This window comes from Peptoniphilus koenoeneniae, assembly GCF_030812875.1.
Classification (GTDB): Bacteria; Bacillota; Clostridia; order Tissierellales; family Peptoniphilaceae; genus Peptoniphilus_B; species Peptoniphilus_B koenoeneniae.
Genome location: NZ_JAUSTN010000007.1, coordinates 57,672 through 115,342, shown reverse-complemented (window position 1 = coordinate 115,342; position 57,671 = coordinate 57,672). Strand labels below are relative to the sequence as shown.

Sequence of the window (57,671 nt, the reverse complement as noted above, 5' to 3'; positions counted from 1 at the left end):
CTTATAATCAAGAACTTCTATCGCATGAAGAACTCTTTTTTTAGCTTCGGGACTTACAGGCTTTGACTCATTTATAACTCTTGAAACTGTAGAAATCGAAACATCAGCCATCTTTGCAACATCTTTAATTGTAGACGCCATAATTTACCTCCTATGCTTGTACAATTAAATTTAGAGCCTTTTCCAAAATTTTAAAATTCATAGGAAGAGAGCCGGATTTTTCTCCATCTAAATCTATAACTACATCCTTATCATCACAAGAAAATTCTATTTCCTTGGTCTTTATATAAATAATTTTATCATGACCCACATGATCTCCCGTTAAAATTGCAGGAGCTATTTCAAGAATATCAAAAGCCGTAGGTTCTTTAATGAGAATTACATCAAGGTATCCATCATTTACCTTTGCCTCAGGAGCTATTTTTTTAAAGCCCCCTACAGAGGTGGTGTTGGCAATTAAAAAACAAAATAAATTTTCAGTGCCCTTATATTCTTTACAATTTATGTTAATTTTAAGAAACTTATCCTTTTCAAAATTAAGTTGAAACATTTTCTTAAGACCTTCAAGATAATAAGCCATACGTCCTAAAACTGCTTTTTGATCATCCTGAACGCTATAGGCAACTTCCGTAAGAATTCCTCCAGCAGCAACATTTGCAAAAATCCTGTCTCCCGCCAGACCTACATCAACTTTTTTAGTTTTGAAATTTTTAAGCATTTTATAAAATTTTTCCGGATCTTCAGGTAGCTTAAAATAATTTGCAAAATCATTTACAGTTCCTGCCTGTAAAATTGCAAGAGGCACCTCAGATTTTGATTTAACCAAGCCGTTTACAACTTCGTTTAAAGTTCCGTCCCCTCCACAGGCAATTATTAAATCTTCTCCATTATAATTTTTTGCAAAGCGAGAACCGTCACCTCTTTTATGAGTAAACAAAAGATTTATATCCCATTCATCCTTACTCATAAGTCTTACAAGTTCAACTATTTTATCTAAAGCCTGTTCTCTTCCAGAAAGAGGATTGGCAATTATTTTTACTTTTCTAAATTTTTTTTCTTCTTTTCCCATATTTTCCTCCAAATTTATTATACATAAGAAATACTTTAATTAAAATAAAAAATATAATTTTTTATTAATAATTATAAAATAAATGTAAATTTTTACTTTTATTTTTTATGGTCTAAGTAAAAAATTTTATTTTAGACATAAAAAAATCCACTGAAGTTTTTTTCAATGGATTTTACTTTTTATTTTATATTTTATCTTTGTCCCAGTTCATGATCAAAGATGTATAGACCGCCCCAGTTTCCGTTTATTCTTTCAAACTTTTCTACTATTCCTCTAAAGTTATCTTCTTCTTCGATTTGTTCTTTTATAAACCAATCTAAAAGTCCCATTACTTCAAAGTTCAATTCTCCGTGAGCATCTTTATATATATCTCTTATTCTTCTGGTTACTTCTTGTTCATGAGCATAAGCTTTTTTAAATACGTCTGCTATATCTTCATAATTTTTTTCCGGTTTTGGTATTTCTTTATATTCTACCGGATAGTCAACTTCTACTAAAAAGTTATACAATTTTCTTGCATGTTCGTATTCTTCATGGGCTTGTTTATCCATAAAGTGTGCAAATCCGTCCATGCCAAGTCTTTTTAAATAGTTTGACATTGCTAAATAGATGTAACCTGATTCAAGTTCAAAATTAAATTGTTCATTAACTTTTTCAAATATTTTTTCCATGTTTTATTTTATCCTCCCTTATTATTAAATTGGACAAAAAATTTCATAGACACTGTATATTTCTATATCTTCCATGGTGATATTCTTTATGGCTTTTGGTATATCTTTTGTTTTTAATACAAGACTTATACCGTTATATTTAAAAGTTACTGAGTCAAAGTAGTCGCAACTTTTTTTGTTAAAGATATCCATAAGTTTTTCTCTGTTTGTTTCCATATCACCTATGAGAAAAAATATATTTTTTTTGGCATTTATTTCATCAATGTCAATTTTATTAATTAGTTGTGTCCTTGTCATTTTAATCCATCCTTTATGTTATTTATTTACCCTTAAAGTTTTTTAATAAACATAAAAGATTTTTATTTTTATTTTATTTTTACTCCATCCATTTCTACATTTCCATTACCTTCAAAGATTAAGTCTATATATTTTATTTTATCGATATTTATTTTAGGATTTTTCTTTTTTATATCTTCCATGGGAACTTTTACTGTTTCGAGAGAGGATGTGTAGGTATAATTGTCCCTTAAAGTTTCAATTTTTGTCATTTGTACTTTATATGGTTCTTTTAATTTTTTATAATCTTCCAATGATATTACTCCCGTTTCCCCGTAGTTATCTCTTATATTTAAAGATATTTTTATGTTTTTGTCTTTTTTAAGATCTATGGAAAAATAATTTTCCATTTTTAAATTTTCTTGAGGTAAAAATTCAAGGAGGCCTTTTTCATTAAAATTTAAACTTAATAGGGTCTCTTGGTGATCTTCTACTAAGTCATAATTTTTTTCTCTTATTTTTGTAAAGCCTGTGTATCTTAATTTTGAATTTTTAAGGCTGCCTGTGTTTATATTATTGTCTTCTTCAAAATCCATAAGGATTTTTTCATTTCCTTCTGAATACATTTGATAATATGTGCCATCAGGATAGGCTGTTTGAGATTTTTCTATGTCATAAAAGATGTTTTGATCATAATCTTTGTTTAGGCTTTTATTTACAAAGTTTTCTATTAGGATGGAGGTTATTTTTCTTTGGTCCTCCCCTTTAAAAAGGTTTGATTTTTCCAAATAAAGTCCTTCTATATAATCTGTGTCCATATCTTTCCATCTGGTATTAAAGTTTCCGTGGTTTGCTCCTCCTATATAGATTGCGGCTTTAAATAGGTTTTCGTCTGTGTTTTTTATTTCTCTATATAGGGCCAATTCTTCAAAAGTGTCTAAGTCATAATCATTTGTTCCATGAAGGACCAGGTAATTTATATTTTGTAGGGCTAAGTTTTTGTTTGTGGGTTTATATTGTCCATAGGTTGCAGCCAAGTTTATGAGCCCTTTTATTTTAAAGTTGTAGTCCAATTTTCTTGTAGCATCTTCTGGATTTTTTCCATAATTATTAAAATAGCAGGCAAGACTTGCAGCTTCTCCCCCTCTTGAGTGACCTCCTAGGAATATTTCTTTTTTTATTTTGTTTTTAAATTCCGATTCTTCCAAGATATACTTTATATTTTCAAGACCCAAGATTGCTCTTGCGTCATTTTCATCTGAAAGGCTGAAATAGTCAAGACCGTTTAATATGTTCATGTCTACTGACACCAGTCCTATTCCTCTTTTTGATAGGTATCTTCCCAAGTAATCGTATCCTAAGTGGGATTTTTCCGTTGCCCTGTGATTTCCATGAAATATAAAGACTATGGCATTTTCTCTATTATTATCTGGAAGGTAAATTCTTCCTTTTATGGGAGTTTTTATAAGTTGATCTCCCAATATTTTATCTCTTACTTTTTTTGTTCTGCCGGTGTAATGAACATAGGGAATGAGGTTTACTTGACCTCCTTGATAGTCTTTTTCTATTACTGAATATTTTTCCGGGCTTTCTGGACCTTTTTTATAATTTTCTATCTTCCCTTCAAATTTTGAAAACCCTGGAGTAAATAAAAAGTATAAAATTAAAATCATAGGCATGGCAGAAATTATAAAGCTTATAAAAAAGCCGATTTTTTTATTTTTTATTAAGCTTATTAAAGATTTTGAAAAGAGAAAAAATAAAAGGATTACTAAAAAAATTATTAAATAATTTTGAAGGTCTGTAAATTCTTCCATTCCCGGCATATCATATATGAGTTTATAGCTTGCGTAACTTGTAGCTGAAAATAATATTATATTTTTGCTTTTTATTTTTTTTATGTAAATTATAGGAAATTCGAGTAAATACAAAATAATTCTCACTAAAGAAAATATAAAAGCGAAGGCTATTAAAAAGCCCAGATATTTATTATTTAAAAGGTCTTGCAGATAATATGATGATGCTAAGGTTAAAACTGCTGCTAAAATAAAAGCTCCTATTTCTATAGCCCCGTCAGTATTTCCCAATTTTTTATAAAAAAATAATTTTATTTTACTATGGATTTTTTGAATCAATAATTTAATTTTCATAAAATAATAGACCTTGATAAATCAAGGTCATTCCTCCAAATCTTTTAGTTCGCTCTCTCTAACTTCTTCATCTTTAAGAGATGAGTTAAGTTGTGTAAAGTTCTTGTTCATTTTTCCGCTTCTTTTTATTTGGTCAAGATCTCTTATTTCAACTTCTATGTCTTCTCCATTTTGGAATTGAATTTTTACAAGTTCTTGTATTGTATACTTGTCTATGACAGTTCCTTCTCCCCTATCTGTCATTACAAATTCTCCCAGGCGAGGCATTTTTTTAAATATACATTCGTAGCCGTCTTGTTCATATTTTAAACAACACATTAGTCTTCCACAAAGTCCGGATATTTTTGTAGGGTTTAGGGATAATTCTTGATCCTTTGCCATTTTTATGGATACTGGCGAAAATTCTGACAAAAATGCTCTGCAGCAACAGGGCCTTCCACAAGGTCCAAGGCCTCCGATTTTTTTTGCTTCGTCTCTTACGCCTATTTGCCTTAATTCAATTCTGGTTCTGAAAATTGATGCAAGATCTCTTACAAGTTCTCTAAAATCTATTCTTCCATCTGCTGTAAAATAAAAAAGAAGTTTTCCCCTATCAAAGGTGTATTCACAGCCTATTAATTTCATATTTAATTTATGCTCCTTACATTTGTTCTCACAAATAATAAGAGCTTCTCTTGCATCGTTTCTGTTGTCCAGCTGTCTTAAATCATCTTCCGGGCTTGCAATTCTAAGAACGGGCTTTAATTCCGTTAAAATTTCTTCTTCTTTTAATTCTTTTTTGATTACAACTGTTCCGTATTCAATTCCCCTTGATGTTTCAACTATAACATTATCGCCTATTTTTGTATCTATATCTCTTGGGTCAAAATAATATATTTTGCCCGTTTTTTTAAATCTTACTCCTGATACGTCAATCATTTAGTCCTCCTAACTTCATGAGCATATTTTCTATATTTAATCTGAAATTTAAGTTGCTTTTAAAATTATTTCTTGCTTTTTCTAAAATTTTATAAGCTTCTAAGGCTTCTTTTGTACTTAAATTCAGACCTTTTATTTCTTCTATATAATCTATGTTCAAAATGTTATTTACATTTTTTGTGCTTTTATAAACTGCTAAATCTCTAAGAAATAGGCTTAAGGTTTCAAATATTTCTTGGAGATCATCCTTATTTTCTTCAAAGAAATTATATTGTTTAAAAATTTCTTCTTTAGATCCTTTTAAAATTTTTAAAAGATTTTTTATTGTCTTTTGTCTTCTTTCAAAATTTTCCCCTTGATTTAAGGCTAGGGCTTTTTTTAAAGAGCCTCCTGATATTTTTGAAAAAAGTCTAGCGTTTTTTCTTATTCCCTTATCTATTAAAAATTCTTCAATTTCATTTTGAGAAAGCCCGTTGAAATTTAAAGTTCTACATCTTGAAAGAATTGTATCAAGGATTCTTTCAAGATCACTTGTAATTAAAAAAATCGTAAGATATTCTGGAGGTTCTTCCAAAGTTTTCAAAAAAGCATTTTGGCTTTCCTTTGTTGCTTCTTCAAAACCGTCTATAATATAAACTTTTCTTTTACCTTCAAAGGGTAGCTTATAACTATCTTCTATTAATTCTTCTATGTCGGATTTTTTTACTCTTTCCTTTTCCAGTATAAATAAATCCGGATGAGCAAAACCGTCTGTATCAAGTTTAAATTTACCCGTTAAAATTTTTCTTGCATAACAAATGGCAAGGGTTTTTTTCCCGATTCCTTCCGGCCCTGCAAAGATATAGGCATGGGAAATTTCTTTATTATTTTTTAATTCTTGGGTTAAGTTTAAATTCCCTACAAACATTAAATTCTCATACTCTTTTCAACGTCAAGGACAAAAATTGTTGCACCGCTAAGTTCAAAGTTGCCCCTTTCGTCTTTTATTTCTTCTGTTTGAGTTACTTCTTTTAAAATTGAGTCCACATGACCTAATTCTTCATCTTCAACCCCTAAAAAAAGAGTTGTATTTCCAGATTTGAAAAAGCCTCCTGAAGAAGATACTTTTGTTACTGAAATATTTTCTTCAAAAAATTTATCTAAAAGTTCATCTACAAATTTATCTTGAACTATTGCAATTATCATCTTCATATTATCACCTAATACCTTTTAAAGTCTTCAACTTCAAGGACAAATACCGTTGCTCCTCCAACAGTTACTTTTACAGGCAAGGCTGCCAGGGCTTGACCAGGTATTCCCATAGGTTGAATGGTTTTTATTATTTCTCTTGTTTTACAATTGTTTTCAATTATTTTTAATAATTCATCTAAGGATTGATCTTCTATTCCACAAAGTATCGTGGAGTTTCCGCTTTTTAAAAATCCTCCAGTAGAGCTTACCTTTGTAACTCTAAAATTCTTTTTTGTTATTTTATCTATCAAGTTGTCGGAATCGGCATCTTGTACAATTGCTACTACAAGTTTCATTTTATCAACTCCAATAATTTTTCCAAACATTCATTAAAAACTTCTTCTATTGACCTTGAAGCATCTATAATTTGAAAATCTTTGTTTTTACTTAAATCTTCATAGGCCCTTTGAACTTTTTTATGAAATGAAATATCTTCTCTTTCCAGTCTGTCTCCACCGTCTGCCAATTTTCTAAGTAAAGTTTTTTCTGAGTTTACTTTAAATAAAAATACTAAATCCGGTTTTAAGCCCCCGGTGGCAAAATCATTTATTGTTTCAACGCCTTTTCCTAGTCCTCTTCCATAACCTTGGTAAGCTATGGAGGAAAGAACGAATCTTTCGCAAAGAATAATATAGCCTTCTTCTAAGGCGGGAATTATTTTTTCATGAACGTGCTGGGCTCTACTTGCTGCATATAAAAGAGCTTCTGTCCTATAATCCATTTTTGTGTTTTGAGGATCTAAAATAATATTTCTTATTTTTTCTGAAATTTCAGTTCCACCTGGTTCTCTTGTGCGTAAAACTTTTTTATTTAATTTTTTTAATTCTTCATATAAAAGACTTGCAATTGTAGTTTTTCCACAACCGTCAGGTCCTTCAAAGGTTACAAATATACCTTTCATCTTCTCACCTTATTTCTATATTATCATAGAAATCGTGAATTTTATATGTAAACTTATATAGAAAAAACTCTCCTATTTTCTTAGAAGAGTTTTTTAAGATATTATAAAATTTTTTTAGATATTATTTTTAAATTCTTGTCCATTTCATATACAATAGGTTGTCCTGTTGCAATTTCAAGAGAAGTTATTTGGTCATCACTTATGTTTTCAATGTGCTTTGTTATGGCACGAATGGAATTTCCGTGAGCTGCTACAAGAACATTTTTACCTTCTATAATTTTTGGTGCAATTTGATCCATCCAATAGGGAAGGGTTCTTTTAAGGGTGAGCTCCAAAGATTCAAAGTCTGGTATAATTTCTTGGGGTACATTCCTATAACGAGGATCCCTATGAGCGCTTCTCTCATCATCTTTATCAAGAGCTGGCGGTGGTGTTGTGTATGATCTTCTCCAAATATGAACTTGTTCATCTCCATATTTTTCAGCTGTTTCTTTTTTATTTAGGCCTTGAAGAGCTCCATAGTGTCTTTCGTTTAATCTCCATGTTTTAAAGGTGGGAACATAAAGTTGATCTGAATGTTCAAGAACTAAATTACAAGTTTTTATGGCACGAGTTAGCATTGATGTAAAAGCTATGTCAAATAAAATATTTTCATTTTTTATTTTTTCTCCTGCTCTTATTGCTTCTTCAATTCCTTCTTCAGATAGGTCTACATCTTTCCAGCCTGTAAATAAATTAAGTTTGTTCCACTGGCTTTGACCATGTCTTATTAATACAAGTTTCATTTTTCCTCCGTCTTATTTAAGCTTAAAATTCCCTCCCAGTTGAAAAAATTATTTACACTATCAAGAAAGTTTTTAATTTCATCTTCTGTGTATGAATGAACTACAGCTTCAAAAAGCGCACTTACATAAGCACTCATAAACATATGCAACTCTTTGTCGGGAATAAGGCTTTTTCCTTTTAAGTTAATTATATAATTTTTTGTAGCTTTTGTCAGTTCTTGTGAAATCATATGAGGATAGTCTATATATTTTGTGCCGTCGGAACAATTTAAAAGTAACCTTAAGTTTTGGCAATCATCATAAAATTTTGAAAGAGTTGCATAATCAAGTGAGTTGTGTAAAATCTTTTCAATTAAGCCACTTTTTCCTGAATTTTCTTTAATCATTTCCTCCATTGCTTTTACCGTAGGAGATACAATTTCTTCAAAGAGTTCTTTTTTTGATTTAAATCTTCTATAAAAAGCGCCTGTTGTTATATTAGCTCCCTTACAAATATTTTTTAGAGAAGCTTTTTCAAAACCGCAGCTTAGAAATTCTTTTCCGCCTTCAGCAATTATGGAGTCTCTTATTTCATCTCTTATCATATTTCCTCCAATAATTCTTATCATTTACAGATTACTAATAAAACTTTTAAAAGTCAAGGTTTTATGGTTTTTTATAAAATAAAAACCCATATTTTTAAAACATGGGTCAAATTTCATATTTAATTTTTTCTGAAAATTCAACTTGATCAAAGGTAACCTTACTGTCATAAACGTGAATTTTTACTCCAGCCTCTTTTGCCTTTTTTAAAGTTTTCGCAAAAGCCTCATCTCTTTCTCCATTTGCCTTAAAGGAATCTGCTCCCTTAAATTGAATAAGAAAGAGCACATTTGCATCAAGACCTCTTTTTCTCGCCTCTATTAATTCTAAAAGATGTTTTTTTCCTCTTAGAGTTGGAGCGTCTGGAAACATGGCAAGGCCATTTTCTTCAAGGGTAACTCCCTTTACTTCACAAAAACCGCAAAGATCTTTTTCTTTATAAAAGGCAAAGTCAAATCTGGAATTTAAAAATTTTACTTCTCTCCTATAAGAATTTTTATATTGGGGAAAAATTTTTCCACTTTTTATGGCTTCTTCTACTATTTTATTGGGAGCCTGGGAGTCTATATTTATTAAAATATTTTCTTTATAGGCACTCACCAAAGAATATTTTGTCTTTCTTGTTTTTAAGTCAGATTTTTCCAATAAAACTCTTGCATCTTTTCTTAAAATTTCTTTGCAGCGACCTGTGTTTGGAATGTGAACTCTTTCTATATGACCATCTATTTTTGCAAAGCCTATAAATCTATTTTGCCTTTCAAGAAAAATTCCTTCTTTTATGTTTTTATATTTCATAGCTTATTTTTTAACAATAGACCTTGATTTCTTCTTGACAATTCACAAATTCCAAGACTTGTGTAGCCATGAATGTTAAGAGAAATATCATTTTTTATAAATTCCTCCTCCATTTTTTTCAAAATGTCTTGTCTATTTTTTTCATCTTTCATATTTATTAAATCAATCATTATTATGCCGCTTATATTTCTAAGTTTTATTTGAAGGGCTATTTCTTCTATGGCTTTTAAATTTATTTTATATGCCAAGTCTTCAAAGTTTTTAAAGTCCGTTGATTGAGATGAGTTCACATCTATTACCGTCATGGCTTCTGTGTAGTCTATATAAATATTTGATCCATCATTTATATGGACAATTCTTTCAAATAATTTTAAATAATCTTTGTTTATTTGAGGGTTATATTTTATGGAATAATTTTTTTCAAATTCAACTTTTCTTAAATTTTTATAGGCCTTTTCTATATTTTTTGAGTTTGTAACTATATCATAAGGGTGTTCATGAATAAATCTGTCTAAAATATCTTCCCTGTAAAGAAGTCTGGGGACAGGTAAAAATTTTTCTTCTCCTAATATTTTTTCTGCCTTTTCTTTTAATTCTTCATATTCTTTTTTTATTTCTTCCTTAGAAAAATTTTGAGCTTCAGTTCTGTAAACAATTCCCTCTAAAGAGATTTTTTTCAATTCTTCTTTTTTTTCTTTAGAAAGTTTTTTTGAATATTTTACAAAATTGTTTTTAGGAAAATATACGAGACTTTTTCCTGGAAGGGATATTTCTCTTGTCCCTCTTGGTCCTTTATCTTCTCCGGTTTTTTTTATTTGAATTATAAGGGTTTGATTTTCTTTTATATTTTCTTTTTCATCATCAAGGTTTAAATATACATTGTCTTTTAAGCCCACATCTATAAAGGCTGCGTTCATAGACTTTATTATTCTAGTAACTCTTCCAAGATAGATGTTTTTTAAAATATTTTCCTCATCATAATAAATTATATCCCTGATTCTTCCATCAAAAATCAGGGCTGTTTTAAATTTTTCGTCTATATATATTTTCTTTTGCACATTGTTTTCAATCATAAATTTCCATGCTCCAAAAAACTGTAGTAGCCATAGTCTCCTACAATTATGTGGTCTAAAACTTCTATGCCTATAATTTTTCCTGCTTCTTTAAGTCTTTTTGTAATTTCCATATCTTCTTTTGAAGGACTTGGATCTCCTGAAGGATGGTTATGCATAATTACAATAGTGTCTGCCATATTGTCTATGGCGCTTTTAAAAATTTCTCTTGGATGAATAAGACTCATATTTATTGTTCCAATGGAAACATCTCTGTAGCTTATAAATTGTTTTTTTGTGTCTAAAATTACAACTCTTACAATTTCTTTTTGAAGATTTTTTAGTTCTTCTCCTGCAAAGGCAATAATTTTTTCGGGGCTTGTGAGTTTTTCCCCTTTTTCTTTTCTTTCATTAAGTCTTAGAGAAAGTTCTATTGAAGCCATTATCATTGCAGCCTTACTATTACCTATTCCATCTGTATTAAGAAGGTCTTTTAAACTTATCTTGTTTAAATTTTTAAGTCCCCCTATTTGATTTATAAGGTCTTGAGAAACTTGAACGGCATTTTTTTCTTTTGTTCCTGTTCTTATTATTAGTGCCAAAAGCTCTGCGTTGGAAAGAACTTTAGATCCGTATGCCATTAATTTTTCCTGGGGTCTGTCCTCAGGCGGAATATCTTTTAAGGTAAATTTTTTAGCCATTTATTTTTTCTATATACTCCTTAATTCTTTTATAGGGAAGACCTACAATATTGTCAAAATCCCCTTCATATTTTAAAACTAAATTTGAACCATAGCCCTGGATTCCATAAGAACCTGCCTTGTCCTTATATTCTCCTGTATCAAGATAAGCTATTATGTCTTTTTCCTTTAAGTCTTTAAAATATACATAAGAAGATTCAAAATCAACATACTTTATTTTTTTATCTAAATTTATTAAAGCAAAGCCCGTAATGACTCTGTGCTTTATGTTTGAAAGGCTCTTTAACATATTATATGCATCTTCTCTGTTTTTAGGCTTACCTAAAGGCTGAGAGCCTCTCATGACTAAAGTATCAGCGCCTATTACTAGTGAATTTTTGTAATTTTTTGCAACTTGGTAGGCTTTTTCGTAGGCAAGGGCCATAACAAGACTTTCTCCATCTTCATAATGGTCTTTATCTTCTTTAATTTTTGGGGAAATTATTTCAAAGTCAAAATCTCTTTTTAAAATTTCTCTTCTTCTTGGTGAACCTGATGCCAGTATTATTTTCATTATCTTACCGCCTTAATTTTATTTAAACTTTCAGAACCATATATAGATCCAAGGCCTACAAAATATCCGGTAAAAATTCCTGTAATAACAAGAAAGGGAAAGTAGGCAAAAATTGCAGAAGATTTTAATACAAAGGTTGCCGCTGCAATTTGACCAAAATTATGAAAAAAAGATCCTATTTCTGAAATTCCTATAAGAGAAATTTTCCCCAACAAAAATTTGTGGGCAAGTATCATAGCAATAGAGGATAAAAGTGCTCCTGTAAAGGAAAATATAAAGCTTGAAACTCCTCCTGTTATTAAAACTAATACTAGACTTTTTAAAAGAGCAATGGCAAAGCCTTCTCTATATCCAAAAACAGATATTGTTATTAAAACTACCATATTTGAAAGACCAAGTCTTGCTCCAGGAACGGGAATTGGAAGGGGAATTTGCGATTCAAAAAGTCCAAGGACTAGTCCTAATGCCGTTAAAAGAGAAAGAAAAACCCATTTTTTTGTTTTCAATTTAACATCACATCCAAATCATTTTTATCAGAATTTAATTCCACAACAAGTCTGTTGGGAAGACATATAATAGACTGACCGGTCCTTGTTACTTCTCCCATTTTCATGCAAAGTTTATCCTTACAGTCGCTTTCATACATAATTGCACCCTTTTCTGTAAATTTTATAGTGTTGTGACCGTATTTACTGTCTATCTTTGCGGTTTTTCCAACTAAACTTTTATCCAATTTATATTTTTTATAAATTTTACCGTCTATTTTAACCACAAGACTTAAATTTGAACTTGTCTTATTTGTATTCCATGTATAAAGACCGCTTAAAACTGCTATTAAAAGTATAAGGCCTATAACAATAAGGTCGCCCTTAATTAATTTTGTTTTTTTCATAATGTAATTATACACTAAATTTTAATTTTGCCGATGGTAAAGCTTAAATATCAATAAAGTAAAATTTAAAATAAAAAATTCGCTGAACTTTATCAGCGAATTTAATTTTTTATAAATTTTATAAAGGTAAAAATATTTTAAATTTTGTTCCCACATCTATTTGAGATTCTAACTCTATCTTTCCCTTGTGAACATCCACAATGTGTTTTACAATTGAAAGCCCAAGTCCTGTTGAACCTGTTTTTTTATTTCTCGATTTATCTGCAACATAAAATCTTTCATAAATTCTGTCAATGTCTTCTTCTTTTATGCCTATGCCTGTATCACTTATGGTTATTAGACAAAAATCTTCCTCTCTTTTTATGGTAAAATCAACTTTTCCATTTTCTTTGTTGTATTTTATTGCATTGGAAAGAAGGTTTTCAAAACATTCAGTCATCATTTCTTTATCGGCTCTTATGGTAATAGGCTCAGCATAAAAATTTAACTCTATATTTTTTTTGTCAGCTTCTATTACAAATTGATTTACCAAGTCTGAAGCTAGAGCTTTTAAATCTATAAGAGTAAAATCTTTTTCCGATTTTGATTCAATTTTTGATATTTTCAAAATATCATCTATTAAATCTCTAAGTCTTTGGGATTGTTTAAAAATTATTTCTCCAAATTCTTTTGTCTTATCTTCTTCAACTCCCTTTGAAAGAAGCTCTGCAAAACCTGAAATTGTTGTAAGGGGAGTCTTAAGTTCGTGAGTTACATTGGATGTAAATTCATCACGTCTTTTTCTCAAAGAAATTTCAAGAGTTTTATCTGCAAGAAGCAAAATCACTCCTGCCTTGGGATCCTTTGATGAAGGGCTTATAAAATATCCGTAAATTTTTCCGTTAAAGCTTACATCACCTGAAACATATTTGTTCTTATAAGCTTCATTTACTCCTTCTATTAAAGTTTCAGAGCTGGTGATTTCCAAAATATGAGAACCAACTGATTTTTTTATTGGCTTTAAAATTTTAACTGCAGAATCATTAATCATAAGAACTCTTTTTTCTTTGTCAAAAATAATAAGTCCCTCGTTCATGTTGGAAAGTATTGTGGAAATTGTTTGGTTCTGCTCCATTTCCTTAACTAATCTATTGTTGATTTCTTTTTGTTGTTCTTCAATTTTTCTAAAATATGGATTTAATTCTTCATAAATTTCCAGCTCAGGATTGTGAATGGCATCTCTTATTGGATTTACTAAACCTGTTGTCATTCGCTTTGATATGGAAATACTTATTAAAAATAAGAAAATTACTATTAAAATTTCTCCGGGAATAATTATTTGAAATACTGAAATTACAGACTTCATATCCCTTGAAACTCTTATAACTTTTTCTCCCACCCTGTTTGCATAATACATGGTGTCTTTCCCGAAAGTTGTTGAGTATCTTACGCTTTTACCCCTGCCACTTGCAAAGGCTTCTTTTATTTCCGGTCTATCCTTATGGTTTTCAAGACTATCAGCATCCTTTATGGAATCGTATAAAACTTTTCCTTCCTTATCTATTAAATTTATTCTCAAATCTCCCAGCTTAATCTTTTCTATTGCAGCTGGATCTTCTTTATAAGTTTCAACTAAAAAGTTTGATTGATCTCTTAAAGAATCACTTATTTGATTTCTATAAAATCTGTAATACATAAGAGTTGAAAAGAAAGCTGAAAATATTAAAGCATATAAAACCAGGACCAGAAGTTGTCTGAATATTTTTTTTCTCATTATTCCATTTTATATCCAAGCCCTCTTACAGTTTGAATATATCCCTCTCCTATTTTATTTCTTAAAGATGCTATGTGCATATCCACCGTTCTTGATTCTCCTTGAAAATCATATCCCCATATATTTTCAAGAAGACTTTCTCTTGTCATAACAAGACCTATGTTTTTCATCATGGTAAGCATTATTTCAAATTCTTTAAAGGTTAAATAAATTTCTTGTCCGTCTTTTTTCAAAACTCTTTTATTCTCGTCAATGGAAAGATTTTTATAAACAATTTTTTCTTCTTGTTTATAGGCACGTCTTAACATGGCTTTTACTCTGGAAATTAATTCCATAACTCCAAAGGGCTTTGTTATATAATCATCTGCTCCCTTGTCAAGAGCATTTACAATATCAAATTCAGAATTTTTTGCCGTAAGCATTATCACTGGCGTTTCTCTATATTTTGTAGATTTTTTTAATCTTTGTAAAATTTGTATTCCATCCATATCAGGAAGCATTATATCAAGCAAAAACAAATCTCCATCTGTTTCTGCAGAAAAAAAGTCTCCTGCTTTTTCATATCCTTCAACTTTAAAATCCGCATTTTTTAAAGCATATTCTATAAGTTTTCTTATATCATCATCGTCTTCAATTACAATAATTTTCATCTACTCACCTTTTATTGAAAATATTACCCATCTTGCTATTCTTGTACCGTGATCAGCTATTCTTTCAAAATATCTGGCAATAATTATTATGTTTACAATAAGTTCTGCATCAAACTTGCCCTTTCTGATTTCCTCAACCATGGCTTCTTTAATTCTTATAAATTCTTGGTCCACAGCATCGTCCATTTCAATTACTTTTTGTGCATCTTCTGCAGAATTTCTAATGAAGGCATATATTGCTTCTTTTACTAAATCTGATGTTGCCCTTGAAATTTTTTCTATTTCAAAAAACATTTTGGAATCATTGTCACTATCTGTTTCAAGTATTATTTTTGCAATATTGTTGCATTGATCCCCTATTCTTTTTATGTCGGTTATCATTTTTAGTCCTGCGCTTACTCTTCTGAAGTCCGTTGCCACAGGTTGTTGCTCCAATAAAATTCTCAAACAATTACTTTGAATTTTTGAATCCAGGTCTCCTATTTCCGATACTATTTTGTCAAAATCTTTAAAAATTTCTTCATCCTTATTTTGTATACCCATTAATATGCCATTTATAGCTTTTTCAAGAAGTCTTGACATTTCAAGCATGTCTGTATTTAATTCCAACATTTCCTTGTCTAAATTTTTTCTCATATCAACCAAACCTTCCTGATATATAGTCTTCCGTTTTCTTTTCCTTGGGATTTTGGAAAAGAGAATAGGTGTCCCCATGTTCTATTATTTCTCCAACTAAGAAAAATACAGTATGATCTGAAACTCTCGCAGCTTGTTGCATATTGTGAGTTACCATAACTATTGTATAATTTTCTTTTAATTCTGTTACCAATTCTTCAATTTTACTTGTTGATATAGGATCAAGGGCTGATGTAGGTTCATCCATTAAAAGTACTTCTGGTTCAACTGCAAGAGCTCTTGCAATGCAAATTCTCTGTTGTTGTCCTCCGGAAAGGGAAAGAGCACTTTTTCTTAAATCGTCCTTTACTTCTTCCCAAATAGCTGCACCCTTTAAAGATTTTTCTACTATTTCGTTTAAATCTCTTTTGTTTTTCATGCCGTGAGTCCTTGGGCCATAGGCAATGTTGTCGTAAATTGACATCGGAAAAGGGTTTGGAGATTGAAAAACCATTCCGACTCTTTTTCTCAAAAGGTTTACGTCAAAATTTTTATTGTAAATATCTTGATCGTCAAGTCTTATTTCTCCATCTATTCTACATCCTGTTACAAGGTCGTTCATCCTATTTAAACATTTTAAAAGAGTTGATTTCCCACAGCCTGATGGCCCTATAAAGGCTGTTATCTCTTTTTCTTCAATGTTTAAGTTGATATTTTTAAGGGCTTGAAAATCTCCGTAGTATAAATCCAAGTCCTTTATAAGCATCTTACTCAAATTCTTCCTCCAAAATCTTATAAATACAAATTTACATAATTTTATTTATATTTTTGTCCAATTTGAGTATATTAAAACCCTGTAAACATTTTTATCTTCAATTGTAAAGATTGTGTAAAGAATTTTACAATTGAAATTTTCTAAGAAAAAAAGCAGGTTTTACCTGCTTAATTTTTTATATTTATTTTGTTTATTTGTCTTAAATCAATTTGTCTTTCTGTAAAAATATTTATAAGATCTTTGTTGTGACTTATAAATAAAATTCCCATTCCGTGTTTTTTTGCAAAGTGCCTTAAAACTTCTAAAAGTTGAACTTGAGTTATGGCATCTACCATTGTTGTAATTTCATCTGCTATTAAATATTTTGTTTGTGGTGAAAGGATTCTTGCAATACAAATTCTTTGAAGCTCTCCTCCTGACAATTCAGTTGGCCATTTTTCAAGCCAAAAATTTTCTATTCCAAGTTTTTCCTTTACATCTTCTGAAACTTTCCAACCTTCATTTAAAATTTTGTCAACTTTCCATCTAATATTTACTGATTTTTCAGGATTTTGATGGACCATTTGAACAGGTCTAAAGCTTTTAAAATCTTCTATTTTTTTACCATCTATTAAAACTTGACCCTTATCTTGTTTTAAATAGCCTGATATTATTTTTCCCAGGGTACTTTTACCGTAGCCACTGGGAGCCATAAGACCCAAAATTTCTCCGGAATTTAATTGTAAATTTATATTTTCTAAAATAGGTCTTTCGTATGAAAAACTCAAATTTTTTACTTCAAGCATTTTTTTATGTCCTCGTCTGGTCCTAAAAATCCATTTTTTGGCAGGGCTCTTAGTAGGGCTTTAGAATAGGGATGTTTTAATTCTAAACCTTGTCCCTTAAATTTACAGGCTTCTTCTACTTCTATTATTGTTCCATCGTAAAAAATTCCTATTCTATCTGCTAAAGCTGTTGCCATATCAATGTCATGGGTTATTAATAAAAGACTTTTTCCTTGGCCTCTAAGAGCTTTAAACATTTTTGTTATTTCTTCAAGAGAATCATCGTCCATGCCAGGAGTTGGTTCATCTGCCACTATAAGGCTTACGTCTTTTACAATTGCCGATGAAACTAAAACTCTTCTTGCCATGCCTCCTGATAATTCATGGGGATAGAGGTCGTATACTTTTTCACTTAAACCAAAATCTTTAAAAATTTTATCTGCCTTTGATTTTTCGTAGGAATTAAGTCCCAAGTTTATTTGTTTTTTTGTTTTCAACAAGGGATTCAAAGATGTTATTGATTGGGGTACAAGTGAAATTTCACGACCTCTTAATGTGCACAGTTGGGAATAATTATAACTTTTGCCTTTAAATACGTAATTGCCACTTACCTTTGCATTATATGGCAAAAGGCCCAAAATACTATGGGCTAGAAGACTCTTTCCCGAACCGCTTGCTCCGAAAATTGCAAGAATTTCCCCCTCTTTTACTGTAATATTTAAGTCATGTACAACATTTATAATTCTCTTTCTCATTCCCTTTACATATTGTTCAAAGGAAATTGAAAGGTTTTCTATTTCTAATAAATTCATAAAATCACTCATGATAAGAATATGGATCAAATATCTTTCTTAAATTTTCTCCAAGGCCATTTATGACCAAAACTATTAAAACTAACATAAGGCCTGGAAAAAATGCAAGATAGTAGTAGCCTCTTGCAAGGTAGGTCATGGATTCCTGTAGGATTATTCCTATGGCAGGTTTTGTAATGTCAAGACCGAAGCCTAAAAAACTTATTGCCGATTCATGGAGTATTGCATGGGGAAACAAAAGTACCGCTCCCACTAAAATTTGAGGTAATAAATGGGGCAAGACATGGTTTAAGGCAATATAAAGATTGCTTTTTCCAAGAGCCTTTGAAATTTTTAAAAAATTTTCTTCTTTGATTTGTTTTATTTCAGCTCTTATAAGTCTTGTTATGCCTGTCCAGTGAGTAAGAGCTATTCCAATTACTACTCCCTTTAAACCTCTTCCAACGGCAACTGAGATGAGTATTAAAAACATCATGTGAGGTATTGATAAAAATACATCTATAAGCCAGTTTATAAATCCGTCTATTCTTTTTGAAGAGCCTGCAAGACAAAGGGAAAGTAAAATTGCAATTAATATACTTAAGCCTGATGCAATAATACCCACCTGTAAGCTTATACAAAGCCCTTTAACGGTTCTTAAATACATATCTCGACCCTTAGCATCAGTTCCAAAAATATGAAGGACTGAGGGGCCTTTTAATTTGTTTTGAAAGTCTACTTGGAGCATATCCTCATTTATAAGGCTTCCATGTATAAAAATATAAGCTATAAATAAAAGGCTTATACTTATTAAAATTATAGTTTTTCTTCTTGTGTTGAAAAATTTTTCCTTTGCAGGATAAATTCTGTCAGACTGGAGCTCTTTTCTATAAGTCTTTACTTCCATTTTCATAATTATGCCTTCTCTCTCATTTGCGGGTCTATTATTATATAAAATAAATCCGCCATTCTATTTCCAAGAAACACAAAGATTGCAGAAAATAATACAAGACCCAATAAAAGGGGTAGATCTCCTCTAAGTCCTGCTTGAACTGTTAAGTTTCCAAGTCCTGGATAGTTAAAGACATTTTCCGCAAGTATTGTTCCGCTGAAAAGTTCACTAAAGTATGAAAATTGCAAAGTGATTGCCGGAAGCATTATATTTTTTAAGGCAAAGTTTTTTATTATTTTAAAATCACTAAGTCCTTTACTTTTTGCATATAGACAGTAGTCGCTATTTAATATTTCAATTACTTTTTCCCTTGTATGCAAAATTATATTTGCCGTTCCTACAAGGGCAAGAGTTATTGCAGGAAGTATTAAGTGGTAGAGTCTGTCAAAAATTGTAACTTTATAAGATTCAATTCCTATAGGTGCTGCCATTGATGCAGGAAATATTCCAAGTTTTAATGAAAAAATTGTTATTAACACTATTCCAACCCAATAGGTCGGTGTAGCTGAAAGTATAATTGCATATGCTTTTATAATCTTATCTATAAGAGTATTTCTCTTTACTCCTGAAATTATTCCCAGAACAAATCCTAAGATTCCCTGAAAAATCCAAGCTGCACTCATTAAAAGAATTGAAGAGGAAAATCCTCTTTTTATAATTTTTGACACTTCTATTCCATAAATGTTACTTACGCCTAAATTGCCCCTTAAAATATTTTTTATCCAAGAAAAATATCTTGATAAAAGGGGGCGATCAAGCCCCCATTCTTCAATTAGCATTTGCTTTTGCTCATTTGTAAGTCCCACATTTTTAGACCTTGCAAAAGCGGCTATAGGGTCAATTGGTGAAATATCCATTAAAACAAAAGCTATAAAGGATACAAAGAGAAGAAGTAAAATAAATTTAATTATTAAATTTAAAACTTTCTTTCTCTCAATCTTCATTATTTCCACTTCCAATTACTTATAGTATCTACAATTGGCCATCCGCCACCGTGAGGTTGTATTTTTTGCTTTCCTATATCTAAATCATCTCTTACAAGATATAGGTGATTTTCATTTAAAATCCAAATCCATGGGCAATCTCCAAGACTTGAAAGTCCTGTTTGACCATCAAATTGAGCTTTTTTAAATTCTTCATTTAAGCCTTCAGCACTTGTTGCACTAAGGCCTTTCTCAAAGTGTTCATTTACAGTTTTGTTGTCATAATAGTTTGCATTATAGTATTCACGACCAACCATAGTGCCTGAATAGTTGTAATACATTTCAAGAGGATCATATCCTCCCCAACCAAAAAAAATTGCATCTGAATACATGTGGGGTGTTATGGCATCCCAATCTCCATATTCAACGTTTACTTCTATTCCAAGTTCTTTTGCAGTTTTTGCAAATTGAAGAGCTATATCTTCTCTATCTTTATAGGCAAGATATAAGTTGAATTTTGCTTCAACTCCATCTTTTTCAAGGATGCCCTTATCGTTTAGCTTCCATCCGCCTTCTGCAAGAATCTTTTTAGCTCCTTCTATATCTCCGTCATTTGTAATTCTTGTTTCTTCATTGAACCAAGGCATGCCGTCTGCAATTGAAGATGCTACTGAACCTTGCCCATCTAAAACTTCATCTATTATTTTTTTTCTATCAATAGCAATATTTAAGGCTTTTCTAATAGCTATATCACTTGTAACATTATTTCCTATAGGTGAACCTGGCGCTAAAGTTTCATCTCCTGTAACTTTTCCAGTATTTTTTTCCATAGGCATAGAAATTCCCCTGTTATCAACGGTATCTAAACTTTCAATATGGTAACCTTCAACATTTATATCATGAGCTGTATAGGGAACTCTTATTACATCACATACTTTTTCTTTTGCTGTTGCTAAAGAAGCATCGGTATCTTTAAAAAATAAGAAAGTGATTTTTTTAAAGGGGGATTTTTCTCCATAATAGTTTTCATTAGGCTCAATTATAAGTTGTTGACCTACTTTCCATTCAACCATTTTATAAGGTCCTGTTCCTATAGGATTGGAACCGTAAGTTTTTTCATCATAAGCATGTTCTGGAACTATGGGAAGAGAACACATGCTGGACACAAAAGAAATATCAGGCTTATCGAGTTTTAATTCAATAGTATAATCTCCTGTTGCCTTTGCTGATGCAAGTCTTGAAAGGTTACTTCCCGGAGCATTTTTTTCTTTTGCAAGGTTGTATGTAAATTCAACGTCTTTTGCAGTAAATTTTTCTCCATCAGACCACTTAACATCATCTCTAAGAGTTACATTATAAGTTAACTTATCCTCACTTAAGCTGTATTCTTTAGCAAGGTCATTTACAATATTTAAATCAAGATCACGTTTTAAAAGTGCTGATTGAAATATTGATGTTCCATAGTGACCCCATCCTGTAATAGGATCAAATCCTTTTTCCGGCTCTGATCCAAAGCCAAGCACCAATTCATCTTTTACTTGTGCTGTATTTTTATCCTCTTCTTTTTTATTATCTTGAGCTTTATTTCCACAAGCTGTAAGAATAAGAGATAAAATTAAAATTGTAAATAATTTTTTCATATTTCCTCCTAAGGTTTTTTATAATATTCATACTATCATATTATAACGTTTGTTACAATTTCAAACTTATTTTAATTTTAAATACAAATTTTTTATAAAAAAAAGACTTTAGGACAAAAAAAATAAAGACTTAAATTAATAAGCCTTTATAAATAAAAAAGACCGATTTTCTCGGTCTTATTATTAGTCTGCTGAGTATGGTAAAAGGGCAATTTGTCTTGCTCTTTTTATAGCACTTGTTATTTCTCTTTGGTGCTTTGCACAACATCCGGTAACTCTTCTTGGAAGAATCTTTCCTCTGTCGGACACATATTTTCTAAGTCCGGCTGCATCTTTATAATCTATTACCTTGTTTGAATCTTGGCAGAAAGCACATACTTTTTTTCTACTTCTAAATCTTCTTTGCATGTTCTATCTCCTTTAAAACGGAATATCCTCATTTCCTACAGGATAAAATCCGTCTGTATTATCATCCGAATTAAATGAGCTGTCTTCATATGCAGAATTAACCGGAGGGTTATCAAAGTTACTTCCTTGATTTACTTGTGGACGTCTTACATATTGGCCACCATTTTGACTTTCTGAAGCGGTTTCCACAAAGTGAACTCTGTTTATAACTACATCTGTTGTATAAACTTTCGTTCCATCTTGTTTGTCATAGCTTCCTGTTTGAATTCTTCCTTCAAGAGCTATCCTTGATCCTTTTCTAAAATAATTTGATATTAATTCAGCAGTATTTCCAAAGGCTACACAAGAAATAAAATCTGCTGTAGGCTGATTGTTTCTTTGAGCTTCTTCTTTCTTTTGACGGCTCATTGCCCTATCTACTGCTACGCTTGTTCTTAAAACGGCATTTCCGTTTGGAGAATATCTAATTTCTGGATCTCTGGTTAATCTTCCATATAATATTACAACATTCATAAAATCACCTTTATTTGTCTAAACGAACTATCATACTTCTCATAACGGGTTCCATAATCTTGGCAACTCTGTCAAATTCTTTTACAGCTGCCGGTTTTGCTTCAAATGTTATTAGAACATAATAAGCTTCATTTTTATATTCTATTTCATATGCAAGCTTTCTCATTCCCCATTCATCGATGTTTGAAATAGTTCCTTCTTTTTCAATGATACCTTTTAGTCTTTCTAAAGCACTGTTTCTTGCTTCTTCTTCTACTTCAGGATAAAACATGACAACTACTTCATATTTATTCATCTCTACACCTCCTTGTGGACTCTTAGGCACATACTTGTGCAAGGATATAACGATCTTTATTATTGTATAGACAAAGTCCTTTTTTGTCAATATTTTTGTTTTATCTTATAGTTTCTATAAAAATTTTATTTTAATTATATTTCAAAAAATTTTGCAAAAAAAGAAGACCTTATTAAGGTCCTCTCATTTTTTTATGCATTTGTTGTTTGAGCTTCTTTTTCTTCTTCAGCTTTTTTAGCTTCTTCAGCTTTTTTAGCTTCTTCAGCTTTTTTAGCTTCTTCAGCTTTTTTTGCTTCCATAGCAGCTTGTTTTTTCTTTTCTTGAGCTGCTTTTTGTTGAGCTTTTATTTTTTCTATTCTTTCAGGATATTCGCAGTAAATTGCTCCTGTAGGACAATTTGCAACGCAAATTCCACAATTTATACATTTGTCATAATCTATGCTTGCAAGGTTGTTTTCAACATGTATAGCATCTTTAGGACATTTCTTTTCGCAAATTCCACATCCTATACAACCAACAGAACAAGATACTCTTACATCTTTACCGCTGTCGTTTGAGAAACATTTTACAGCTGTTTTTTGTTTGTAAGGTATTAAGTCAATTATGTTTTTAGGACAAATCTTTATACATTTTAAACAAGCAACGCATTTTTCTTTATCAACTTGTGCAACTCCGTCTACAATATGAATTGCGTCAAATTCACAAACTCCTACGCAAGTTCCACCGCCTAAACATCCATAGCCACAGGCCTTAGAACCTTTTTGAAAATCTCCTATAAGTCTGCAGTCTACAAGTCCGTGATAATCATATTTATCTTTAGCCTTGCCGCAAGTTCCTTGGCATCTTACCATAGCAACTTTTCTTTCAATGTTGCCGGCATTTACGCCCATAACTTCAGCAATCTTTTCTGCGGTTTCAGCTCCTCCTATTGCACAGGAAGTTACATCAGCTTTTCCTTCAGCTATAGCAGCTGCAAGACCATCGCATCCTGGAAATCCACAAGCTCCACAGTTTGCTCCTGGAAGACAATTTCTTACTGCCAAAACTTTAGGATCAACTTCTACGGCAAAAACCTTTGAAGCTATAGAAAGGACAACTCCAAATAGACCTCCCATAATTGCAAGGATGATTATAGGGTAAATAATTGTTTTTATATCCATTTTTTCCCTCCTATACTAATCCGCCGAATCCGGAAAAAGCAAGGGCCATAAGACCTGCTGATACAAGAGCTATAGGTACTCCTTGTAATCCCTTAGGTACATTTCCTATTGCAAGTTTTTCTCTAAGAGCACTCATAAGTATAAGTGCAAGGGCAAAACCTACTGATGCACCAAATCCGGAAAAAATAGTTTCAATAATATTGTATTTGTTTTGAATGTTTAATACTGTTACACCAAGTACAACACAGTTTGTAGTTATTAGGGGAAGATAAACACCCATGGCAGTATATAGACCAGGTGATGTCTTCTTTATAACCATTTCTACAAATTGTACAAGAGATGCTATTACAAGAATAAATACGATTGTTTGTAGATATTCAAGATGAAAAACATTCAAAATATAAGTTTGTAATAACCAAGTGATAATTGATGCAATAACAACTACAAATGTTACTGCAACACCCATTCCTGTTGCAGTTTCAGTTTTTGAAGAAACTCCAAGGAAGGGACAAATACCCAAGAATTGAGCAAATACATAGTTATTAACAAGAATTGTAGATATTAAAATTGTTATTAACTTACCTAACATTATTCACTCCTCCTTGATAATAGATATTTAAAGGCCGCAATTAAAAATCCAAGTAGAATAAAAGCTCCTGCTGGTGCTCCCATTAAACCGATTCCCGGAAAAGCTTCCGGTAAAATTCTTTGATTTAAAAGAGTTCCGTATCCGAAAAGTTCACGGAAAAAGCCCATTAAAATTACAGCTATACTATATCCTACACCTGTTCCTAAACCGTCAACGATTGAAGGAATAACTTTATTTTTGTAAGCAAAGCCTTCTGCTTCCCCAAGAATACAACAGTTTACAACTATTAGAGGTAAGAAAATACCAAGAGCTGAATAGATTGCAGGGCTAAATGCGTGCAAAATCATTTCTACTAAAGTTACAAATGTAGCAATTACTACTATAAAACAAGGAATCCTTATTTTGTCAGGAATAATCTTTCTAAATATTGATACAACTGCATTACTCATAATAAGTACAAAAGTAACGGCAACTCCCATTGCTATTGCATTCATTAAGTTATTTGTAATGGCAAGTGTAGAACAAAGACCGATAAGTTGGATGAATATCGGGTTGTTTTTAAGCATTGAATCCTTAAATACTTTAAATAAATTCATTATTTAGCACCCCCATCATTCTTTAAAAGGTCATTGTAGGCTTCTATAACCATATTATCGCCTTTTACAACAGCTTTTGATGTTACAGTTGCACCGGTAATCCACATAACTTGATCTTCACCTTGAGGATCTTTTGAATATTCAAGAGGCCCTGCAGCTGATTTGCCTTCATAAGATTTTATATAATCTTCATCAGCTATGTGAGAACCAAATCCCTTTGTTTCTCCATTGGAAATATTTCTAAAACCAGCTATTTTATCTCCGTCAAGCAAAATTCCAATGGCATTTTTCATGGATCCACCAAAACCTGATGTTGCTGCATTAATACCATATCCTACAACCTTGTCACCTTTTGTAGCAACGAATATGTCTAAGATGTCTGGGTATTTTTCTTGAACTTTTGCAAGTTTTGCTTCGTCATACTTTTCAAATTTATCAGCTGCATCTCCAAAGATTTCTTTGTAGGATGCAAGAGTTTGTTCAAGCTCCATTTGAGCAATCCTAGGAGCTGTAACTCCGTTTACATATGCCAAAAGGCCGGCTGAAAGTGCACAAAAGGCAATTAGAATAATACCAAATTTTACAGGTTCTTTCATTTTTTTGCCTCCCCATATGCTTGTGTTTTAGTAAGTCTATCTATTAGAGGACTTGCAACGTTCATTAAGCAAATTGCATAACTTACACCTTCAGGTAAGCTTGCCTTGGTCCTAATGAGAGCCGTTATAAGCCCGCAGCCAAATGCAAATATAAGTTTTCCCTTTCCATTTGCTGGGCTTGAAGCATAGTCTGTAGCCATAAAGAAGGCTCCAAGGAAAAGTCCGCCTCCGAAAACTTCATAAGGAATAATATTTGCAGGTACTCCAAAAATAAATAAAAATACAATTGTTGTTCCAATAAATACAACAGGAGTTTTCCAAGAGATAACTCCACGGATTATTAAGTAGATTCCACCAATTGCAAGAAGTATAGCACTTGTTTCACCTATAACTCCATAGCATCTTCCGATAATCATATCTTGAAGAGGTGGAAGTCCTTCAAAAGTTCCTGCCTTTATCATTTGAAGAGGTGTTGCTTGAACAACTCCGTCAATTGTAGAAGAAGCTATTGAATTATAATCAATATAACTTGTCATATCCTTTGCCCAAGAAGCCATTAAGACAATTCTTGCAGCAAGAGCAGGGTTCATAAAGTTTTGACCTATTCCCCCAAAACATTCTTTAACAATTATCATTGTAAAGAAGCATCCAAAAATAGCCATCCAAAATGGAAATTTAATAGGCAGGTTAAAGGCAATTAAAATACCTGTAACAACTGCAGATAAGTCTCTTATTTGAACGGGTTTTTTCAAAATTCTTTGAATTATATATTCAGCACAAACACAAGAAACTACGCAAATAAGTGTCATCCATAAAGCTCTTATTCCCATAAAGTAAACAGAGCCTATTAAGGCCGGAATAAGGGCGATGATAACATCAAGCATAATTTTTGTAACCGTATCCTTAGACCTGATGTGAGGGGCAAGGGATACATAAAAATCGTTACCTTTTAGCGAATTAGTTTTTATATTTTCCATATCTTACCTCTTTGTTCTCATTCTAAGTTCACGCTTTGCAAGTTTAACCGACTGAGTTAAATATCTCTTTGCAGGACATACAAAAGAACAAATACCACATTCCATACATTGATCAGCATGGAGTTCATCGCATCTGTCCAAATCTCCTATTAAAATAGAAGCATTAATGTCCGTAGGATTAATTCTTGCAGGACAATGGTCAATACATCTTGAACATTTTATACAAGGACTTTCTTCAGTTTGTTCAATTTCAACATCAGTGAAAACTAAAATACCTGAAGTAGTCTTAGTAATTGGACTTTCAAGATCAAAGACTGATTTTCCAGTCATAGGACCGCCACAAATAATTTCAAGGGTATTTTCCTTAACTCCTCCACAAAAATCGAGGATATCTTTAACAGGAGTCCCTATTTTAACTAAAATATTTTTAGGCGTATTAATACCTGAACCTGAAACGGTAATAACTCTTTCATAAGAGCTTCTACCTTCAACTACAGCTTCATAGAAAGCAAGAGTGGTTCCCACATTAGTAAGGAAAACTCCTACGTCGTTGGTAACACCGTTTTGTGGAACTATTCTTCCTAAAACAGCTTCAGAAAGTCTTTTTGAATCCCCTTGGGGATATTTTGTCTTACATCCTACAACTTTAAGATGACTGTATTCTGGATGCTTTTTAATGGTTTCTTCCATTTTTTCAATAGCATCAGGCTTATTTTCTTCAATAGCCATATAAGAAGCTTCTTTGTTGTAGAATTTTGAAAAGATGTCAAGACCCTTTAAAATCTCTTCAGTCTTTTCAAGCATGATTCGATGGTCGCAGGTAAGGAAAGGTTCACATTCCGCCCCGTTAATTACGCATTCATCAAGAACTGGGTTTTCGCTTTTAAGCTTTGCATGAAGAGGAAATCCAGCTCCACCCATACCAACAAGGCCCTTGTCTTTTACAAACGGTATAAGTTTGTCAAAAGTAAGGTCCTCTTCCTTAGTTATGGGAGTTCTTTCTTCCATTTCATTTTTACCATTGTTTTTGATAACTACGCAATCACAATATCTTCCATCGGCAGTATACATTTTTTTAATTCCGGTTACACTACCGGATACACTTGAGTGAACAGCAGCGGAAATAAAAGCTTCTGAATCGCCAACTTTTGTGCCGACTTTAACTTCATCTCCAACTTTCACTATAGGCTTACATGGAGCACCTATATGTTGAGACATTGGTATGTAAACAACATCTACTTCAGGCATTACTTCAATTGAAGCCTTTTCTGAAAGTTCTTTGTGTTCGTCAAAGTGAATTCCACCTACTTTAAAGGTGAGATTCCTTGAACTCATAATTTTCACCTCTCAAAAGAATAATTGCAAAAATACATAATATTTCATGTTCTTCATTATAACACTAAAAAAAGCCCTTGTGAATTAATCATCATAAATAATAACAATCTTATCTTATAAAATATATTGACTTTAGCCTAAATATTATAAATAAAATAAATCTTAAATTTTTACAGAAAAGAAAAAGAGCGATTTTTAATCGCCCTTAAAAAGTTAAAAAAGTTTTTTTAGTTGTAACTAGGAAGTTTTTCCCTAAGCAGGTCTTTTGACCTCTTTTTTAAAAAGATTGACAAAATTAAAAAACATAAAATTAATATTAGAATAAGAATTTTTATAATATTAAAGTCCAAATTAAACTTTTTAAATAAAAGGTAGATAAAAATTATTAAAAGGCCAATTATTCCAAGAGAAATTAAGTTAAAAATAAAAATTGAAAAATTTTTCTTAACTGCCTGTTGAGGATTGTCCCAATCAAACTTTGGATAAATTATCCCAAATAAAAGTCCGAAAATTGAAGAAAAAAAGCTTCCTGCTATCCCCCCTAAAAACATGGCAAAAATATTTATAAGCTTAAAGCCTGAAATATAGCCTATTAAAAAAATCATAGGTAAAATATTTAACATTTGAAAAAATAAAGAGGCAAAAAGTCTTCCCCTTATTTGATCCTCATAAGAAATAGGCAAAGTTTGCATAAGATAAATGCTCTTTCCCTCTCTTGTGAAAGAGGTTAAAGTTGAAGGTTGTAAAAAAATACTATAAAGGAAAAATAAAAAGGCAAAAATTATAAAAATATCAAAAGTTTTTAAACCGTAAGTGTTTAAATTAGATAAAAAATTCCTTAAACTTTCAAAATTTCCCTTTTTTGAACTTAAATTTATTAAATTTATTAATAAAAGTATTGGAAAAATAATTCCCGTAATACCTATGTTGAAAAAATAAACTGGAGTTTTAACAATATTTAATAAATCCTTTTTTCCAATTGCAAAGCTTGCGGAAGTCTTCTTATTTTTAGTCCTGTGGGCTTTTTTATTTGCTGTAACTTCATTTTTTAAAACTCCTTCAGCCATAATTTTCGAAAGAGGAAAGCTTAAAAAATAAAAAATACAAAAGTCAAAAATCAAGGCTCCAATTCCTAAAATTAAACTTAAAAAATTGTTTAAAGTATAAATTTTACTTAAAATAAAAATTTGCGGAAAAATAAATTTTATTAAATTTAAAAGCTTTTCATAATCAATATTTGCTCCAGAGGCAAAAAATCTGTTAACTATAATTTGAGGCCCAAAAGATAAAAACATAATCAATAAAAAGCCTATAATTTGTAGAAAATTCTTTAAATTTCCCCTGCCACCGAAAATTTTCATAAATACCACAATTAAAAAACTTATTAAGCTTAAAGTTAAGCAAATATTTGAAAAATTTAAAAATAAAATCCCAAACATAGTGAAAAAATTTATATCCGTGTATTTTAAAGTCCCATAAAAAATGGGAATTAATCCCAAAAGGCAAAGTCCACAAATATCAATCATTGAAACTAAAATCTTAGACATGAAAATATTGTTTCTTCTAATAGGCAAGCTCAAAAGAATTTTTACATCATTGGAAAAATAAATTTTTGAAATAATTTCAGCCACCGTAAAAATTATAGCCACAAGGGAAATGGCTATTGTGAAAAAGGATAAAATATTTTGACTTTGTCCCCTTTTAATACCTGGAAGAATAAGTCCATTAAATAGGGCAAAGTATAAAAATAAAAAATATATAAAAAGTATTCCTATGAGGACAAGTTGCAAATATCCACGTAAACCCTTGTTTTTTGCTTTCGCTTTTTTTAAAGGTCCTGTAAAGGACAAATAAAAATCTTTTTTTAGAAGTAATTTTAATTCTCTCATTCTGTAAGCTCCAAAAATATTTTTTCAAGGCTTCCCTCATCATCAGCCTGATTTTTAATTTCTTCAAGACTTCCTACGGCAATAAGCTTTCCCTTATTTATAATGGCAATCCTGTCACAAACTTTTTCCGCAACCTCCATAACATGGGTTGAAAAAAATACTGATTTTCCTGAATCACAAAGTTGTCTCATAATATTTTTAAGTCTGAAAGAGCTTTTTGCATCAAGACCCACCATAGGTTCATCTAAAATTAAAAGGTCCGGCTCGTGAATTAAAGCACCCATAAGGACGATTTTTTGTTTCATACCATGGGAATAAGAAGAAATTAAAAGGTCCAGATTTTCCTTCATTTCAAAAATTTCCTGATATTTTTTTATATTTTCCTCCCTCTTATCAAGGGAAATTTCAAAAACATCTCCAATAAAATTTAAATACTGCCTGCCAGTCATAGTTTCATAGACATCTGGATTGTCTGGAACAAAGGCAAATTTTTTCTTAGCCTCAATGGGATCTTTAAGAGTATCTATTCCATCAATTAAAATATGTCCCTTGTCTTGTTTAAGCATGCCTACAATCATCTTAATAGTTGTAGTTTTTCCTGCCCCATTAGGCCCTAAAAATCCAAAAATTTCTCCCCTTTTAACTTTTAAATTTAAATTATCAAGAGCAAGTTTATCTCCAAAGCTCTTACTTAGATTTTCTATATTTATCATAAGTCCCCCTTATTTCTTTGTATAATTTTTCAGTTTCTTCTTTATTCTTTTCATTAAACATATATATTTTTTTGCCCTTTATTGTAATCACTTCTTTGCAGTCCTTGTAATAATAAAGCCTTACATCTCCTAACCCCTCAAGGGAAAAAGATCCGTATCCTTGACTTTCAATGCTTGTTCCATTTGTCCTTACAGCTCTTACATTAGGAAAATCTCCAAGAGAAATATCTTTTATATCCTTAAAATCTATCCTGTCCTTATAAAATTTTGCCTTGATGCTTATGGAATTTTCATTTAAATCATATTTATAAGGTGAAGGACTTAAAAAATAGGGAATTGAAAAAACAAGTAATATTACAATAAGATTTATACTTATAAAAATAATCCTGCCCCACTTATTGCCCCTATTTATTTCAAAATTTCCCGAAAAAATAAGGGAAGGAATAAAAATTCTCCTATCATTGGGATTTTTATATCCGAAAATATCCCAATATGAATCTTCATCTTGCACTAAATCTGTCTTTCCCTTTGAATCTTCCCTGGAATATTTAAAAAACATAAATAGGACTGATAAACCGAATAAAATAACATAGGTAATTAAAAAATTTATATTATAAAAATCCCTTCTTAAAATAAAAGCTAAAAGAAAAGACAAAAGGCAAAATATAAAACCTATTTTTAAAAAATCCCTTTCCCTCTTAATAATATTTTCAGTATTTTTTTCAATATTTATCCTTGTATCTTGAGAATAAACTCTTACAGGCTGCCTATAAATAAAAGCAATAAAAATTAAACTCGAAATAAGAATAAAATTTGTAAAAGATAGGATGAATCCCATCTGACCCTTTATAAGTAAAAGAGTGAAACTCATACTTAAAAGCATTAAAAATATTAAAAGAAAATAATAAAAAGGCTTTACCCTTTCTTTATTTATTTCTATGCTTGCCCTGGTGTCAGTAAATTTATAATCATGTTTTTCACCTATAAAAGTTTTTTTATAAGCTCTTAAGTCCTTCATGCACTTATAAATAATCAAATTATAAATAGCAACTTGAATAATCATAAAAAGACTGAAGAAAAAAACTGAATAGCCGCCAGAAATCCAAATACTAATAGCCATAAGAAGACTTAAAAAAAGAAAAATCTTCTTTTTTTTCTTGCCATCTTCAAGAATTTCAATAACTCTTTCATCCTCCATATAAGAAAAAGGAATCCTTGTAGCAAATAGGTATCCATTTTTATATTTAAAAGCATTTTCCATTTGAAAATGGGTTATTATGCAAATAAAAATATAAGTTAAAAACATAATAAGATTAAACATCCCTAACCTCCTCCAAAACTTTTAAAATATCATCAAAAGAATAACCCCTTGCCTTAGCTTCAATAACTTGATTTCTTAAACTTTCTATAAAATTTTTATCTTTAAGATTGCCATCCCTATAAATTCTTGCCCCGCTTCTTCTATCAATCTCTATAAAACCCTCAGCTTTTAAAATATTAAAAGTTTTTTGCACAGTCATAGGATTTATATTAAGTTCATCGGCAATTTTTCTAATGGCAGGAAGCTCCTCTCCCCTTTCTAAAAGCCCAAGCCCTAGACCCCTTACAATCTCATTTCTAAGCTGTAAATAAATAGGAATTTGGCTTATAGAATCAATTTTTATAATCATAAATACCACCTACTTGTATTATAACAAGTAATACAAAATTTACAATAATTTTTATTTATATTTAAAATACAACCCAATGTAGAAAACAATCCATTGGTCCAGTCACCCTTAGGCGAAATTATTAAAACAAAACAAAATAAAAAACAAAAATGCTCTACGTAAAGCGTAAAAAAATTTTTAAAAAATGCTAAATTTTTTCTCTCACATTATACACGCGGACCGGTAAACCGGTCCCTACAGCCCACAAAAACCCACACGTGAATGTGGGGTAAATTTATGCAAAGATGTTTCAAAAGATTAAAGCCCTGCACGCGAATGTAGGGACCAATTTATTGGTCCGGTCGCCGTCAGGCGAATAATTTGAAATAAAATAAGAAATGAGAAAGAAAAATTGTAGAAAAAAGGTATGTTGAAAAAATTTAAAATAAAAATGCTCTACGTAAAGCGTAAAAAATATTTTATAAAAAATGCAATATTTGTTCTCCCACAAAAAACACACGGACCGGTAAACCGGTCCCTACAGCCCACAAAATCCCACACGTGAATGTGGGGTAATTTTATGCGAAGATGTTTCAAAAGATTAAACCTATGCAAGCGAATGTAGGGACCAATTTATTGGTCCGGTCGCCGTCAGGCGAATTTATTAAAACAAAATAAAAAAATGAAAAAGAATAAATGGAGAAAAAATGTATTTTGAAAAATTAAAAACAAAATAAAAATGTAAATTTAAAATAAATTTTAAATCAAATGTATGGTTTGTTCTCTCACATTATACAAGCGGACCAATAAATTGGTCCCTATAGGATTTTTAAGGGTTATGATAAAAAAGAGGTTTGTTTAAATGAAAGGATTTCTTAAGTAATTTAAAATTAATTTTAAAAATGCTTCACCTAGAGCATAAAAAATTTTATTTGTCTTTTCTAAGAAAAATCTTAGAATTTTTCAAAAAATTCTTTAGGCAAATCTTAATAATCTGATATTGAAAACCATAAAGACGCTCCTTTATACTTATTTTTAGTATCTTTAACTTTAAAAGAACTTAACAAAAAATTTAAAATTATAAAAATAAGAAAAGGAGCTTAATAAATGAATAATAATTTTAAAAAACCCCTATCTTTAGCTTTAGCCTTTGTAATGATACCGGCTATACTTCCAGCTAATGCCCATGCACAAGGAAATACTGGTATTGAATATGGTAATGTTTCCACGCAAACTGTATCTAACTTTAACAAAAACGATATTATAAGTATAACTTGTACTGATCAGCCTAAATTAAATTACAAATATGGTGATGAAAATAAAAATAAATTGGACCTTTCAAACCTTAGTGTAACTTTATTAGATTCTAACTTTAATTCAAAAGTAGTTAGATTTGCAGATTTTAGTGACTATGGTTTGACAACTAACTATCAAAATGGGCAGATTCTAACACAAGAGGACAACGGCAAAAAAATTAAAATTTCTATTACTTCATCTACAAGAAATGTACCTCCTGCAGAAACAAATCCTTTGTCAGTTACATCAGGTCTTTTTGATGAGAGTAATATTAAGACCCTAGCCTTTAAGGAAGATACTAAAAAAACTTATATTGCTGGCGATAAACTTGATTTAGATAATCTTAAAATTGTTTTAACTGATACTAATGACAAAGAAAAAGAATTTTCTTATAAAGATTCAATGAATAAATTTAATTTAAAGTTTGATGGTAAACCCTTAGAAGATAGACCTTTAACAAAGGCTGATGATGGTAAAATCCTCCTTGTAAGTTTAAGTTCCGATTCTGCAAAAGAGGATGAAATTACAATAAAGGTCCTCGACTTTGAACCTGATTATATTCAAAGTATTGAAGTTAAAAATCAACCAAGACTTAGATATTCTTCTAAAGAAAAATTAGATTTATCAAAGCTTTCCATAAACTTGGTGGATCAAAATGGACTTAAAAAAGAAGTTAAATTTAATGATTTTGCATCAAATTCTATAAGTACAGATCCTAAGCATGGAACTATTTTAGAAAATCAAAATGGTCCTATAAGGGTAACTTTAAATAAAAATGGCAGACTTTTTACTACAAACACTGGAAATCTTGAAATATCCTATTTAAGACCAAAAAAGAATGATTATCCACTAAATCATTCAAGAAGTTACAGGAAATTTTATATAGGAAATGCTTCAACTAATAAAAAAGATAAAAAGGATGAGGAAAAAAATACAAAGGTTACTGCAACTTATGTATTAAAAATCGGGGAGACATCTTTTATTAAATCTGATAATGGAAAAGATGAAAACTTATTTACAGATGTATCTCCTATTATTAAAGATTCAAGACTTATGCTTCCCTTAAGATTTATTTCAGATTTAATCGGAGCTGATGTTAAGTGGGATGCTTCTACAAGGACTGCTCAATTTACCAAGGACGGTTTAAGCGCAAAGATTCAAATTGATGGCAAGGAGATTGTTTTATCCAATGGTAAAATTATAAAACTTGATTCTAAAGTTCTTTGCATGAAGGGAAGAATTTTACTGCCTCTTACAAAGATTTCACAAATCTTTTCCCTTACAAATGGTAATAGTGATGATGGTATTGAACAGGATATTGAATGGGATAAGACTAGTAGGACTATTAAAATAAATGTAAAATAATTTTAAATTTATAGAAAAAAGAGCTGGGAAAATTTCCCAGCTCTTTTTTTCAATTTCAACTTTAAAATAAATGTCTAAACAGACATTTATAAACTTATTTTATTCTTTTGAAGATTCCAAAACAAATGGGCTTGTTCATTTTTCTCCATTTGCTCTCATATTCTGTCACTATGTTGTCCGGATAGTCTTCCATTTTCATGTCTAAGGTTTTTTCCACTGGTTCAAAGCCGTTTTCTTCAAAGTATTTTATAGATTCTAAAAATAAATCTCTGTCGTCTACTTTTAATTCTATAGTACCGCCAATTTTTAAGAATTTTTTATATTCTTTTAAAAATCTCGGATGGGTCAGCCTTCTTTTTTTGTGTCTTTCTTTGGGCCATGGATTGCAAAAATTTATATAAATTTTATCAATTGTATTTTCCTTAAAACACTCCCCTACTTGTTCTATATCTATGGCAACAGCTCTTACATTTTTATTTTCTAAGGCTTCTATTTTTCTTCCGGCATAGATAAAGGCATTGGTTTCTCTATCAAAAGTTACATAATTATAGTTGGGATTTTTTTGAGAAAGTATGGAAATAAATTGACCCTTTCCCCCTCCAAGTTCTATTCTTATGGGATTATTGTTGCCAAAAATCTCTTGCCATAAATCTTTTAAGCCTTGAGTTTCAAAATAAACATAGGGGTTTTCTTTCATCTCCGGTATTGCAAAATGTTTTTTTCTAAGTCTCATGTTCACCACTCTTTTTATAATATTTTCATTATAACTTAAATTTTTAAAAAAATAAAAACCCCGAAAAATTTCGAGGTTTCTATCTTTTTATTAATTTTTATTTGTTGTCCAAGTGGTACATTATTGATGAAAGTTGTGCTCTTGTTGATGATCCTGTAGGATCAAAGAAATAAGTTCCGTCTTTTTTACTGTTATCTTTAAATCCTGTTATTATTCCAAGTTTTGCACAGTTTAGAATATCTTCTTTTGCCCATGCTGGGAATTTTTCCATGTCGTTAAATTCTGCTTTTTTATCTTCTTTTATTTCAACTTTTTTGAAATCTTTTTGATATCTTGCAAATATTGCTGCCATTTCAGCTCTTGAAATTTCTTTATTTGGTTTGAAACTTCCGTCTTCATATCCTGCAACTATTTTATTTTCTGCTGCCCAAGCTACATATGGTCCGTAATATTCGTTTCCTTTAACGTCTGAAAATTTTGTTTGTGTATATTTTGCTGGATCAACTTTTTCGTATCTTCCTATTACTGTAACAAGCATTGCTCTTGTAACATTTTCTTCAGGTCCGAATTTTTCTTTTGTAAGTCCTGCAAAATATCCCTTTTCAGTTACATAATTTATATAGTCTTTTGCCCAGTGATTATTTATGTCCATAAAGCCTTTTTCTTCAGCTTTATTATCTTTACTTGCGCTTATTATTCTGCCTTCAACTTTAGGTTCTATTTCTCCATTTGCTGCAAAATATTTTGCTAATGTTTCGCTTAGAAGTTCAAATTGACCTATTTGAACTTTGCCCTTAAACATTTCATATCCGTCTCCGCCTGTTGCCATAAAGTCGTTTGTTGCAAGAGTATATTCTTTTTTAAGATCTATAGGATTTTTTCCTACCATTACATCAAATACTCTTGATCCTGGTTCTTTTGAAGGATCGAATTTAAAAGTTAATCCGCTTACTTGTGGAAATCTTCCGTCAAGAGCAGGTGCTTTTGATACTCCGTTTTCAAGAGCCTTTACAATATCTTCTCCTGTAACTTTTACGCTTACAGTGTAGTTTGTAAATGGGAATGTTGTTAAAACGTCACCCATTGTAACATCGCCCATCTTTATTGTTTCTCTTATTCCACCACCGTTTGTTATAGCAACGTCAGCTTTTGCAACTTGTCTCATTGCATCTGTTATTAAGTTTCCTAAGTTTGTTTCCATAGCACGATTGTGTTCTCTTTTTCCATCAAGTTCAACTTTTGTCTTTCCTACTATTTTTTCAAGGAAAGGTTTGTTGTCTTTTTCAACTTGTTCTATCATGCCTAAAACTTTAAGATCACCCTTTTGATCTTTTAATGATTGAAAATCAACTAAGCTTGCACTTTTGTCTATTACTTTTCCGTCTTGTACTTTTATTACAACTTTACCTATGTTGTGAAAATATTCCCCTGTTTGTGCAATTAAAGTATCATTTACTCTCTTTCCATCTTGTAGAGCTGTGTGTGAATGACCGTCAATAAATATGTCTATTCCATCAACTGCTTTTACAAGTCCTTCTGAGCGATATTCTTCCTTTGTAGAATTATCAAGTCCCAAGTGACCTATTCCTATTATTACTTGAGCCCCTTGTCTCTTTAAAGCTTTTACTTCTTCTTTAGCACAGTCTATAGGATTTATAAATTTAATTCCCTTTGTGTTTGCCGGTGCTGATTTAAAAAGAGTTTCAGGAGTGCAAAGTCCGAAAAGACCTATCTTTACTCCGTTTACTTCTATTATTGTATTGTCTTTAAAGTCTCTTTTTCCATTATCTCTTACAACGTTTGCAGCCAAGAATGGAAAGTTTGCTTTTTTAGAAAGTTCTACAAGTCTGTCGTATCCGTAGTTATAATCGTGATTTCCAGGAGCCATAGCACTATAGCCAACTTCATTCATAAGTTTAACTATAGATTCGCCTCTTGAAAGAGTTGCAAATGTCTTTCCATGAAGAGTGTCCCCTGCATCTAAAACAATAGTGTTTTTCTTATCATTAATTGATTCAAGATAAGTTTTAAGTTTTGCAAAACCTATTGCTTTACCTTTTTCGTCTTCTTGTGCTCTTGAGTGTGTATCATTTGTATGAAGTATTACTATTTCTTTTACATCTTTATTTTCTTCTGCAAAAGGAAAAGAAAAAACAAGTGTAAACAACATTACAAATGAAAGCACAATTGAAAGTGTCTTTTTCAAAATAATTCCTCCTTATATTTGATAAGTTAATTTTATTATATATCATATAAATTTTCCATCTTAATAAGTTTCTTTTTAAAGTTTCTAATGAAAATTTTTACACTGAAATTAAAAAAAGTGCATTTCTGCACTTTTTTTAATCTTATCTGTTGGATCTTCTCCAAATATTCATTTTTTCAGCTTCTTTTATTAATTGGTCTCTAAATTCTGGAGCTGATATGGAAATTAAAGCCTCAGCCCTTTGCCATGTGGACATGCCCTTTAAATTTACCTTTCCATATTCAGTAACAACCCAGTGAGTATTAGGTCTTGCTGCCGTAATAGCAGATCCTGGAGCTAGAGTTGAAACAATTCTTGATTCTTCTTGTCCTGCTTTTTTATTCATAAACTTTGAAGAAAGGCAAATAAAAGATTTTCCGCCCTTTGATAAATATGCCCCAAGAACAAAGTCAAGTTGTCCGCCAGCACCTGAAATATGTTTTAAGCCACTGGATTCAGACGAAACTTGTCCGAACAAATCTATATTTACGGCATTGTTAATGGAAATAAAATTATCTATTTGAGAAATAACTCTTGCATCATTTGTATAACTTGTAGGTGCAGCCATACATTGAGGATTGTTGTTTATAAAATCGTACATTTCTTGTGAACCTGCTGCAAAACCATAAACTTGTCTAAATCTGTCTATAGTTTTTTTAGCTCCAGTTATCTTTCCGTTTTTATACATATCAACAAAACCGTCAACATACATTTCAGTATGAACTCCCAGGTCCTTAAGATCCGATTTGGCAATTAATGAACCTACTGCGTTGGGCATTCCGCCAATACCAAGTTGTAAACAAGCGCCATTCGGAATTTCTTCTACAATAAGCTCTGCAACTTTTTCATCAACAGGTCCGAAAGAACCCTTTGGAAGTTGTCCAAGATCAGGATTATCCCCTTCAACAATATAATCAACATTACTTATATGAACATCTGCTTCAAAACCAGGGAGTCCCCTTGCCATTTTTTTATTAACTTCAACAACAACAACCTTAGCCTTTTCAATAACAGCCATTAAATGAGACGCTGAAAGTCCAAAGTTAAAATAGCCATGTTCGTCCATAGAAGTTGTAGTAATATAGGCAACATCAACTTCACAATTTTCTCTATAATATTTTGGAAGTTCTGAATATCTAAGAGGAATATAAAATCCTCCATCTCCTGCATTTATTCTTTTTCTGTCAGCACCACCTGAATGCCAAGAAAGCCAAATAAAAGCATCTCCATTGGGATCGGCCTTAAAAATTTCAGGTTCCCAAAGTAAAACTCCACCACGAACTTTTACATCTTTTAATTCCTTAGCTCTTTTTGCAAGAGCCTTATCAACTGCAACAGGTGTATTTACACACCAAGCAAAATCAATATAATCTCCACTTTTTACAAGACTTGCTGCCTTGTCTGCGCTGATTAATTTATCTGCATACTCTTTTTTATAATCCATAAACGCCTCCTATTTGTTATGTGAAAACATTTCTTTTAAAAATATTATATCATGTTTTAATTTAATATTCATTTCATAAAATTATTATTAAATACAAAACGGCCTATTAATAATAAGCCGCTTTCATAAATTTTTATTTATTTTTTATATCAAAAACCTTTGTCCAAGCTTCATAAGTTCTGTTATATTTATCACTCTTATCTCTTCTAATAAGCTCATGACTATTTGAAGCTTCTACAATTTCATAGTAGAACCAATCAGTTTTCTTTAAATCATTAAAATAATTTAAAGAATTTTCAAAACCTTCAATGGCAATCGCATCTGCAACTCTGTTAAACATTCTGTTTAAAAAGCTTACAGCTTCTGCCTTTGTAAGATAAGTTTTAAAAAATGAAATTGATAAATATAAATGATCTTTTATTCACTTATTATACCATAAGAAAAAATGATCTTTTATTCACTTATTATACCATAAGAAAAAATGATCTTTATACTGAAAATTTTACAAAAAAATAAGCACTCTAGGAGAGTGCCTATTTTTTCAAGGTTTATTTAAGAAGATCTATTGCTTTTTGTGAAACATATACTTTGCTTCCGTTAAATACTGAAACGGATCCCAAATCAATTTTTTCTCCGCCTATAATTCCATAATTTTTATACATTGGAATTACTAAAACTTTATCGCCTTTTTTGGCAGTTAAAACAGGATTGTTATCTTGATTTTTAAATTCTATTTCTGCTCCGATTTTTTCAAATTCTTTTCTTGCTTCAAGGAAAAATTTATCTGTCATTTCTTGAAGATCTATATTAAATAAATCAGCCATATAATTTCCTATGTCGCAGTTGTTTATAAGCCCTTTTAAAACCTTGGCATTTTCGCTTGTTGAATAACAATATAGTCCTACATCTCCTGCTGTGTGTCCGCCAGTTGTCCAGCCTACATTTGAATTTAAACTTACAATGTTTGCAATTTCGCCATCAAGTTTTTTCTCATCTACTGTTTTTAATAGATTGAATTCTTCAGTGCTTAAATCTAGGTTATAAATGTTTTTCATTATTTCTTGAGCTTTATTTCTGTCGGCTTTAATCATCTCTGCAGTTTTTCCTGCTGATGCTTTTGAAAATCTTATTACATCTACAAAATCTTTTAAAGGTGCTTTGTCATATCCTTTTGATATTTTTTTATTTCCAAAGGTAAATCCGCCTGTTCCGTGGTCAGCTGCAATAATAATTACAGTGTCTTTATTTTTATCTGCAAAGTCTTTTGCAACTTTTACAGCTTTATCAAAAGCTAACAAGTCTTTTAAGGCTCCTACTGGATCATTTGCGTGGTTTCCCCAATCGACTTCTGAACCTTCAACCATTAAGAAAAAGCCCTTGTCATTTTTTGAAAGAACTTGTAATGCTTTTTCAGTCATTTCGCAAAGTGCCGGTTCTTTTTCAGGATCTCTGTCAACGTCATAACTCATTGCTGATGGATCAAACATGCCCCAAACTTTATTTGTTTTTGCATTTTTTAAGCCTTTCGTATCTGTTACATATTCATAGCCTAAGTTTTTAATTTCTGAAATTAAATCTTCTTTGTCAGCTCTTTCTTCTTTTGAAAGATATTTGCTTCCAGCTCCTAAAACTAAGTCCATTTTTTGATAAACTTGTTGTTCTCCTAAAATTTCATATTTATTTCTGTTTGGATAATGGCTTGAAAAGTCTGCTGGTGTTGCGTGTTGAATATTTGATGTTGAAACGATTCCTGTTGCTTTTCCTATATTTTTTGCTCCTTCAAGAATTGTTGCAATAGGCATATTTATTTTTTCTTTATCAAGTTCTACTGAATTAGGTAGACCTGATTTTGAAGGATAACTTGCAATGTATGGAGTTTCAGTTTTTATTCCTGTGGACATTGCTGTTCCTGCTGGTGCGGAGTCTGCAATTGGTGTGTTTGAATTATGAATTTTTACAAGTCCTGTTAACATTTCGTCCATTGTAAGATGATTGTCTTCATCTATCCACCTTGCGGCAGTTACAGTTTCAACACTTGTTCCGTCTGGTATCATCATAATAATATTTTTTGCACTGCCATAATCTTTTTCTTTTGCAAAAGCAATACTCGGAATTAACATCAATCCCGCTAAGCTTAAGGATATGAATTTTTTAAATTTCTTCACTTTTATTTCCCCCATTTGATTTTTCTTAATTATAAGGCCTAAATGTTATGTTAATTTTTAGTTATTGTAAAATTTAAAAAAACCTCAGATTTTTAAATCCAAGGTTTTTTATTTTATAAGTTTTTTATAATTATTTTATTTTCTTCAAAGGAGTCTTTTTCAAATTTATTTTCATGAATCTTAAAAGTGTTAAGCCTTAAGGCGTTTGTTACTACAAATACTGATGAAAAACTCATTGCCAAGGCTCCTATCATAGGATTTAATTTAAGACCAAAGGAGGTGTAAAAAAGTCCTGCCGCTATGGGAATTCCTATGGTATTGTAAAAAAATGCCCAAAATAAATTTTCTTTTATATTTTTTATAGTTGCTTTTGACAACTTATAGGCATTTACAATATCCATAAGGCTGTTTTTTATTAAGATTACATCTGCCGATTCAATTGCTATATCGGTTCCTGCCCCTATGGCTATTCCCACATCACTTCTTGCAAGGGCTGGCGAGTCGTTTATTCCATCTCCTACCATGGCGACAAAATCTCCATTTTTTTGGTGATCTCTTACAATTTTTTCCTTATCTTGAGGTAAAATTTCTCCATAAATCTCACTTAAATTTAAATCTTTTCCAATGGCATTTGCTGTTATTTTATTATCTCCTGTTACCATTATGGTTTTAAAACCTAAGTCATTCATCATTTTTATGGCAAGTTTTGAATCTTCTTTTACATTATCTCTAAGCCCCAAAAGAGCCAAAACTTTTTCTTGATCTGTTAGAAAAACTGGAGTCATTCCCTTTTGAGAAAGATTTTTTAATTCTTCTTTAAAATCTTCATTTTCTATTTCTTCTTCTTCCACAAGTTTTAAATTTCCTGCAAGATAGGCTTTATCTTTATAAACTCCGGAAACTCCCATGCCTGTTAAAGAATAGAATTCATTAAATTCATAGGGTTCTAAATTTTTTTCTTCTCCATATTTAATTATAGCCTGTCCCAAGGGATGCTCAGAATGTTTTTCAAGTCCCGATAAAATTTTAATCGCCTCATCATGGCTTATGCCCTTTAAAATTATTTGACTGACTTGAGGTTTTCCCAAGGTTATAGTTCCTGTCTTATCCATTAAAATAGTATTTACCTTGTGTAAATTTTCAAGAGCTTCAGCAGATTTAAAAAGTATTCCAAGTTTTGCTCCCTTACCTGTCCCCACCATAATGGCAACTGGTGTTGCAAGACCCAAGGCACAGGGGCAAGAAATTACCAAGACGCTTATTAAAATAGAAAGAGAAAATTCAAAATCCCCTCCCTTTAAATACCAATACATTGCTGAAGTTATTGCAATTAAAATTACACAGGGAACGAAAATTCCAGAAATTTTATCTGCAAGTTTTGCTATGGGTGCTTTAGTTGCATTTGCATCTTCAACAAGTTCAATAATTTTTGCAAGGCTTGTATCTTCTCCGACTTCAGTTGCTTCAAATTTTATAAAACCTGTTTTGTTTGTAGTTCCTGCATAAACTTTATCTCCAGGACCCTTACTTGCTGGAATGGATTCTCCCGTAAGGGCAGATTCGTCAATATCTGTATTTCCATAAATAATTTTACCGTCTACTGGAATATTTGCTCCCGGTTTAATTATTACTAAATCTCCCTTAACAAGGTCTTTTGCATCAATTTCAACTTCTTTTCCCTCTCTTTCTACAATAGCTTTTTCAGGAGCTAAATTCATAAGAGAATTAATTGCACTTGTAGTTTTTCTCTTTGCCCTTGCTTCAAGGGATTTTCCAAGAGTTATTAGGGTTAAAATCATACCTGCTGATTCAAAATAAAATTCATGAGAATATCTTTTAATTAGTTCTTCATTTCCCATAACAAATCCATTTGACAATCTGTAAATGGCAAAAATTCCATATATAAAGGCTGAAAAAGAACCTATGGCTACAAGGGAATCCATGTTTGGATGACCCTTAAATAAAGCTTTAAAACCGCCTGTAAAATATTTTTTATTTATAATTAGAATTGGGCTTGTTAAGATTAACTGAGTAAGGACAAGATTTAAAAGGCCCTCTCTTCCCACAAAAAATTTCGGTTGAGGAAAACCCATCATTGATCCCATGGCAATATAAAAAAGAGGAATCATAAATAAAAAAGACCAAAAAAGTCTTTTTTTCATATTTTTATAATCTTCTTCAAAGGGATCTTCTTTTGTAATTTCTCCCTCTTTTTTTTCATCCTTTAAACTTGCTTCATAACCTGCATTTTTTACAGCTTCTTCTATTTCCTTATAACTTATAGAGTCATCCCTATCCACAAGCATAGAGTTATTTAAAAGATTTACTGAAACCTCATTAACGCCTTTTAAATTTTTAACTGCCTTTTCAACGCTTTGTTGACAAGCGGAACAGGTCATTCCACTTACATTAAATTTTTCTTTAATAGTTAACACCAACTTTCTGTAAAACTTTTTCATATGTGTCTTCAAGAGGACAAATAAATTCTCTTTCGTTTAAATAATCAAGGGCTTTTAAGTTGTGAAAAACTAACTTATAGTTGTGTAAAAATTGGCTTCTTAAATTTAAATCTGCAAATCCATATTTTGGATCTCCCACTATTTTATAGCCAAGATGATTTAAACTTGCTCGAATTTGATGAGTCCTTCCTGTAATTAGTTTAACTTCCAAAAGACTATATCCATTGGCATAAGAAAGAGTCTTAAAATGAGTTTCAATTAATTTTCCATTTTCCTTTTCCTTATCAAAAATTGAAACTAAATTTTTTTTCTCATCCTTTACCATGTAGGACCTATCCTCAAAAAAGTCTGGAGTTTTGCCCTTGACAAGGGTTAAATAAAATTTGTCCACATGTCTATTTTTTATGGCAAAATTTATTTCCCTTAAAGCCTCAGCATTTTTAGCTCCGATTAAAATGCCCGATGTGTTTCTGTCAAGTCTGTTGCAAATTGCAGGTCTGAAAGATTTTTCCAGACGAGGATTATATTCTTCCTTAAAAATTAAGTAATCCACAAACATATCAAGAGCATTTTTTTGAAAGACCTTTTGGTCATTATGACTTAAAAGGCCCTTATTTTTATTAATAAGAGCAATATTTTCATCTTCATAAATAATTTTAGGCTTGGAAGAAAAAGTCCTTTTTTCTTCTCTTCTAAACTTTTCTATAGTTTGATCTGAAAAATAAATTTGAATTTTATCTCCTTCCTCAAGAAAAACTTCCGGACTTACTTTTTTGCCGTTTAAGGTAATATTTTTCTTTCTCAAAGATTTATAGATTAAAGTTTTAGAAGCTTCCGGCATAAATTTATTTAAGAACCTGTCAATTCGCTGGTTTGAATCGTTTTTGTAAATAATAATTTCTTTCATCAGTTTAATTAATACCCATTTTCTGTTATACTTAAAGAATAATTGAGGTGATAAATTGGATTTTTTTATAAAATTAAAAGAATTGTTTTTTAAATTACTGGGTTTTTTACTGGTAGCTCTTGTAATTTTATTTCTTCTTTTTATTGCAAAGTGGAGAAACGACCACATGAATCGTGTTGCCCTTGTTAACAGCAATGTAGAACTAACTCTAAGGGAAGAAGCAAAAATTTTAAAAGAAAAATTTCACTCCCTTACAAATAAGGAGGAAGAACCTAAAGAAATTCCCTTTATAGAAAATGAGGATGAATTAAATTATGTAACTGTAAATATTCCTGAAGCCTGCGATCTTGATACCTTGGGAAAGATATTAAAGGATATGGGACTTATAAAAGATATACCTACTTTTAAGAAAATGTGCTATGACATGGCAATAGAAAATAAGTTTCAACCAGGCGCCTATAAGATGAAAAAAGATTTAAAAGTCAGAGATATTTTAGTTCTTTTATCAAACTCCACTTCTAAAAAATATGAAATAAAAGTTACCCAAGCCATGGGGGCTGCAGATGTTGCGGAAGAACTTTTAAAATCTGGAGTTATTAAAGATAAAAATGCTTTTTTAAATGAATGTGAAAAAATGGGAGTCTTGGATAAATTTAAAGAAGGAGATTTTGTCTTTACAAGTCCTATAAGAGTTTCAAAAATAATTGAAATTTTCACAAAATAAAATTTACATTTAAAAAACCGATGGAAATTGAAATTTAAAAATCAATTTTCCATCGGTTTTTTATATAAATTTTTTATTTTTTTGTCCAAGACCTAAAAAACTTAATTTTGTTTCTGAGATTATTATTGCAAGAAATATCATTACAAAGCCTATTATTGTATGTTTTGTTAAGGCTTCTATTCCAATAAGTACAGGAATTAATATTCCAAACACTGATTCCAGAGCAAGTATTATAGCTGAAGAAGATGCACTTGCATATTTTTGACCTATGTTTTGAAGTAAAAGAGCGACTGTTGTACACATTACTGCCAAGTAGGAAACTTCCAATATGGCTTCTTTTGTTATGACTAGACCTGAGTTGTCTTCAAAGATTAAGGTTGCAAGGCAAGATAAAACTGCTGCCATAAAAAATTGTAAAATTGTCATTAAAATCGGGTCTTTTCCCTTTGAAAATTTTGCAACTGCAACTATATGGGAGGCAAATAAAAATCCACTTAAAATAGCAAATGCATCGCCTAAGATTGCTTCTTTTCCTCTTTCTAAAACTGATCCTCCATTTCCTCCCGTCATGGATACGAAATATATTCCTATTATACAAAAAACTGCTGCTATTAAATTAAATTTATCCGGTCTTTTTTTTATGGCAAACCAGGAAATAAATGGAACTATTACACAATAAGATGCTGATAAAAATGCACTTCTTCCAGGATCAGTGTAGCCAACTCCTACGGTTTGAACTGAGTATGCTAAAAATAAAAAAACTCCTATTATAAGTCCGCTTTTAAGGTCGTCTTTTGTCATTTTTTTTATTTTTTTCCAAAAGATAATCCCAAGTATTATTACTGAAATTGTAAATCTTGTGGCAAGTATCATGTTAGGCTTAAAGGTTGCTGATGCAACTTTTACAAAGGTAAGGGAGCTTCCCCAAAGTATTGCTACTATAAGTAAAAATAGTTTTCCTAAATTGCCTTTTTCCCTTTTTTCTTCCATTTCTTTCCTTTTGTTTTTTTCCATTTTTCCTCCTTGGTCTTATCTTTTATAAAATAAGATTTTTTTCTCGCTTTTTAGCGTATACCTAATCTACTGCTTTTTTAAAGATAATTTTTATTTTTTTTGATTTTTATTTTACAAAATAAAAAAACGGGCAAAATGCCCGCTTTCTTTATTTATTTAATTTTAAGAAGACATTATCTAATTTTATTTTTTGTCATTAGCTATTATTTGGTCTATTCTCTTTTGAACTTCTTCTAAGACATCTTTTCTGTCAACTCCTGCAACTATAGGATCTCCTACTATGTTGCCATTTCTATCTACTAAGATTGAAGTTGGAAATGCCATAATTTTTAGGGCAAATTTTCCAGCTGGACTTTGTGAATCTAAAATAAGGTTAGAATAAGTTACTCCTTGTTCTTTCACTATATTTTTTGCTTCTTTTACTGAACCTTCGTTGTTATCCATACATTCAGTGTTTATTCCTATTACTTGTCCACCCTTTTCTTTTATTGCATCATTTAATTTTTGAAGGTCAGGAAGTTCTCCTACACAAGGGGCACAACCGTTAAACCAAAAGTTTACTAAAGTTACTGCATGGTCTTTAAAGGTGTCACTTGTTACTTCATTTCCATCTAAGTCTTTTGCTTTAAATTCAGGAAATTTATTTTCCATGTTTTCTTTTGTTTTTTCTTGGACATTTTTTGCCATTTTTTCTTTTAAGGGTGCCATTTCTTTTTCAATTGCTTTTATTGCTTCTAAATCTTCTTCAAGGCTTTTTACTTCTTCTTCCTTTAAGTCCCCTTTAACTTTTTCTACTAAAGATGCCAAAAAGTCTTCATAAGCCATTTCCTTGCTTGCTTCTACGTCAGCTTTATCTGCCTTGCTAAAGGCTTTTTCCCATAGACCTTTGTGCTTTTCAAAGATTTCATTTTCTTTTTTTGTAAGCTCATTAAGTTTACCTTCTATATCTTCATTTTGTTCAACTTTTTGTCCTTCTTTTTGATTTGCATTTCCTTCTTTTTTTGAGCAAGCACTCAAAGAAAATACCATTGTTGCCGCAAGGGCAAATACTCCTAATTTTTTTAATTTCATTTTGTTTCCTCCAATATTTTTTTATTTTCACTTTCTTTATCAAAGCCATAATTATATTTTAAGGCTTTAGTTGGACAGGCACTTATACACATTCCGCACCTTATACACTCATTGTGATTTTGGTCTTTTCTTACATTTACATCCATCTTACAAGCTTTTACGCATCTGTTACAACTTATACACTTATTTTGATCTAAATTTATTTTAAATAGAGATATGTGATTAAAAAGTGCATAAAAGGCTCCCAAGGGGCAGATCCATTTGCAAAAAGGTCTGAAAAATATAATGCTCAATACAATTGTTATTATTAAAATTGTAAATTTAAGAGTGAATAAATTTCCCAAGGCACTTCTTATACTTTTATCTACAAGAGATAAGGGAATTGCTCCTTCTAATACTCCTGCTGGGCAAATATATTTACAAAAATATGGATTACCCATACCTAATTTATTTGTTAATACCACAGGAAGTATCATAACTGTAACTAATAAAATTAAATATTTTAAGTAAGTTAAAATTTTAAATTTTTTAGTCGAGAATTTTTTTGTGGGTATTTTGTGCAATATTTCTTGAAACCATCCGAAGGGACATAAAAATCCGCATATAAATCTTCCAAGTAAAACTCCCATAAGGATTATAAATCCGCTTATATAATAACTGAATTTAAATTTTGATGAGCCTACTACAGCTTGAAATGCTCCTATGGGACAAGCTCCCGCTGCTCCTGGACAGGAATAACAATTTAGTCCGGGCACGCAGAAATTTTTGCCTCCACCCCTATAAATTTGTCCTTTTAAAAAATTTGGCAAATGGATATTTGTAAGTAAGCTTGCAAATATTTGAATTAAGTAGCGGAATTTTGCTAAAATTTTTGAATTTATCCTATCCAATTCCAACACACTCCAGACAAAGTTTAATTGCTTTTGCAAGAACTGTTGCCATTTCTCCTCTTTTTGCCCCATAGCCTATAAAGACGAGGGCAAGAACAAGAAGAGATATTTGTAAAATTTTATTTTTCTTAAATTTTATTTTTACCACCCTCTCACATTTTATGTTTCTATAATACACCCCCCTGTATAAAATTATTGTTAAGAAATAAAACTTAACATAAACTTTATATTTTTTTGATATAATTATTCATAGAAAGGGAGGTAATATGCGACTTTTAATTGTAGAAGATGAAAAAATACTTTTAGAGACAATTGAAAAAAGTTTAAAGGCTTCAGGTTATGAAGTTGATACTTGTTCAAGGGGAAATGATGCCATGGAAATGGTTGAAGTTGAAAATTATGATCTTATAGTCCTTGATTTAAATTTGCCTGAAATTGACGGAATGGAAATTCTTAAAAATTTAAGAACTTTTGACAAAGAAACCAAGGTTTTAATTTTATCTGCCAGAAGCCAAATTCAAGATAAGGTTGAAGGTCTCGATGCTGGCGCCAATGATTTTTTGCAAAAGCCCTTCCATTTAGATGAACTTAAGGCAAGAATAAGAAGTTTAACAAGAAGGAATTTTATTCAAAATAATACGGAATTAAATTTTAAAAATATATCCTTTGACACTAAAAAGAGAATTGCCAAGGTTGATGGAAATCCCTTAAATTTAACAAGAAAAGAAACAGGCATACTGGAATATCTCTTGTTGAATTTAGGCCGTCCTGTGAGTCAAGAGGAGCTTATAGAACACGTTTGGGATTCCAGTGTGGACCTTATGAGTAATTCCATAAGAGTGCATATCTCGGCTTTAAGAAAAAAATTAAAAAGCCAAATGGGTTATGATCCTATAGAAAACAGAATAGGCATAGGTTATTTGTTAGGTGCAGAAAAATGAAAAAAATATCTTTGCAACTGAGAATAACTTTGATGACCGGTCTTTTAATTGCCATAACCTGTATAACCATGAATCTTTTAATGAACAGGACTGCTTCTTTTTATATTGATTCTTTAGGTGGTTATGTCAATAATTTTGAAAATGGAAATGAAATTTATATTAACATCCCTCAATACAGGATGAATGATTTTTTAGATAAATTTTCCGATGAGGTTACAGATACAAAGGTAAATTTTAATAAGAGGGCTTGGATTATAACTTTAAGTGTAACTTCTTTAGGTAGTATTGTTGCTTATTTTGTTAGTGGACAATCTTTAAAACCTCTTAAGGATTTTTCAGAACAGATTGAGCAAATTCAAATGAAAAACATTACTGAGTACAGGGTTAATGAAGATGTTGCTAAAGAATTTAGAGTTTTAAGTAAATCTTTTAACCAAATGCTTTTTAGACTTTCAAACTCTTTTGAAAATCAAAGGCAGCTTACTGGAAGGGCTGCCCATGAACTTAGGACTCCTCTTGCTGTAATTGCATCTCAACTTGATCTTTATAAAGATCTTCCTATGACTGATGCAGAAAGAGAAGACCTTATTTTAAAAATTAAAAATGAAACGGATAGGCTTTCAAAACTTCTTACAAGTCTTCTTGATATGAGCGAGCTTAATTCAATTCCAAGAAATGAAAAAATTGAACTTTTGCCCCTTATTGATGAAGTTATTCAAGATCTTTCTTCCCTTGCAGATAAAAAAAATATAAGCATTAGAAATAAGTGTGAAGAGATAAATATTTTAGGCAGTGATATTTTACTTTACAGGGTCTTTTTCAATTTAATTGAAAACGCCATAAAATATAATAAAGAAAATGGTTTTATAAATATAAGTTCCATAAAAAACAATAATTTTGCTGAAATCTTTATTGAAGACAGCGGTATTGGCATAGATTTTCAAGAAAGAGAAAATATTTTTAAGCCTTTTTACCGGGCAGACAAGTCCAAGGACAAAATTAAAGGGTCTGGCCTGGGTCTTGCTCTTGTTTACGAAACTTTAAAACTTCACGGAGGAGATATTAAAGTTATTGACAGTAGTATTGGAAGCAAATTTAAAATAAGCTTACCCTTAAATAAAATTTAATATTTTATAAATTAAAAATCCCCGGATTTTATTTTCCAGGGATTTTTTTAGTATATAAAAATTTTAAGGATTATTCTTTAATTACTTTTAAATTAAATGAAATATTTTTGCATTTTCGCTTTGTATTTATTTAGTGTCTTTTATTTTTCCACTTCTGAAGTGCTATTTATTCCTCTTTTAAATTTAGAATTTTTAATTCTTCCAATTACAATTGTTGGAATTATTAAGAAGAATATTGATAAAACTCCTAAATAACCATAACCCTTAATAACTAAGGTATTAAGCCCTAATAGGGAAATAAGCATTGAAACTATCATTCCAAGTAAAGAAATTAACATTCTTCTTTTTGTAATATGGAATGTTTGGAAAGAATTTTCATATCTTGCAACTATTCCAAAAATACATCCAACTCCTGTTGATACAAAGGCTAAAAATAATGTTATAGAATATATCCAAATCAAAATTTCAGAATCAAATTCTTTTATTATTGTTAAAATTGGAAGAGTTTCTCCATCTATTAAAGGAAGCCAAGCGAGCATCATTAAGCAAGACAAAGTTATCATTATACCGTTAATTATTATTCCAAGTACAGCAAATCTTTTTACAGATTTATCTGTAGATAAAGGTTGTCCTGCTCCAAGCATTATTGCTATTACAAGAGATTGGAACCCTGCATATTTTAATGAATTATATAAAATAGTTGACATTGGGGCTGTTGTTTGTTTTGTAGAAATTATTGTTGAAAGATCACTTGATCCCTTTGAAATTCCTACAAAAGTTATCATTGTTAAAAATACAAGTAATAATACTGTTATTATTGCTGAAGATTTTCTAACTAAGTCTGCTCCAAAAATAGTTAATATGAAAAATATTCCCCCAGTTATAAGAACTCCTATTATGTACTTTAGTTCAAATAAGTTTTCAAAAAGTGATGCTCCGCCGGCTATTGATGCACCTACTGCAACTATAGTTAAAAGTAAGTATGCTATATCAAATAAATATCCTCCCAAACCGCCCAAAGGACCATATAGGTTTGCTATCCAATTATGGTAATTGTATGAGTTTGTGTTCTTCGCAAATAAAAGTCCTTCATAAAAAACCCATCCTATTAAAGCCACTATTAAAAATGGCATGAAAATAGATGTAAATCCATATTGAACAAAAAATGTTCTTGTTTGATTTCCTGTTGCGAATCCACCACCAACGTGAGCTCCAAACCAAACTGCTACTACTCCAAATATAGTTTTCCAAGATACTTCGCTAAAATTTTTATTTTGCATAAAAACCTCCTTTTCAATTTATAAAATATCTTTTTTTATCTAAATTACTCTTAAAAGCTTATTTAAACTTTTAAAATTTAGAAACAACTTTATTATTTTTTTTACTGAATGTCAGTAATTTTAAACAGACAATATCTCGCTATAATCAGCCGAGATATTGTCTGATTATGTTTTTTACTTTAATAAATGTGCTGCTATTACCATTTGTTGAACTTGGCTTGTTCCTTCATAAATAGATGTGATTCTTGCATCTCTATAAATTCTTTCTATAGGATATTCTTTCATATATCCATATCCACCATGAAGTTGTAAAGCCCAATATGCAACTTCGTTTGCTATTTCAGCTGCATAATATTTTGCCATTGCAGATTGTAGACCCGGAGTTTTTCCTGAATCTTTAACTTGAGCTGCATCATATACTAATAGTCTTGCTGCTTGAACTTTTGTTGCCATTTCAGCTATCTTAAATTGTGTATTTTGGAATTTTGAAAGGCTTCTTCCAAATTGAACTCTTTCTTTTGTATATTTTATTGCTTCGTCAAGAGCTCCTTGTGCGATTCCTAATGCTTGAGCTGCTACACCTATTCTTCCATAGTCAAGTGTGTTAAGCATTATGTTAAAGCCTTTTCCTTCTCTACCAAGCAAATTTTCTTTAGGTACAACAACTGAATCAAGAATAATATCTGATGTTTGAGTTCCTCTTATACCCATTTTATTTTCATGAGCTCCTGTAGAAAATCCCTTCCATTTTGATTCAACTATAAATGTAGATATTCCTTTTGTACCTTTTGATCTATCTGTAGATGCTGAAATTATTGCAAAATCAGCGAAAGGTGCATTTGTTATAAAGCACTTTCTACCATCAAGTATATAGTTTTCTCCATCAAATTTTGCAACTGTAGCTGTTGCTGATGCATCTGAACCTGCTCCGGGCTCTGTAAGTCCGAAACATCCTATATATTCACCTGTTGCAAGTGGTCTTAAATATTTTTGTTTTTGTTCTTCAGTTCCGAAATTAAGTAGAGGTAATGCTGCTAATGATGCACCTGCTGTTATAAATGTTCCTGTAGATGCACATCTTCTGCTTATTTCTTCCATGATTATTGCATAAGATACATAGTCAGCTCCTGCTCCACCATACTCTTTTGGTATTATAGGGCTTATAAATTGATATCTTGCAAGTTTCTCTATTATATCTTTTGGAATACAACCTGTTTCATCTACATTGTCAGGGTATTCAGACATTTCCCTTTCTACAAAATCTCTTACTGTTTGCCTTAACAGTTCATGTTCCTTACTAAAATTCATATTTCCTCCATTACAAGATTTCTGCAAATGTTTGAATTCTTGTTTTTATTTGTTCTGAGTTGTTATCCTGTTGATCTGTTTCAAATACAACTGCTTGTAAGCCATTTTCTCTTACTGTTTTTACACAAATAGGCATATCATATTCTTCATAATCAGAGAACTTAACTGTGGCATATACAATGCCTTCTGCGCCTCTTTCTTTAGCAAGCTTAGATATTAATTTTCCTCTTTTTAGGTCAGGATCGTATGCTAATGAAAATCCTTCAACATTAGCCCATTGTTCTGCTAATCTCCTAAATGGATTTTTCCCATCTGGCACATCAGTATTATATTGTATTGATTCTTGAGCAACATAATCTCCAACTATTCTAAGATTATTTTCTTCAAGAGAATTTAAAATATTTTCATCATCCAGTAACAAACCTGTTGTTATAATTTTATGTCCTGAATATTTTTCTTCAGGCATTTTTTCTAACTCTTCGTTGATTTTTTTAATAATCTTTAAATGATCTTCTTTTTTCATATAAAGAGCTGATTTATATACATAATTTCTTTCAAGATTATTTATTGAATTTGGATGTTTAGCAGCAAGTTCTGAAAATTTTCTCATTTCAGCTCTATGTTCATTATAAAGTTCTATTGTCTTATTAATTTCTTCGTCTGTTATTTTTGAACCCTTTATCTTTTCAAGTTCTTCTTTAACATGTACACATTCACTTTCTAAAAACTCAATACCACATTCAAGTTTTCTATTTTGAGGATAAACTATAGAAATAAAAGGTATATTCTTTACTCCAGATTTCCAGTTTTGTCCAAGACACTGCATTGTGTCTGTTTGACCAGGGATAATAACAGCTTCTAATCCGTTTAAGCTTCCATTTAATCCTTGTTCTAAGATAATAGATATAACTGACGGACAAAAAGCAGGGAAATATTGTTTTGATAAATCAAGTTCTATTCCATAACCTCCCCAAACTCCGAAAGGTAAAAATCCTGCTGCTTCTACTATTTCATTAGGTCCAAAAAAAGCAACCATTCCTATGGCCTTTACCCCTTGTTCCAAGTAACTTTTAAGCTTTGATAAGGGATTTAAAGCAATACTTTTACATTCTTCTATATAACTTTTCACATTAATTCTCCTTCTTATCTTCCATTACTTCAATTAGACCTTGTAATCTCGTTTCAAATTGTGCTTGAGAGAATCCTCTTGGATCAGCTTGGTCTCCATCAAATCCAGCATATGGTAGTCCTGTAGCTTCATTTACTCTTCTTGCCATTTCATATTGTATAAAACTCATAAGTTTACAACTTCTGTTCATGTGGTAAAAAGCTCCTACGCAATTTCCATCTCTTAGAGCGTTATTTCTATACTCTACCATCTTGTCAATGTTTACATTGTTAAACATTGAAGAATAAGCTCTTGCAAGTCCATCTAAGTCATTGTCACCATATTCCAATGCCCATGCGTGTGGGTATACTGATCCTGTCATGTTTACGCCATATTTAGATAGTGATTTCATTTTATATCCTATATACGGCCAGCAAGGTATACCTTCCATCATGATTCTGTATTTTTCTTCGCCTCTAAAGGATGTCTTTCCTTCTTTAGCATTTTCTTTAAGTTCTTCCATTAACATTTCAAAGGCTTGAGTAGTCTCTTTTTTACCTCTATAACAAACGATACAAGCCATATAGGTAAATAAATCAAATCCATTCATAGGTGATGGATAAACGTCTTTTGACATTTGCATTGATTCTCTCCAAAGACGACCATTTTTTCTTGAAATGTTCATAACTTCTCTTAGTTTTTCAGGGTCAAACTTTTTGCCACTAATTTCTTCAAGTTGTTTTATTGCATGTTCAAATTGACCTCTGAAATACTTTATACGACTTTCCGTAACATAATCTTCGTTATTAAATGGAACATCTATCATTATTAGTGGTATATTAAGTTTTTTAGATAGGTTTTCATACCATTTAATTACTTCATTACAAATATTGTTACAGCAGCATACAAAGTCAGGTACTGGCATATTAAGACTTTCAGATCCTCCTTGTTCAAGGAAACCAAAATTTGTTCTTGCATATGCACAAAGGTCTATTGAATATCCTTGAGCTTCTGCTTTTTCTTCTAATCCTAAAGATTCTTTTTTAGCTGCAAGACCTGCTGCTTGATTTTCGGGATAGCAAAGAGGAAGACCGAAAGTTTCCACAATTTCTTGTGGGAATACTGATGTTGACCAACCTACAGGTATTCCCTTTTCTTTTGCTTCCCAAGCTTCTTTATATGATTTTGCTAATAATCCATTTATAAACTTAGCCGCTGTTATTTTTTCTTCTTTTTTTTCTTCTTTTTTTACTTCATTATCAGACATTTTTACCTCCCATTTTTTCATAAGCAAATACTGCTGCGCCCAGTGCTCCATTAAGTTGAGAATTTTTCGGAACTATTATTTTGACATTTAAAGCTCTTTCCAGTGCTCTAACAATTCCGGAATTTTGAGCAACTCCGCCAACCATAGCTACGTCTTCTTCAACTCCAATTCTTTTTACAAGCCCTGCTACTCTATTGGCAACAGATATATGAATCCCTGCAATAATATCCTCTAATTTTGCATTTCCCGATAGTTGGGATATAACCTCAGATTCAGCGAAAACAGTGCATGTACTTGAAATTGCTACAGGTGCTGTAGCCTTTTTATCTATATCACCAAGTTCAGATACTTCAACCATTAATACATTAGACATTACATCCAAAAATCTACCTGTACCTGCCGCACATTTGTCATTCATAACAAAATTTGTCATTCTGCCATCTTTGTCAAGTTTCATAGCTTTTGCATCTTGTCCGCCTATATCAATTATTGTTCTTACGCTGGGAAGTTGAAAATTAACTCCTTTAGCGTGACAACTAAGTTCAGATATTTGAGTATCTTCTTCGCTTTTATATTTTATTCTTCCATATCCTGTTACAACAGTGTTCGCTATATCTTCTATGGTAATCCCACTTTTAGAAAATAGATCATCCTTAACCTTTTTTGGTCCAGACGTTCCTGTTCCAAAAGGAACAATAGATGAAGCTACTATTTCTTTTCCATCTTTTAAAATTATTCCTTTTGATGCCGTTGAACCAAAATCCAATCCCAACGTATACATATTCACATCCCTTTTGGTTATATTTTTACCTTATTACTTTATAACTTTATTGTCTTTTAATTCTTGAATTTTTTCACTTGAATATCCAAGTTCTTCCATTACTTCATCTGTATGTTCACCTTTCTTAGGTGCTCTTACGAAATCTTTAATTCCATATTCTTCAAACATAACAGGAGTATTGTATAAAACGCCTTCATTTCCATTATCATAAGTGTGCTTAAATAGGTAATCATTTGCCCAGCATTGTTCATCTTCTAATAATTCATGAGGTGCTTGAAGTTTTTCAAATGGTATACCTGCTGCTTGAAGTCTTTCACACCAATAATCTGAAGGATGCTTAATGAAGATATCTTCCATTATAGGAACAAGTTCATCTACATAATTTACAGAACTCTTCAAAGTTGAATACTTACCACCTATATATTCCGGTCTTTCTATAACCATGTTACAGAAGTTCGGGAACCACTTATCATATTGGAAAAATGCTATTTGAATCCATCTTCCATCTGAGCATTTAAATGTTGTATTTAATGGATTTGGAGGTTGCTTTCTTGTTATAGGCATCTTGTAGCCATATTGACCAGCAACAACATAAAGACCCATTCCAAAAATTGCTGTATGGAATAGAGCTACATTTACTTTTTCTCCTTCACCTGTTCTATTTCTTCTAAGAACAGCTGCCAAAATTCCTGCAGCTAAACTCATACCTGCATAGTGGTCTCCTAAAGCTGCTGCTGTATTACATGGGCTAGTTCCTTTTTCCATTAAACCTAAGGAAACTCCTCCTCTTGCAAAATATGCTGTATAATCGAATGCTGGAGTATCTTTTGCAGGTCCTTTTTCGCCATAACCTAATAAGTGTCCGTAAACGATTTTCGGATTTATTTTTTTGATTGATTCATAGTCTAATTTTGATTTAACTAATGCTTTTTGTCTTGTATTTGTTAAAAATACATCAGCATCTTTTACTAAATCATAGATAACTTTAACACCTTCTTCTGTGTTTGCGTTAACTACTATTCCTCTTTTACCTGCATTTTCATTTTCAAAAAGAGGATTTTCATCTTCTTCTGTAGGTGATAGCCATTGAACTCCAACGACTCTCATAGTATCACCAAAATCAGGCTCAATTTTTACTACTTCTGCACCCCAGTCAGCTAAAAGCCTTCCACAGCAGGGACCAGCTACAAAGTTAGCAAATTCAACAACTTTTAATCCTTCTAACATGTTTTGTTTTTCCATAACCTTCAACTCCTTTTATTTAGTTAAATTTCCGACTTTAACTTTTTTGTTTTTCTTATTAACTCAGTTAATTTTGGAACTACTGAATGTAAGTCTCCAACTATTCCTAAATCTGCTACATCAAAAATAGGAGCTTCCTTATTTTT

General features: G+C 31.2%; 62 protein-coding genes (2 of these 62 cut by a window edge). 4 read left to right on the top strand and 58 right to left on the bottom strand.

The window, feature by feature from the left end:
• From J2S72_RS07495 to J2S72_RS07300, 40 genes are all read right to left on the bottom strand, one after another.
• Positions 1-141, bottom strand: partial view of a LacI family DNA-binding transcriptional regulator gene (locus J2S72_RS07495; protein WP_023055908.1) — the start only. Its footprint begins 864 nt before the window's first position; the window shows 141 of its 1,005 coding nt (coding positions 1-141); it begins with the start codon at positions 139-141; its stop codon lies beyond the left edge, outside the window.
• A 10-nt stretch (positions 142-151) separates the two neighbouring features.
• Positions 152-1,069, bottom strand: a complete 918-nt coding sequence (locus J2S72_RS07490) for a diacylglycerol/lipid kinase family protein (RefSeq protein ID WP_023055989.1) — start codon at positions 1,067-1,069, stop codon at positions 152-154.
• A 191-nt stretch (positions 1,070-1,260) separates the two neighbouring features.
• A complete protein-coding gene (locus J2S72_RS07485) occupies positions 1,261-1,740 on the bottom strand; it encodes a ferritin (protein WP_023055899.1) in 480 nt (159 codons plus the stop codon).
• A gap of 24 nt (positions 1,741-1,764) precedes the next feature.
• Entirely contained in the window at positions 1,765-2,037 is a 273-nt protein-coding gene (locus tag J2S72_RS07480; RefSeq protein WP_023055894.1) for a hypothetical protein, read from the bottom strand.
• 68 nt (positions 2,038-2,105) lie between these two features.
• Entirely contained in the window at positions 2,106-4,166 is a 2,061-nt protein-coding gene (locus J2S72_RS07475; protein ID WP_023055927.1) for an alpha/beta hydrolase family protein, read from the bottom strand.
• Positions 4,167-4,193: 27 nt separating this feature from the next.
• On the bottom strand, positions 4,194-5,084 hold the full coding sequence (locus J2S72_RS07470; RefSeq protein ID WP_023055983.1) for a PSP1 domain-containing protein: 891 nt from the start codon (positions 5,082-5,084) through the stop codon (positions 4,194-4,196).
• Complete coding sequence (locus tag J2S72_RS07465; protein ID WP_023055980.1) at positions 5,077-5,991, bottom strand: DNA polymerase III subunit; 915 nt, start codon at positions 5,989-5,991, stop codon at positions 5,077-5,079. The genes J2S72_RS07470 and J2S72_RS07465 overlap by 8 nt, the downstream gene beginning before the upstream one ends.
• Complete coding sequence (locus J2S72_RS07460; RefSeq protein WP_023055976.1) at positions 5,991-6,275, bottom strand: cyclic-di-AMP receptor; 285 nt, start codon at positions 6,273-6,275, stop codon at positions 5,991-5,993. Before J2S72_RS07460 ends, J2S72_RS07465 begins: the two co-directional genes overlap by 1 nt.
• A gap of 8 nt (positions 6,276-6,283) precedes the next feature.
• A complete protein-coding gene (locus J2S72_RS07455; RefSeq protein ID WP_023055974.1) occupies positions 6,284-6,610 on the bottom strand; it encodes a cyclic-di-AMP receptor in 327 nt (108 codons plus the stop codon).
• Complete coding sequence (tmk, locus tag J2S72_RS07450) at positions 6,607-7,215, bottom strand: dTMP kinase (protein WP_023055985.1); 609 nt, start codon at positions 7,213-7,215, stop codon at positions 6,607-6,609. Before tmk ends, J2S72_RS07455 begins: the two co-directional genes overlap by 4 nt.
• Before the next feature lie 101 nt (positions 7,216-7,316).
• Positions 7,317-8,000 (bottom strand): 2,3-diphosphoglycerate-dependent phosphoglycerate mutase, encoded by a 684-nt coding sequence (gpmA, locus tag J2S72_RS07445; protein ID WP_023055935.1) that lies wholly within the window; start codon positions 7,998-8,000, stop codon positions 7,317-7,319.
• Entirely contained in the window at positions 7,997-8,584 is a 588-nt protein-coding gene (locus J2S72_RS07440) for a TetR/AcrR family transcriptional regulator (RefSeq protein WP_023055912.1), read from the bottom strand. The genes gpmA and J2S72_RS07440 overlap by 4 nt, the downstream gene beginning before the upstream one ends.
• A gap of 106 nt (positions 8,585-8,690) precedes the next feature.
• Complete coding sequence (gene sfsA / locus J2S72_RS07435) at positions 8,691-9,377, bottom strand: DNA/RNA nuclease SfsA (RefSeq protein WP_023055941.1); 687 nt, start codon at positions 9,375-9,377, stop codon at positions 8,691-8,693.
• Positions 9,374-10,450: a ribonuclease E/G gene (locus J2S72_RS07430; RefSeq protein WP_307495258.1), complete on the bottom strand. Its 1,077-nt coding sequence runs from the start codon at positions 10,448-10,450 to the stop codon at positions 9,374-9,376. The genes sfsA and J2S72_RS07430 overlap by 4 nt, the downstream gene beginning before the upstream one ends.
• A complete protein-coding gene (gene radC / locus J2S72_RS07425) occupies positions 10,447-11,130 on the bottom strand; it encodes a RadC family protein (protein WP_023055963.1) in 684 nt (227 codons plus the stop codon). The genes J2S72_RS07430 and radC overlap by 4 nt, the downstream gene beginning before the upstream one ends.
• Positions 11,123-11,683 carry a Maf family protein gene (locus tag J2S72_RS07420; protein ID WP_023055905.1) on the bottom strand — a complete coding sequence of 187 codons (561 nt, stop codon included), beginning with the start codon at positions 11,681-11,683 and terminating at the stop codon, positions 11,123-11,125. The genes radC and J2S72_RS07420 overlap by 8 nt, the downstream gene beginning before the upstream one ends.
• Positions 11,683-12,189 carry a Gx transporter family protein gene (locus tag J2S72_RS07415; protein ID WP_023055906.1) on the bottom strand — a complete coding sequence of 169 codons (507 nt, stop codon included), beginning with the start codon at positions 12,187-12,189 and terminating at the stop codon, positions 11,683-11,685. The genes J2S72_RS07420 and J2S72_RS07415 overlap by 1 nt, the downstream gene beginning before the upstream one ends.
• Entirely contained in the window at positions 12,186-12,575 is a 390-nt protein-coding gene (locus J2S72_RS07410) for a NusG domain II-containing protein (protein ID WP_023055991.1), read from the bottom strand. Before J2S72_RS07410 ends, J2S72_RS07415 begins: the two co-directional genes overlap by 4 nt.
• A gap of 118 nt (positions 12,576-12,693) precedes the next feature.
• Positions 12,694-14,328, bottom strand: a complete 1,635-nt coding sequence (locus tag J2S72_RS07405; RefSeq protein ID WP_023055926.1) for a sensor histidine kinase — start codon at positions 14,326-14,328, stop codon at positions 12,694-12,696.
• A complete protein-coding gene (locus tag J2S72_RS07400; RefSeq protein ID WP_023055977.1) occupies positions 14,328-14,978 on the bottom strand; it encodes a response regulator transcription factor in 651 nt (216 codons plus the stop codon). The genes J2S72_RS07405 and J2S72_RS07400 overlap by 1 nt, the downstream gene beginning before the upstream one ends.
• Positions 14,979-15,614: a phosphate signaling complex protein PhoU gene (phoU, locus tag J2S72_RS07395; RefSeq protein WP_023055969.1), complete on the bottom strand. Its 636-nt coding sequence runs from the start codon at positions 15,612-15,614 to the stop codon at positions 14,979-14,981.
• 1 nt (position 15,615) lies between these two features.
• Positions 15,616-16,359: a phosphate ABC transporter ATP-binding protein PstB gene (gene pstB / locus J2S72_RS07390; protein ID WP_202899130.1), complete on the bottom strand. Its 744-nt coding sequence runs from the start codon at positions 16,357-16,359 to the stop codon at positions 15,616-15,618.
• A 176-nt stretch (positions 16,360-16,535) separates the two neighbouring features.
• Entirely contained in the window at positions 16,536-17,153 is a 618-nt protein-coding gene (locus J2S72_RS07385) for an ABC transporter ATP-binding protein (protein ID WP_023055953.1), read from the bottom strand.
• Positions 17,141-17,944, bottom strand: coding sequence for an ATP-binding cassette domain-containing protein (locus tag J2S72_RS07380; RefSeq protein WP_023055952.1), 804 nt, complete (start codon positions 17,942-17,944; stop codon positions 17,141-17,143). Before J2S72_RS07380 ends, J2S72_RS07385 begins: the two co-directional genes overlap by 13 nt.
• A 4-nt stretch (positions 17,945-17,948) precedes the next feature.
• Positions 17,949-18,836, bottom strand: coding sequence for an ABC transporter permease (locus J2S72_RS07375; protein WP_023055975.1), 888 nt, complete (start codon positions 18,834-18,836; stop codon positions 17,949-17,951).
• A 2-nt stretch (positions 18,837-18,838) separates the two neighbouring features.
• A complete protein-coding gene (locus J2S72_RS07370; RefSeq protein WP_023055973.1) occupies positions 18,839-19,819 on the bottom strand; it encodes an ABC transporter permease in 981 nt (326 codons plus the stop codon).
• The gene (locus tag J2S72_RS07365; protein WP_023055932.1) at positions 19,819-21,438 is read right to left on the bottom strand and encodes an ABC transporter substrate-binding protein; all 1,620 of its coding nucleotides are present in this window, start codon (positions 21,436-21,438) and stop codon (positions 19,819-19,821) included. Before J2S72_RS07365 ends, J2S72_RS07370 begins: the two co-directional genes overlap by 1 nt.
• Positions 21,439-21,621: 183 nt before the next feature.
• Positions 21,622-21,846 (bottom strand): 30S ribosomal protein S18, encoded by a 225-nt coding sequence (rpsR, locus tag J2S72_RS07360; RefSeq protein WP_023055959.1) that lies wholly within the window; start codon positions 21,844-21,846, stop codon positions 21,622-21,624.
• A gap of 12 nt (positions 21,847-21,858) precedes the next feature.
• Positions 21,859-22,359, bottom strand: a complete 501-nt coding sequence (locus J2S72_RS07355; RefSeq protein ID WP_023055945.1) for a single-stranded DNA-binding protein — start codon at positions 22,357-22,359, stop codon at positions 21,859-21,861.
• 10 nt (positions 22,360-22,369) lie between these two features.
• Positions 22,370-22,654 carry a 30S ribosomal protein S6 gene (gene rpsF / locus J2S72_RS07350; RefSeq protein WP_023055916.1) on the bottom strand — a complete coding sequence of 95 codons (285 nt, stop codon included), beginning with the start codon at positions 22,652-22,654 and terminating at the stop codon, positions 22,370-22,372.
• Between the two features lie 191 nt (positions 22,655-22,845).
• Positions 22,846-23,814: an RnfABCDGE type electron transport complex subunit B gene (locus J2S72_RS07345; protein WP_023055958.1), complete on the bottom strand. Its 969-nt coding sequence runs from the start codon at positions 23,812-23,814 to the stop codon at positions 22,846-22,848.
• Between the two features lie 10 nt (positions 23,815-23,824).
• The gene (gene rsxA, locus J2S72_RS07340; RefSeq protein WP_023055909.1) at positions 23,825-24,403 is read right to left on the bottom strand and encodes an electron transport complex subunit RsxA; all 579 of its coding nucleotides are present in this window, start codon (positions 24,401-24,403) and stop codon (positions 23,825-23,827) included.
• The gene (gene rsxE / locus J2S72_RS07335; protein WP_023055923.1) at positions 24,403-24,999 is read right to left on the bottom strand and encodes an electron transport complex subunit RsxE; all 597 of its coding nucleotides are present in this window, start codon (positions 24,997-24,999) and stop codon (positions 24,403-24,405) included. Before rsxE ends, rsxA begins: the two co-directional genes overlap by 1 nt.
• Positions 24,999-25,595 carry an RnfABCDGE type electron transport complex subunit G gene (locus J2S72_RS07330; protein ID WP_023055979.1) on the bottom strand — a complete coding sequence of 199 codons (597 nt, stop codon included), beginning with the start codon at positions 25,593-25,595 and terminating at the stop codon, positions 24,999-25,001. The genes rsxE and J2S72_RS07330 overlap by 1 nt, the downstream gene beginning before the upstream one ends.
• On the bottom strand, positions 25,592-26,572 hold the full coding sequence (locus J2S72_RS07325) for an RnfABCDGE type electron transport complex subunit D (RefSeq protein ID WP_023055939.1): 981 nt from the start codon (positions 26,570-26,572) through the stop codon (positions 25,592-25,594). The genes J2S72_RS07330 and J2S72_RS07325 overlap by 4 nt, the downstream gene beginning before the upstream one ends.
• Before the next feature lie 3 nt (positions 26,573-26,575).
• Positions 26,576-27,907, bottom strand: coding sequence for an electron transport complex subunit RsxC (gene rsxC, locus J2S72_RS07320; protein ID WP_023055903.1), 1,332 nt, complete (start codon positions 27,905-27,907; stop codon positions 26,576-26,578).
• Between the two features lie 227 nt (positions 27,908-28,134).
• The gene (locus tag J2S72_RS07315; protein WP_023055924.1) at positions 28,135-29,796 is read right to left on the bottom strand and encodes a permease-like membrane multi-spanning protein; all 1,662 of its coding nucleotides are present in this window, start codon (positions 29,794-29,796) and stop codon (positions 28,135-28,137) included.
• Entirely contained in the window at positions 29,793-30,509 is a 717-nt protein-coding gene (locus J2S72_RS07310) for an ABC transporter ATP-binding protein (RefSeq protein WP_023055896.1), read from the bottom strand. The genes J2S72_RS07315 and J2S72_RS07310 overlap by 4 nt, the downstream gene beginning before the upstream one ends.
• A complete protein-coding gene (locus J2S72_RS07305; RefSeq protein WP_023055990.1) occupies positions 30,484-31,830 on the bottom strand; it encodes a PH domain-containing protein in 1,347 nt (448 codons plus the stop codon). The genes J2S72_RS07310 and J2S72_RS07305 overlap by 26 nt, the downstream gene beginning before the upstream one ends.
• Complete coding sequence (locus tag J2S72_RS07300) at positions 31,823-32,179, bottom strand: GntR family transcriptional regulator (protein ID WP_023055962.1); 357 nt, start codon at positions 32,177-32,179, stop codon at positions 31,823-31,825. Before J2S72_RS07300 ends, J2S72_RS07305 begins: the two co-directional genes overlap by 8 nt.
• A gap of 1,086 nt (positions 32,180-33,265) precedes the next feature.
• Here J2S72_RS07300 and J2S72_RS07295 point away from each other — a divergent pair.
• A complete protein-coding gene (locus J2S72_RS07295; protein ID WP_023055944.1) occupies positions 33,266-34,819 on the top strand; it encodes a stalk domain-containing protein in 1,554 nt (517 codons plus the stop codon).
• A gap of 94 nt (positions 34,820-34,913) precedes the next feature.
• On the opposite strand, the gene trmB is transcribed toward J2S72_RS07295, so the two are convergent.
• The 7 genes from trmB to J2S72_RS07260 form a co-directional block, all read right to left on the bottom strand.
• Positions 34,914-35,552, bottom strand: a complete 639-nt coding sequence (trmB, locus tag J2S72_RS07290; RefSeq protein WP_023055913.1) for a tRNA (guanosine(46)-N7)-methyltransferase TrmB — start codon at positions 35,550-35,552, stop codon at positions 34,914-34,916.
• 97 nt (positions 35,553-35,649) lie between these two features.
• Positions 35,650-37,758 carry a 5'-nucleotidase C-terminal domain-containing protein gene (locus J2S72_RS07285; protein ID WP_023055961.1) on the bottom strand — a complete coding sequence of 703 codons (2,109 nt, stop codon included), beginning with the start codon at positions 37,756-37,758 and terminating at the stop codon, positions 35,650-35,652.
• Positions 37,759-37,900: 142 nt separating this feature from the next.
• Positions 37,901-39,241, bottom strand: a complete 1,341-nt coding sequence (locus J2S72_RS07280) for a butyryl-CoA:acetate CoA-transferase (RefSeq protein ID WP_023055900.1) — start codon at positions 39,239-39,241, stop codon at positions 37,901-37,903.
• A gap of 133 nt (positions 39,242-39,374) precedes the next feature.
• Entirely contained in the window at positions 39,375-39,581 is a 207-nt protein-coding gene (locus J2S72_RS07275; RefSeq protein ID WP_023055910.1) for a hypothetical protein, read from the bottom strand.
• Between the two features lie 208 nt (positions 39,582-39,789).
• Complete coding sequence (locus tag J2S72_RS07270) at positions 39,790-41,406, bottom strand: alkaline phosphatase (RefSeq protein ID WP_036739707.1); 1,617 nt, start codon at positions 41,404-41,406, stop codon at positions 39,790-39,792.
• 113 nt (positions 41,407-41,519) lie between these two features.
• Complete coding sequence (locus tag J2S72_RS07265; RefSeq protein ID WP_023055922.1) at positions 41,520-43,865, bottom strand: heavy metal translocating P-type ATPase; 2,346 nt, start codon at positions 43,863-43,865, stop codon at positions 41,520-41,522.
• Complete coding sequence (locus tag J2S72_RS07260; RefSeq protein ID WP_036739686.1) at positions 43,828-44,772, bottom strand: RluA family pseudouridine synthase; 945 nt, start codon at positions 44,770-44,772, stop codon at positions 43,828-43,830. Before J2S72_RS07260 ends, J2S72_RS07265 begins: the two co-directional genes overlap by 38 nt.
• Before the next feature lie 55 nt (positions 44,773-44,827).
• On the opposite strand from J2S72_RS07260, the gene J2S72_RS07255 reads away from it, so the two are divergent.
• The gene (locus J2S72_RS07255; RefSeq protein WP_023055978.1) at positions 44,828-45,496 is read left to right on the top strand and encodes a hypothetical protein; all 669 of its coding nucleotides are present in this window, start codon (positions 44,828-44,830) and stop codon (positions 45,494-45,496) included.
• 60 nt (positions 45,497-45,556) lie between these two features.
• Here the strand turns inward: J2S72_RS07255 and J2S72_RS07250 are convergent, their stop codons facing one another.
• The 4 genes from J2S72_RS07250 to J2S72_RS07235 all read right to left on the bottom strand — a co-directional run bounded on the left by J2S72_RS07250 (position 45,557) and on the right by J2S72_RS07235 (position 48,589).
• Positions 45,557-46,510, bottom strand: coding sequence for a DMT family transporter (locus J2S72_RS07250; RefSeq protein WP_023055986.1), 954 nt, complete (start codon positions 46,508-46,510; stop codon positions 45,557-45,559).
• Positions 46,511-46,693: 183 nt separating this feature from the next.
• Positions 46,694-47,581 (bottom strand): TlpA disulfide reductase family protein, encoded by an 888-nt coding sequence (locus tag J2S72_RS07245; RefSeq protein ID WP_023055902.1) that lies wholly within the window; start codon positions 47,579-47,581, stop codon positions 46,694-46,696.
• Positions 47,578-48,477 (bottom strand): 4Fe-4S binding protein, encoded by a 900-nt coding sequence (locus tag J2S72_RS07240; protein ID WP_052648947.1) that lies wholly within the window; start codon positions 48,475-48,477, stop codon positions 47,578-47,580. The genes J2S72_RS07245 and J2S72_RS07240 overlap by 4 nt, the downstream gene beginning before the upstream one ends.
• Positions 48,464-48,589, bottom strand: coding sequence for a CD1871A family CXXC motif-containing protein (locus J2S72_RS07235; RefSeq protein ID WP_442417718.1), 126 nt, complete (start codon positions 48,587-48,589; stop codon positions 48,464-48,466). Before J2S72_RS07235 ends, J2S72_RS07240 begins: the two co-directional genes overlap by 14 nt.
• Before the next feature lie 148 nt (positions 48,590-48,737).
• Here J2S72_RS07235 and J2S72_RS07230 point away from each other — a divergent pair, with 148 nt between their 5' ends.
• Both J2S72_RS07230 and J2S72_RS07225 read left to right on the top strand, forming a co-directional pair.
• Positions 48,738-49,412 (top strand): response regulator transcription factor, encoded by a 675-nt coding sequence (locus tag J2S72_RS07230; protein WP_023055943.1) that lies wholly within the window; start codon positions 48,738-48,740, stop codon positions 49,410-49,412.
• Positions 49,409-50,539 (top strand): sensor histidine kinase, encoded by a 1,131-nt coding sequence (locus J2S72_RS07225; protein WP_023055960.1) that lies wholly within the window; start codon positions 49,409-49,411, stop codon positions 50,537-50,539. The genes J2S72_RS07230 and J2S72_RS07225 overlap by 4 nt, the downstream gene beginning before the upstream one ends.
• 140 nt (positions 50,540-50,679) lie before the next feature.
• On the opposite strand, the gene J2S72_RS07220 is transcribed toward J2S72_RS07225, so the two are convergent.
• The 7 genes from J2S72_RS07220 to J2S72_RS07190 all read right to left on the bottom strand — a co-directional run.
• Positions 50,680-51,819 (bottom strand): YkvI family membrane protein, encoded by a 1,140-nt coding sequence (locus tag J2S72_RS07220; protein WP_023055942.1) that lies wholly within the window; start codon positions 51,817-51,819, stop codon positions 50,680-50,682.
• A 174-nt stretch (positions 51,820-51,993) separates the two neighbouring features.
• Complete coding sequence (gene acdB, locus J2S72_RS07215) at positions 51,994-53,127, bottom strand: putative isocaproyl-CoA dehydrogenase AcdB (protein WP_023055893.1); 1,134 nt, start codon at positions 53,125-53,127, stop codon at positions 51,994-51,996.
• 10 nt (positions 53,128-53,137) lie between these two features.
• Entirely contained in the window at positions 53,138-54,256 is a 1,119-nt protein-coding gene (locus tag J2S72_RS07210) for a 2-hydroxyacyl-CoA dehydratase subunit D (RefSeq protein WP_023055928.1), read from the bottom strand.
• A gap of 1 nt (position 54,257) precedes the next feature.
• Positions 54,258-55,502, bottom strand: a complete 1,245-nt coding sequence (gene hadB / locus J2S72_RS07205) for a (R)-2-hydroxyisocaproyl-CoA dehydratase subunit alpha (RefSeq protein WP_023055892.1) — start codon at positions 55,500-55,502, stop codon at positions 54,258-54,260.
• Complete coding sequence (locus tag J2S72_RS07200; protein WP_023055925.1) at positions 55,495-56,283, bottom strand: acyl-CoA dehydratase activase; 789 nt, start codon at positions 56,281-56,283, stop codon at positions 55,495-55,497. Before J2S72_RS07200 ends, hadB begins: the two co-directional genes overlap by 8 nt.
• Positions 56,284-56,316: 33 nt before the next feature.
• Positions 56,317-57,525: a CaiB/BaiF CoA transferase family protein gene (locus J2S72_RS07195; RefSeq protein WP_023055917.1), complete on the bottom strand. Its 1,209-nt coding sequence runs from the start codon at positions 57,523-57,525 to the stop codon at positions 56,317-56,319.
• A 23-nt stretch (positions 57,526-57,548) separates the two neighbouring features.
• Positions 57,549-57,671, bottom strand: the 3' portion of a protein-coding gene (locus tag J2S72_RS07190) for an electron transfer flavoprotein subunit alpha/FixB family protein (protein ID WP_023055919.1). Its footprint extends 885 nt past the window's final position; the window shows 123 of its 1,008 coding nt (coding positions 886-1,008); the start codon falls outside the window, past its right edge; the stop codon is at positions 57,549-57,551.

Coding starts and splice junctions, on each gene's coding strand:
- J2S72_RS07490 (WP_023055989.1), bottom strand. CDS start 1,069: ATGGGAAAAGAAGAAAAAAAATTTAGAAAAGTAAAAATAATTGCCAAT.
- J2S72_RS07485 (WP_023055899.1), bottom strand. CDS start 1,740: ATGGAAAAAATATTTGAAAAAGTTAATGAACAATTTAATTTTGAACTT.
- J2S72_RS07480 (WP_023055894.1), bottom strand. CDS start 2,037: ATGACAAGGACACAACTAATTAATAAAATTGACATTGATGAAATAAAT.
- J2S72_RS07475 (WP_023055927.1), bottom strand. CDS start 4,166: ATGAAAATTAAATTATTGATTCAAAAAATCCATAGTAAAATAAAATTA.
- J2S72_RS07470 (WP_023055983.1), bottom strand. CDS start 5,084: ATGATTGACGTATCAGGAGTAAGATTTAAAAAAACGGGCAAAATATAT.
- J2S72_RS07465 (WP_023055980.1), bottom strand. CDS start 5,991: ATGTTTGTAGGGAATTTAAACTTAACCCAAGAATTAAAAAATAATAAA.
- J2S72_RS07460 (WP_023055976.1), bottom strand. CDS start 6,275: ATGAAGATGATAATTGCAATAGTTCAAGATAAATTTGTAGATGAACTT.
- J2S72_RS07455 (WP_023055974.1), bottom strand. CDS start 6,610: ATGAAACTTGTAGTAGCAATTGTACAAGATGCCGATTCCGACAACTTG.
- tmk (WP_023055985.1), bottom strand. CDS start 7,215: ATGAAAGGTATATTTGTAACCTTTGAAGGACCTGACGGTTGTGGAAAA.
- gpmA (WP_023055935.1), bottom strand. CDS start 8,000: ATGAAACTTGTATTAATAAGACATGGTCAAAGCCAGTGGAACAAACTT.
- J2S72_RS07440 (WP_023055912.1), bottom strand. CDS start 8,584: ATGATAAGAGATGAAATAAGAGACTCCATAATTGCTGAAGGCGGAAAA.
- sfsA (WP_023055941.1), bottom strand. CDS start 9,377: ATGAAATATAAAAACATAAAAGAAGGAATTTTTCTTGAAAGGCAAAAT.
- J2S72_RS07430 (WP_307495258.1), bottom strand. CDS start 10,450: ATGATTGAAAACAATGTGCAAAAGAAAATATATATAGACGAAAAATTT.
- radC (WP_023055963.1), bottom strand. CDS start 11,130: ATGGCTAAAAAATTTACCTTAAAAGATATTCCGCCTGAGGACAGACCC.
- J2S72_RS07420 (WP_023055905.1), bottom strand. CDS start 11,683: ATGAAAATAATACTGGCATCAGGTTCACCAAGAAGAAGAGAAATTTTA.
- J2S72_RS07410 (WP_023055991.1), bottom strand. CDS start 12,575: ATGAAAAAAACAAAATTAATTAAGGGCGACCTTATTGTTATAGGCCTT.
- J2S72_RS07405 (WP_023055926.1), bottom strand. CDS start 14,328: ATGAGAAAAAAAATATTCAGACAACTTCTGGTCCTGGTTTTATATGCT.
- J2S72_RS07400 (WP_023055977.1), bottom strand. CDS start 14,978: ATGAAAATTATTGTAATTGAAGACGATGATGATATAAGAAAACTTATA.
- phoU (WP_023055969.1), bottom strand. CDS start 15,614: ATGAGAAAAAATTTAGACAAGGAAATGTTGGAATTAAATACAGACATG.
- pstB (WP_202899130.1), bottom strand. CDS start 16,359: ATGCTTATAAAGGACTTGGATTTATACTACGGAGATTTTCAAGCCCTT.
- J2S72_RS07385 (WP_023055953.1), bottom strand. CDS start 17,153: ATGCTTGAAGTAAAAAATTTGAGTTTTTCATACGAAAGACCTATTTTA.
- J2S72_RS07380 (WP_023055952.1), bottom strand. CDS start 17,944: ATGAATTTATTAGAAATAGAAAACCTTTCAATTTCCTTTGAACAATAT.
- J2S72_RS07375 (WP_023055975.1), bottom strand. CDS start 18,836: ATGAAAATGGAAGTAAAGACTTATAGAAAAGAGCTCCAGTCTGACAGA.
- J2S72_RS07370 (WP_023055973.1), bottom strand. CDS start 19,819: ATGAAGATTGAGAGAAAGAAAGTTTTAAATTTAATAATTAAATTTATT.
- J2S72_RS07365 (WP_023055932.1), bottom strand. CDS start 21,438: ATGAAAAAATTATTTACAATTTTAATTTTATCTCTTATTCTTACAGCT.
- rpsR (WP_023055959.1), bottom strand. CDS start 21,846: ATGCAAAGAAGATTTAGAAGTAGAAAAAAAGTATGTGCTTTCTGCCAA.
- J2S72_RS07355 (WP_023055945.1), bottom strand. CDS start 22,359: ATGAATGTTGTAATATTATATGGAAGATTAACCAGAGATCCAGAAATT.
- rpsF (WP_023055916.1), bottom strand. CDS start 22,654: ATGAATAAATATGAAGTAGTTGTCATGTTTTATCCTGAAGTAGAAGAA.
- J2S72_RS07345 (WP_023055958.1), bottom strand. CDS start 23,814: ATGGATATAAAAACAATTATTTACCCTATAATCATCCTTGCAATTATG.
- rsxA (WP_023055909.1), bottom strand. CDS start 24,403: ATGTTAGGTAAGTTAATAACAATTTTAATATCTACAATTCTTGTTAAT.
- rsxE (WP_023055923.1), bottom strand. CDS start 24,999: ATGAATTTATTTAAAGTATTTAAGGATTCAATGCTTAAAAACAACCCG.
- J2S72_RS07330 (WP_023055979.1), bottom strand. CDS start 25,595: ATGAAAGAACCTGTAAAATTTGGTATTATTCTAATTGCCTTTTGTGCA.
- J2S72_RS07325 (WP_023055939.1), bottom strand. CDS start 26,572: ATGGAAAATATAAAAACTAATTCGCTAAAAGGTAACGATTTTTATGTA.
- rsxC (WP_023055903.1), bottom strand. CDS start 27,907: ATGAGTTCAAGGAATCTCACCTTTAAAGTAGGTGGAATTCACTTTGAC.
- J2S72_RS07315 (WP_023055924.1), bottom strand. CDS start 29,796: ATGAGAGAATTAAAATTACTTCTAAAAAAAGATTTTTATTTGTCCTTT.
- J2S72_RS07310 (WP_023055896.1), bottom strand. CDS start 30,509: ATGATAAATATAGAAAATCTAAGTAAGAGCTTTGGAGATAAACTTGCT.
- J2S72_RS07305 (WP_023055990.1), bottom strand. CDS start 31,830: ATGTTTAATCTTATTATGTTTTTAACTTATATTTTTATTTGCATAATA.
- J2S72_RS07300 (WP_023055962.1), bottom strand. CDS start 32,179: ATGATTATAAAAATTGATTCTATAAGCCAAATTCCTATTTATTTACAG.
- J2S72_RS07295 (WP_023055944.1), top strand. CDS start 33,266: ATGAATAATAATTTTAAAAAACCCCTATCTTTAGCTTTAGCCTTTGTA.
- trmB (WP_023055913.1), bottom strand. CDS start 35,552: ATGAGACTTAGAAAAAAACATTTTGCAATACCGGAGATGAAAGAAAAC.
- J2S72_RS07280 (WP_023055900.1), bottom strand. CDS start 39,241: ATGGATTATAAAAAAGAGTATGCAGATAAATTAATCAGCGCAGACAAG.
- J2S72_RS07275 (WP_023055910.1), bottom strand. CDS start 39,581: ATGTTTAACAGAGTTGCAGATGCGATTGCCATTGAAGGTTTTGAAAAT.
- J2S72_RS07265 (WP_023055922.1), bottom strand. CDS start 43,865: ATGAAAAAGTTTTACAGAAAGTTGGTGTTAACTATTAAAGAAAAATTT.
- J2S72_RS07260 (WP_036739686.1), bottom strand. CDS start 44,772: ATGAAAGAAATTATTATTTACAAAAACGATTCAAACCAGCGAATTGAC.
- J2S72_RS07250 (WP_023055986.1), bottom strand. CDS start 46,510: ATGGAAAAAAACAAAAGGAAAGAAATGGAAGAAAAAAGGGAAAAAGGC.
- J2S72_RS07245 (WP_023055902.1), bottom strand. CDS start 47,581: ATGAAATTAAAAAAATTAGGAGTATTTGCCCTTGCGGCAACAATGGTA.
- J2S72_RS07230 (WP_023055943.1), top strand. CDS start 48,738: ATGCGACTTTTAATTGTAGAAGATGAAAAAATACTTTTAGAGACAATT.
- J2S72_RS07225 (WP_023055960.1), top strand. CDS start 49,409: ATGAAAAAAATATCTTTGCAACTGAGAATAACTTTGATGACCGGTCTT.
- J2S72_RS07220 (WP_023055942.1), bottom strand. CDS start 51,819: ATGCAAAATAAAAATTTTAGCGAAGTATCTTGGAAAACTATATTTGGA.
- acdB (WP_023055893.1), bottom strand. CDS start 53,127: ATGAATTTTAGTAAGGAACATGAACTGTTAAGGCAAACAGTAAGAGAT.
- hadB (WP_023055892.1), bottom strand. CDS start 55,502: ATGTCTGATAATGAAGTAAAAAAAGAAGAAAAAAAAGAAGAAAAAATA.
- J2S72_RS07200 (WP_023055925.1), bottom strand. CDS start 56,283: ATGTATACGTTGGGATTGGATTTTGGTTCAACGGCATCAAAAGGAATA.
- J2S72_RS07195 (WP_023055917.1), bottom strand. CDS start 57,525: ATGGAAAAACAAAACATGTTAGAAGGATTAAAAGTTGTTGAATTTGCT.